This is a genomic window from Lysinibacillus mangiferihumi (assembly GCF_003049665.1).
GTDB lineage: Bacteria > Bacillota > Bacilli > Bacillales_A > Planococcaceae > Lysinibacillus > Lysinibacillus mangiferihumi.
In genome coordinates this window covers 1-57671 of the sequence record NZ_PYWM01000009.1, presented here as the reverse complement: position 1 = coordinate 57671, position 57671 = coordinate 1, and the positions used below count along the sequence as shown (strand labels likewise).

General features: G+C 35.4%; 55 protein-coding genes, 2 pseudogenes and 1 riboswitch (1 of these 58 running past the window's edge). Of the genes and pseudogenes, 17 read left to right on the top strand and 40 right to left on the bottom strand.

Annotation, left to right across the window (positions count from 1 at the left end):
* The 6 genes from C9J37_RS10585 to C9J37_RS10560 all read left to right on the top strand — a co-directional run.
* Positions 1–1118, top strand: partial view of an S-layer homology domain-containing protein gene (locus tag C9J37_RS10585; RefSeq protein ID WP_107895310.1) — the 3' portion only. The gene continues 2680 nt to the left of window position 1, outside the view; the window shows 1118 of its 3798 coding nt (coding positions 2681–3798); its start codon lies beyond the left edge, outside the window; it ends in the stop codon at positions 1116–1118.
* Between the two features lie 71 nt (positions 1119–1189).
* Positions 1190–2725, top strand: coding sequence for an S-layer homology domain-containing protein (locus C9J37_RS10580; RefSeq protein ID WP_167397296.1), 1536 nt, complete (start codon positions 1190–1192; stop codon positions 2723–2725).
* Position 2726: 1 nt separating this feature from the next.
* Positions 2727–3584, top strand: a complete 858-nt coding sequence (locus tag C9J37_RS10575; protein ID WP_107895308.1) for a DUF4430 domain-containing protein — start codon at positions 2727–2729, stop codon at positions 3582–3584.
* The gene (locus C9J37_RS10570) at positions 3584–4465 is read left to right on the top strand and encodes an energy-coupling factor transporter transmembrane component T (protein ID WP_107895307.1); all 882 of its coding nucleotides are present in this window, start codon (positions 3584–3586) and stop codon (positions 4463–4465) included. The genes C9J37_RS10575 and C9J37_RS10570 overlap by 1 nt, the downstream gene beginning before the upstream one ends.
* Complete coding sequence (locus tag C9J37_RS10565; RefSeq protein ID WP_107895306.1) at positions 4438–6090, top strand: ABC transporter ATP-binding protein; 1653 nt, start codon at positions 4438–4440, stop codon at positions 6088–6090. The genes C9J37_RS10570 and C9J37_RS10565 overlap by 28 nt, the downstream gene beginning before the upstream one ends.
* Positions 6069–6764 (top strand): ECF transporter S component, encoded by a 696-nt coding sequence (locus C9J37_RS10560; RefSeq protein ID WP_024361745.1) that lies wholly within the window; start codon positions 6069–6071, stop codon positions 6762–6764. Before C9J37_RS10565 ends, C9J37_RS10560 begins: the two co-directional genes overlap by 22 nt.
* 138 nt (positions 6765–6902) lie before the next feature.
* Here the strand turns inward: C9J37_RS10560 and C9J37_RS10555 are convergent, their stop codons facing one another.
* From C9J37_RS10555 to C9J37_RS10525, 8 genes are all read right to left on the bottom strand, one after another.
* Positions 6903–7703 carry an ABC transporter ATP-binding protein gene (locus tag C9J37_RS10555; protein WP_235617082.1) on the bottom strand — a complete coding sequence of 267 codons (801 nt, stop codon included), beginning with the start codon at positions 7701–7703 and terminating at the stop codon, positions 6903–6905.
* A gap of 11 nt (positions 7704–7714) precedes the next feature.
* Complete coding sequence (locus C9J37_RS10550) at positions 7715–8494, bottom strand: ABC transporter ATP-binding protein (RefSeq protein WP_107895304.1); 780 nt, start codon at positions 8492–8494, stop codon at positions 7715–7717.
* A gap of 10 nt (positions 8495–8504) precedes the next feature.
* Entirely contained in the window at positions 8505–9317 is an 813-nt protein-coding gene (locus C9J37_RS10545; RefSeq protein WP_235617081.1) for an ABC transporter permease subunit, read from the bottom strand.
* A gap of 1 nt (position 9318) precedes the next feature.
* Positions 9319–10272, bottom strand: coding sequence for a nickel ABC transporter permease (gene nikB, locus C9J37_RS10540; protein ID WP_235617080.1), 954 nt, complete (start codon positions 10270–10272; stop codon positions 9319–9321).
* Positions 10273–10342: 70 nt separating this feature from the next.
* Complete coding sequence (gene nikA, locus C9J37_RS10535; RefSeq protein ID WP_107895303.1) at positions 10343–11959, bottom strand: nickel ABC transporter substrate-binding protein; 1617 nt, start codon at positions 11957–11959, stop codon at positions 10343–10345.
* A 147-nt stretch (positions 11960–12106) separates the two neighbouring features.
* Positions 12107–12299, bottom strand: a riboswitch (cobalamin riboswitch).
* Between the two features lie 141 nt (positions 12300–12440).
* Positions 12441–12533 carry an IS3 family transposase gene (locus C9J37_RS29655; protein WP_407656241.1) on the bottom strand — a complete coding sequence of 31 codons (93 nt, stop codon included), beginning with the start codon at positions 12531–12533 and terminating at the stop codon, positions 12441–12443.
* 306 nt (positions 12534–12839) lie between these two features.
* Positions 12840–12986, bottom strand: a complete 147-nt coding sequence (locus C9J37_RS28250) for a hypothetical protein (RefSeq protein ID WP_167397295.1) — start codon at positions 12984–12986, stop codon at positions 12840–12842.
* A 155-nt stretch (positions 12987–13141) separates the two neighbouring features.
* Complete coding sequence (locus C9J37_RS10525) at positions 13142–14941, bottom strand: S9 family peptidase (protein ID WP_107895301.1); 1800 nt, start codon at positions 14939–14941, stop codon at positions 13142–13144.
* A gap of 308 nt (positions 14942–15249) precedes the next feature.
* Between C9J37_RS10525 and C9J37_RS10520 the strand changes: the two genes are divergently transcribed.
* Positions 15250–15525, top strand: a complete 276-nt coding sequence (locus C9J37_RS10520) for a YqhV family protein (RefSeq protein ID WP_024361739.1) — start codon at positions 15250–15252, stop codon at positions 15523–15525.
* Positions 15526–16105: 580 nt separating this feature from the next.
* On the opposite strand, the gene C9J37_RS10515 is transcribed toward C9J37_RS10520, so the two are convergent.
* From C9J37_RS10515 to C9J37_RS10500, 4 genes are all read right to left on the bottom strand, one after another.
* A complete protein-coding gene (locus tag C9J37_RS10515) occupies positions 16106–16924 on the bottom strand; it encodes an SPL family radical SAM protein (RefSeq protein WP_107895300.1) in 819 nt (272 codons plus the stop codon).
* Positions 16925–16946: 22 nt separating this feature from the next.
* Positions 16947–17480, bottom strand: a complete 534-nt coding sequence (locus C9J37_RS10510) for a methylated-DNA--[protein]-cysteine S-methyltransferase (RefSeq protein WP_107895299.1) — start codon at positions 17478–17480, stop codon at positions 16947–16949.
* Positions 17464–18090 (bottom strand): bifunctional transcriptional activator/DNA repair enzyme AdaA, encoded by a 627-nt coding sequence (locus tag C9J37_RS10505; RefSeq protein ID WP_107895298.1) that lies wholly within the window; start codon positions 18088–18090, stop codon positions 17464–17466. Before C9J37_RS10505 ends, C9J37_RS10510 begins: the two co-directional genes overlap by 17 nt.
* An 86-nt stretch (positions 18091–18176) precedes the next feature.
* A complete protein-coding gene (locus C9J37_RS10500) occupies positions 18177–18890 on the bottom strand; it encodes a 2OG-Fe(II) oxygenase (protein WP_069512614.1) in 714 nt (237 codons plus the stop codon).
* Between the two features lie 178 nt (positions 18891–19068).
* On the opposite strand from C9J37_RS10500, the gene C9J37_RS10495 reads away from it, so the two are divergent.
* Complete coding sequence (locus tag C9J37_RS10495; RefSeq protein ID WP_107895297.1) at positions 19069–19980, top strand: DNA-3-methyladenine glycosylase family protein; 912 nt, start codon at positions 19069–19071, stop codon at positions 19978–19980.
* A 323-nt stretch (positions 19981–20303) separates the two neighbouring features.
* Complete coding sequence (locus C9J37_RS10490; protein WP_107895296.1) at positions 20304–20924, top strand: class I SAM-dependent methyltransferase; 621 nt, start codon at positions 20304–20306, stop codon at positions 20922–20924.
* A gap of 190 nt (positions 20925–21114) precedes the next feature.
* Here C9J37_RS10490 and adhP read toward each other — a convergent pair whose 3' ends face one another.
* The 13 genes from adhP to C9J37_RS10425 form a co-directional block, all read right to left on the bottom strand.
* Entirely contained in the window at positions 21115–22134 is a 1020-nt protein-coding gene (gene adhP / locus C9J37_RS10485) for an alcohol dehydrogenase AdhP (RefSeq protein ID WP_107895295.1), read from the bottom strand.
* Positions 22135–22994: 860 nt separating this feature from the next.
* Positions 22995–24188: a DUF2812 domain-containing protein gene (locus C9J37_RS10480; RefSeq protein ID WP_107895294.1), complete on the bottom strand. Its 1194-nt coding sequence runs from the start codon at positions 24186–24188 to the stop codon at positions 22995–22997.
* Between the two features lie 451 nt (positions 24189–24639).
* The gene (locus C9J37_RS10475; RefSeq protein ID WP_107895293.1) at positions 24640–25590 is read right to left on the bottom strand and encodes an alpha/beta fold hydrolase; all 951 of its coding nucleotides are present in this window, start codon (positions 25588–25590) and stop codon (positions 24640–24642) included.
* A 167-nt stretch (positions 25591–25757) separates the two neighbouring features.
* A complete protein-coding gene (locus C9J37_RS10470) occupies positions 25758–26507 on the bottom strand; it encodes a glycosyltransferase (RefSeq protein ID WP_107895292.1) in 750 nt (249 codons plus the stop codon).
* Between the two features lie 229 nt (positions 26508–26736).
* Complete coding sequence (locus C9J37_RS10465) at positions 26737–27879, bottom strand: MFS transporter (protein WP_107895291.1); 1143 nt, start codon at positions 27877–27879, stop codon at positions 26737–26739.
* Positions 27880–28163: 284 nt separating this feature from the next.
* The gene (locus C9J37_RS10460) at positions 28164–28733 is read right to left on the bottom strand and encodes a type II toxin-antitoxin system RelB family anti-toxin (protein WP_327440776.1); all 570 of its coding nucleotides are present in this window, start codon (positions 28731–28733) and stop codon (positions 28164–28166) included.
* 242 nt (positions 28734–28975) lie between these two features.
* Positions 28976–30304: a purine-cytosine permease family protein gene (locus tag C9J37_RS10455; RefSeq protein ID WP_107895289.1), complete on the bottom strand. Its 1329-nt coding sequence runs from the start codon at positions 30302–30304 to the stop codon at positions 28976–28978.
* Between the two features lie 76 nt (positions 30305–30380).
* The gene (locus C9J37_RS10450; protein WP_107895288.1) at positions 30381–30695 is read right to left on the bottom strand and encodes a cupin domain-containing protein; all 315 of its coding nucleotides are present in this window, start codon (positions 30693–30695) and stop codon (positions 30381–30383) included.
* Between the two features lie 15 nt (positions 30696–30710).
* Positions 30711–32447: a hydantoinase B/oxoprolinase family protein gene (locus C9J37_RS10445; protein WP_107895287.1), complete on the bottom strand. Its 1737-nt coding sequence runs from the start codon at positions 32445–32447 to the stop codon at positions 30711–30713.
* A 1-nt stretch (position 32448) separates the two neighbouring features.
* A complete protein-coding gene (locus C9J37_RS10440) occupies positions 32449–34491 on the bottom strand; it encodes a hydantoinase/oxoprolinase family protein (protein ID WP_107895286.1) in 2043 nt (680 codons plus the stop codon).
* 524 nt (positions 34492–35015) lie between these two features.
* Positions 35016–36446 carry a MocR-like pyridoxine biosynthesis transcription factor PdxR gene (pdxR, locus tag C9J37_RS10435; RefSeq protein WP_107895285.1) on the bottom strand — a complete coding sequence of 477 codons (1431 nt, stop codon included), beginning with the start codon at positions 36444–36446 and terminating at the stop codon, positions 35016–35018.
* Positions 36447–36545: 99 nt separating this feature from the next.
* Complete coding sequence (gene hemL / locus C9J37_RS10430; protein ID WP_201262159.1) at positions 36546–37838, bottom strand: glutamate-1-semialdehyde 2,1-aminomutase; 1293 nt, start codon at positions 37836–37838, stop codon at positions 36546–36548.
* A 307-nt stretch (positions 37839–38145) separates the two neighbouring features.
* Positions 38146–38670 (bottom strand): pyridoxamine 5'-phosphate oxidase family protein, encoded by a 525-nt coding sequence (locus C9J37_RS10425; RefSeq protein WP_038509643.1) that lies wholly within the window; start codon positions 38668–38670, stop codon positions 38146–38148.
* A 326-nt stretch (positions 38671–38996) separates the two neighbouring features.
* On the opposite strand from C9J37_RS10425, the gene C9J37_RS10420 reads away from it, so the two are divergent.
* The gene (locus C9J37_RS10420) at positions 38997–39764 is read left to right on the top strand and encodes a class I SAM-dependent methyltransferase (RefSeq protein ID WP_107895283.1); all 768 of its coding nucleotides are present in this window, start codon (positions 38997–38999) and stop codon (positions 39762–39764) included.
* 57 nt (positions 39765–39821) lie between these two features.
* Positions 39822–40037: a gamma-type small acid-soluble spore protein gene (locus C9J37_RS10415; RefSeq protein ID WP_024361713.1), complete on the top strand. Its 216-nt coding sequence runs from the start codon at positions 39822–39824 to the stop codon at positions 40035–40037.
* 449 nt (positions 40038–40486) lie between these two features.
* On the opposite strand, the gene C9J37_RS10410 is transcribed toward C9J37_RS10415, so the two are convergent.
* The 9 genes from C9J37_RS10410 to C9J37_RS10375 all read right to left on the bottom strand — a co-directional run bounded on the left by C9J37_RS10410 (position 40487) and on the right by C9J37_RS10375 (position 46544).
* Positions 40487–40990, bottom strand: coding sequence for an MFS transporter (locus tag C9J37_RS10410; protein ID WP_107895282.1), 504 nt, complete (start codon positions 40988–40990; stop codon positions 40487–40489).
* Positions 40905–41228, bottom strand: a complete 324-nt coding sequence (locus C9J37_RS29650; protein ID WP_407656238.1) for a DUF6946 family protein — start codon at positions 41226–41228, stop codon at positions 40905–40907. Before C9J37_RS29650 ends, C9J37_RS10410 begins: the two co-directional genes overlap by 86 nt.
* A 96-nt stretch (positions 41229–41324) precedes the next feature.
* The gene (locus C9J37_RS10405) at positions 41325–41837 is read right to left on the bottom strand and encodes a GNAT family N-acetyltransferase (protein WP_235617079.1); all 513 of its coding nucleotides are present in this window, start codon (positions 41835–41837) and stop codon (positions 41325–41327) included.
* 307 nt (positions 41838–42144) lie between these two features.
* On the bottom strand, positions 42145–43866 hold the full coding sequence (locus tag C9J37_RS10400; protein ID WP_107895280.1) for a sensor domain-containing protein: 1722 nt from the start codon (positions 43864–43866) through the stop codon (positions 42145–42147).
* Between the two features lie 359 nt (positions 43867–44225).
* On the bottom strand, positions 44226–44396 hold the full coding sequence (locus C9J37_RS10395) for a hypothetical protein (protein WP_024361699.1): 171 nt from the start codon (positions 44394–44396) through the stop codon (positions 44226–44228).
* Positions 44393–44548 (bottom strand): transcriptional regulator, encoded by a 156-nt coding sequence (locus C9J37_RS10390; RefSeq protein ID WP_107895279.1) that lies wholly within the window; start codon positions 44546–44548, stop codon positions 44393–44395. Before C9J37_RS10390 ends, C9J37_RS10395 begins: the two co-directional genes overlap by 4 nt.
* Positions 44549–44748: 200 nt before the next feature.
* Positions 44749–44898 carry a hypothetical protein gene (locus tag C9J37_RS10385; protein WP_054767743.1) on the bottom strand — a complete coding sequence of 50 codons (150 nt, stop codon included), beginning with the start codon at positions 44896–44898 and terminating at the stop codon, positions 44749–44751.
* Between the two features lie 320 nt (positions 44899–45218).
* A complete protein-coding gene (locus tag C9J37_RS10380) occupies positions 45219–45722 on the bottom strand; it encodes a DinB family protein (RefSeq protein ID WP_201262157.1) in 504 nt (167 codons plus the stop codon).
* Positions 45723–45953: 231 nt separating this feature from the next.
* Positions 45954–46544 (bottom strand): hypothetical protein, encoded by a 591-nt coding sequence (locus C9J37_RS10375; RefSeq protein ID WP_107895278.1) that lies wholly within the window; start codon positions 46542–46544, stop codon positions 45954–45956.
* Positions 46545–46955: 411 nt separating this feature from the next.
* Between C9J37_RS10375 and C9J37_RS10370 the strand changes: the two genes are divergently transcribed.
* The gene (locus C9J37_RS10370; RefSeq protein ID WP_167397294.1) at positions 46956–48137 is read left to right on the top strand and encodes an MFS transporter; all 1182 of its coding nucleotides are present in this window, start codon (positions 46956–46958) and stop codon (positions 48135–48137) included.
* A 363-nt stretch (positions 48138–48500) separates the two neighbouring features.
* Here C9J37_RS10370 and C9J37_RS10365 read toward each other — a convergent pair whose 3' ends face one another.
* Together C9J37_RS10365 and C9J37_RS10360 are read right to left on the bottom strand one after the other, a co-directional pair.
* Positions 48501–49457: a tyrosine recombinase XerC gene (locus tag C9J37_RS10365; protein ID WP_107895276.1), complete on the bottom strand. Its 957-nt coding sequence runs from the start codon at positions 49455–49457 to the stop codon at positions 48501–48503.
* Positions 49458–49789: 332 nt separating this feature from the next.
* On the bottom strand, positions 49790–50203 hold the full coding sequence (locus C9J37_RS10360) for a hypothetical protein (RefSeq protein WP_107895275.1): 414 nt from the start codon (positions 50201–50203) through the stop codon (positions 49790–49792).
* Positions 50204–50282: 79 nt separating this feature from the next.
* Here C9J37_RS10360 and C9J37_RS10355 point away from each other — a divergent pair.
* Positions 50283–51702, top strand: a pseudogene (locus C9J37_RS10355) (circularly permuted type 2 ATP-grasp protein).
* A complete protein-coding gene (locus C9J37_RS10350) occupies positions 51656–52093 on the top strand; it encodes an alpha-E domain-containing protein (protein WP_107895274.1) in 438 nt (145 codons plus the stop codon). The pseudogene C9J37_RS10355 and the gene C9J37_RS10350 overlap by 47 nt, the downstream one beginning before the upstream one ends.
* A gap of 197 nt (positions 52094–52290) precedes the next feature.
* On the opposite strand, the gene C9J37_RS10345 is transcribed toward C9J37_RS10350, so the two are convergent.
* Together C9J37_RS10345 and C9J37_RS29645 are read right to left on the bottom strand one after the other, a co-directional pair.
* Entirely contained in the window at positions 52291–53193 is a 903-nt protein-coding gene (locus C9J37_RS10345) for a DUF2268 domain-containing putative Zn-dependent protease (RefSeq protein ID WP_137067793.1), read from the bottom strand.
* An 11-nt stretch (positions 53194–53204) separates the two neighbouring features.
* Positions 53205–53561, bottom strand: coding sequence for a MerR family transcriptional regulator (locus C9J37_RS29645; protein ID WP_407656240.1), 357 nt, complete (start codon positions 53559–53561; stop codon positions 53205–53207).
* A 443-nt stretch (positions 53562–54004) separates the two neighbouring features.
* Here C9J37_RS29645 and C9J37_RS28930 point away from each other — a divergent pair, with 443 nt between their 5' ends.
* Both C9J37_RS28930 and C9J37_RS28925 read left to right on the top strand, forming a co-directional pair.
* Positions 54005–54172 (top strand): transglutaminase N-terminal domain-containing protein, encoded by a 168-nt coding sequence (locus C9J37_RS28930; protein WP_235617078.1) that lies wholly within the window; start codon positions 54005–54007, stop codon positions 54170–54172.
* Positions 54173–54292: 120 nt separating this feature from the next.
* Positions 54293–54828: pseudogene (locus C9J37_RS28925) on the top strand (transglutaminase-like domain-containing protein).
* 44 nt (positions 54829–54872) lie between these two features.
* On the opposite strand, the gene C9J37_RS10325 reads toward C9J37_RS28925, so the two are convergent.
* Positions 54873–55748, bottom strand: coding sequence for a tyrosine-type recombinase/integrase (locus C9J37_RS10325; RefSeq protein WP_107895270.1), 876 nt, complete (start codon positions 55746–55748; stop codon positions 54873–54875).
* Between the two features lie 356 nt (positions 55749–56104).
* On the opposite strand from C9J37_RS10325, the gene C9J37_RS10320 reads away from it, so the two are divergent.
* Positions 56105–56899, top strand: a complete 795-nt coding sequence (locus tag C9J37_RS10320) for an enoyl-CoA hydratase/isomerase family protein (RefSeq protein WP_107895269.1) — start codon at positions 56105–56107, stop codon at positions 56897–56899.
* Positions 56900–56945: 46 nt separating this feature from the next.
* Here C9J37_RS10320 and C9J37_RS10315 read toward each other — a convergent pair.
* The coding region (locus C9J37_RS10315; protein WP_107895268.1) for a hypothetical protein at positions 56946–57671 on the bottom strand (726 nt) is incomplete at its 5' end.

Here is a 57671-nt window from a genome sequence, read left to right as displayed (position 1 = left end):
AAAAATGCAAGGATAAAAATACAGAAAATTGCAAAGAGACAGAAAAGAATTGTACAGGCGTAGAAGCGCAATGCACTGAAGAAATGAACAAAGAAAACAAAGGAAAGGAAGAAAACAAAGGAAATGTAGATAACCCAGTTGCTGAAATTACTATTGAAGATCGAAGTAACAAAGCAATTATTACATCCAAACATATTCAAGAATATCTTGAAAAGAATGTTCAAAAGTTTGTTATTCAAAGCAAAAATAATTTCAAAATAGAAATTCCAACTTCTATATTTACTAGAATTAAGCTTGCAGAAAGTGAGCAAATAATTGCCTCGGTAACGCAAGAAACTAAAAATAAACAATTCACTGTCAATTTCGGTATCGAGACTACTAATGGTAAAACAAAGTCAATTACTATAGATAAAGAATATTTAAAAGTTACGCTACTTGCCAACGATTTAAAACCGAATACGGTCGTTTTACAGCTTGATGGTAGTGAATACAAGCCAGTCCCACATAGAATTGTGAACGGTGAAATTGTTCTATTCACAAAAACTAGTGGTACATTCGTTGTAACAGAAAATACAGTAACATTTAACGATATTGCCCATTTAGCTAATAAAGAAGAAATTGAATTTTTAGCGAGCCGTCTTGTAATCAAAGGAACTACACCAGAGACGTTTGAGCCATATAAACCAATTACTCGTGCGCAATTTTCAGTATTAATCAGCCGTGCACTTGGTTTACAGGCAAAAGGTGAAAATCCATTTAACGATACAGAAGGCAAATGGTATGCAACAGATATTCAAGCTCTGTTCGAGGCAGGTATTACAAAAGGCACAACTTCTTCAACATTTAATCCTGAAGCACCTATTACACGTCAACAAGCAGCGGCATTTATGGCACGCATTTTAGAATATTTAAATGCTGATGTGAAAGCCACTGGACAGGTTAACTTCACCGACGCTAGCAATATTAGCGCTGAATACTTACCTTATATCGAGCTATTAAATAGCCTGGATATTATGACAGGTAAGCCGAATGGTTCATTTGATCCACGAGCTTCACTAACACGTGGACAAACAGCAAAAATTTTAAAACGTACGTTAAATATCGCAGGCATCATGTAATTTTCCTTACTAACCCAAGTGACCACAGCATTTGGGTTAGTATCTTTTATAGAATGGAGGTTGTTTTTCAAATGAAACAAAAATTATCGATGTTTATAATGGTACTTGCTTTGTTGTTAATTGTGGTTCCGGTCTCTGCACAGCAAGTATCAACAGTAGATGCTTATGATACAACAGGTCAGTTTTTAGTAAATAAAGCACCAAACCCTTCTTTTGGTGATGAGTGGATTATTCTGGCACTTACACGTGGCGAATATAATGTTCCGAAAGGCTATTATGATAAATATTATGAAAATGTCACGAAGCATGTACAATCAGTAAAGGGTAATTTACACAATCGTAAGTATACTGAATATTCTCGTTTAATTATTGCACTCACTGCTATCGGTAAAGACCCTACAAATGTAGGCGGCTTTAATTTAGTAGAAAAATTAAGTGACTTTGACAAAGTAGTATGGCAAGGCACAAATGGTGCTTTTTTTGCCTTAATCGCTTTAGATACATGGGGCTTCGAGCTTCCTAAAAAAGCAACAACTACACGCGAAAAACTTATTCAACACATACTATCAAAGCAATTGCCTGACGGAGGATGGAATTTATCAGGAGTAAAAGCTGATCCAGATATGACAGCAATGGCTATTCAAGCTCTTTCAACTTATAAAGATAGAGCGGATGTTAAGGCATCTATTAATAAAGCACTAGATACATTAAATAACTTACAAGGAGCTAATGGTAGTTACCAAAGCTGGGGAACAACAAACTTAGAAAGTGTAGCACAAGTTATTACGGCACTTTCTAGTTTAAATATTGATGCCAACAAAGATCAGCGCTTTCAGAAGTTATTTACGAGCTTTTTCACCTTCTATAATGTAAAAGATGGCGGCTTCAAGCATGTATTAACAGAATCCGTATCGAATGGTATGGCAACAGAGCAGGCGTCTTATACATTAGCAGCGTATAACCGACTTATTGAGAGCAAAACAAAGCTATATGATACGTCTGATAAAAAAACAAATAAACCATCAACACCAGCCCAGCCAAATCACCCTAAAGCTCCCCCTACTAAAGTGAGCTTTAAGGATATTGAATCTCATTGGGCAAAGTCTGATATCGAAGCTGCAGTAGCTAAAGGATTATTGAAAGGCTATGACGATAACACATTTAGGCCAAATAACAATTTATCTCGTATCCAGGCTGTATCAATTTTAGTTCGCGCTCTTAATTTAACAAGTTCCGAAAATGCACCTTTTACAGACATTAGCTCCTATAATGATGAAACAAAACAGGAGATTGCTGCTGCTTACGAGGCAAATTTATTAGTAAGGTCGGAGAAGTTTGCACCTTCCTCCCCTATTTTACGTAAGGAATTAGCGGTTATGCTAGCAAATGCCTATACATATAAAACAGGCAGACCTTATATACCAACAAATGTTGCCCCTTTAAATGATATTGCGGAGCTATCAAAGGAATCTCAGCAGGCAATTACTTTCTTGTATGATTTTGACATAGCACAGGGCGCAAATGGCTCGTTTCATCCTACTAATTTTATTACACGTGCACATGCAGCTAAAATGTATATTAATTTCTTAAAGGTTGTTGAGGAATAATATGAAAAAATTATCACACTTCTTACTAGTATCGTTGTTAGCTCTATTTTTAACAGCATGCAATATTCAAACAGTTGAGCAATTCGAGCAAATGGAAGATCAGGACCGAAGCGCTGACTCCCTCCCTACTTCTGAACAACCTGAAGCGGAAGAACAAACTCCCTCAGTAGAAAATGACACTGCTGAGGAAAAGCAGGAAGTGAAGGAGTCTGAGATAGATGACAAGGCCCCACTGGAGGCAATAGATACAGCACTTCAGCAAAAAGCACAGCAGGAAACGGAAGAAGTTAAGCAACAACCAAAATCTGAAGCGGACAAAAAGCAAGAATACACCAAATCACCAAGTACAAAAACTACTAAACAAGCTGATAATAAACAACAAACCAAAACAATTACTTCATCTACAGAAAAGCAAAAAAATGCAGAACCTAAAAAACGCACTGTAAAAATTTCAATCCGTGTTGATACATTACTAAAGCATTGGGAAAAGTTAGACCCTTCCCTACAAAGTGAGAAATATGTGCCCAAGAATGGCATCATTTTAAAGACAACAACATACGAGCTGCTATCAGAGAAGGATACTGTTTGGGATGTATTACAGCGTGCAACGAAGGAGCATAAAATTCAAATGGAATATCAAGGAGCAAACGAAAATATTTATAACAGTGTCTATGTAGAAGGTATTAATCATTTATATGAATTTAGTGCTGGTGAATTAAGTGGCTGGATGTACAGAGTAAATGGTGTTTATCCAAATTATGGTTGTAATCAATACGTATTAAAAGATGGCGATGTCATTGAATGGAACTACACGGTCGATTTAGGTCGCGACTTAGGACATCATTGGGATGGTAACTAATGAAGGCATTTGAAACATTTCACCCTATCGTACTTTTTTCTTTTTTTGTAGCTACTATCGGCTTATCCATGATTTTTATGCATCCAGTCTATTTAACTATTACAATTTTCTCAGCAATCAGCTTAAATATAGCTTTACGCAGACAACTTTTCTTTAAGGACTGGAAGTTATATGTACCTTTGTTTTTCTTAATGGCGATTATTAATCCAATGATTAGCCATAATGGTCAACTCGTATTGCTTTATGTAAATGGTAACGCCATTACTGTAGAGGCAATTTTGTATGGTATCGCAATCGCCACAATGATTGTAGCGATTATGCTATGGTTTAGCTGCTATAATGTCATGATGACATCAGATAAGTTTATTTATCTGTTTGGAAAAGTATCGCCAGCTTTATCATTAACATTGTCGATTTCATTGCGATTAGTTCCACGCTTTAAACATCAGTTAACGCAAATTGTACAAGCGCAAAAAGTAATTGGCATGGATTTTACAACTGGCTCACTATGGCATCGTATTAAATGTACAGTGCGAATTTTATCAATTTTGATTACATGGGCATTGGATAACGCCATTGATACGGCTGATTCTATGAAAGCTCGTGGTTACGGTGTCAAAAAGCGGACTGCCTTTTCTATTTTTATTTTCGAGCGTCGTGACGGCTTTGTTTTGGCAATGATTATATTGCTTTTTTTTAGCAATTTAGTTGCAAGCTTTATTGGCACAACAACATATTATTTTTATCCAACTTTCGGAGCAGTTAAATGGGATATGACAAGCATTCTGTTTTATATTAGCTATGTCATTCTACTCTCTATTCCATTAGTATTTGAAATCTGGGGGGCATTAAAATGGCGATCGTTAAAATCGACAATGTAAGCTTTACTTATCCTAATGAAGCAATTCCTATTTTAAAAAATATTAATCTAACTATTCAACAAGGCGAGTTTATCGTGTTAATAGGACAATCTGGTTGTGGGAAAAGTACATTGCTACGCCATTTCAAACGAGAATTGCGTCCACATGGCACGGTGACGGGTAATATTTTCTACAAAGATTATGACTTGGAGAAGCTAAATGCTGAAGTAGCTGCTACTGACATTGGCTATGTATTTCAAAATCCTGATAATCAAATTGTTACAGATAAAGTATGGCATGAGCTTGCTTTTGGACTAGAAAGCCTAGGTGTAGATTCACCAATAATTCGCCGCAAGGTAGCCGAAATGGCCAATTTCTTCGGTATTGAAAAATGGTTTCATCAAAAAACAACCGAGCTTTCGGGCGGACAAAAACAGTTATTAAATTTAGCCTCCATTATGGTGATGCAGCCCAAATTGCTACTGTTAGATGAGCCAACATCACAATTAGATCCAATAGCTGCATTGGAGTTTATACAGACATTGCATCGTTTAAATAAAGAATTAGGTATTACGATAATTTTAATTGAGCATCGTCTGGAAGAAGTGTTACCTCTTGCTGATCGCGTACTTATTATGGATGAAGGCAGTATTTTATTTGATGGCCCACCTAAGGAAATTTTAAACTCTTTACCAGCAGATCACGCTATGATTACAGCACTGCCGGCAGCCACAAAGATTTTCCACCTACTAAACGGTATAGGACCTATTCCCCTTACTATTCGTGAGGGACAGCGCTGGCTTAGTAACCAACCATATAACTGTTCTTCCTTACACACACCTCATACAACAACTCAAAATAAATCAGATGTTGTATTAGAGGCAAAAGATATTGCTTTTCGGTATGAAAAGAAAGGCAGGGATATTGTCCATCATTTTAATTTGCAAGTGAAGGGACAGGAATTTTTAACGATAATAGGTGGAAACGGCACTGGAAAATCAACAGTTCTTTCTATTTTATCTGGGCTGCAAAAGCCTTATCATGGAAAAATATTTTTGTTCAGTAAAGCCTTGAAAAGCTACAGTAGTAAACAATTGTACCAACAATATTTAACTATATTACCACAGAATCCGAAATCATTATTTGTACAAAAAACAGTACTTCTAGAGTTAAATGACATGGCTCAATTACATAAAGTAACAGAAGCAAAAATTCAAGAAACTGTTCAATTATTCAATTTAACTCATTTATTAAATCGACATCCTTATGATTTAAGTGGTGGTGAGCAGCAAAAATTAGCGCTTGCAAAACTTTTATTAATAGAACCTAAAATACTGCTACTAGATGAGCCGACAAAAGGTCTTGATGCACATTCAAAGGAAGGGCTCGCTGAAATATTAAAAGATTTACAAACTAAAGGGACAACAATCATTATGGTGACACACGATATAGAATTTTCTGCACAATACAGCGATAGATGCGCTCTGTTTTTCGATGGTAGTATCGTATCAGAGGACGAACCACGAGCATTTTATAGTGGAAATAATTTTTATACAACTGCTGCGCATCGAATATCAAGAGATATATTGAGCAATGCGATTACATGTGAGGATGTCGTTACTCTATGCAAAAAAACATTCGTTTAATTATTTCATTTATTGTCATTCTAGTTTTCATTCCACTTTCTTTATATGCTGGTATTACAATATTTGCTGATCGAAAATATTATTTTGTATCGATTGTCATTATGATTTTAGCGTGTGTGCCCTTTTTCCTTTCATTTGAGCGTAGAAAGCCACAGCCACGCGAAATTTTAGTCATAGCAGTGATGTCTGCTATTTCAGTGGCAGGTCGTGCTTTATTTGTTGTTACACCTGGCTTTAAACCTGTCGCAGCTATTACAGCGATTACTGGCTTTTCACTTGGGGCAGAAGCAGGCTTTTTAACAGGGGCAATTTCTGCATTAGTATCCAATATGTTTTTTGGACAAGGTCCTTGGACACCCTTCCAAATGTTTATGTGGGGAATGATTGGTTTTATTGCTGGCTTGTTAGGTAAAACTCGTTTAATGCATAAAAAAATACCACTTATATTATTTGGCATTTTTGCAGGCATATTTTTTTCGTTTGGTATGGATGTTTGGGGAACAATATCAATGTACGGTGTTTTTAGCTGGAAAGCTTACGCACTTGCATTGACTTCTGCTGTTCCTTTTATGATAATATACTGTATTTCTAATGTGATTTTTTTACTATTGCTAGCTAAACCGATTAGTGAAAAACTAGACCGAATAAAAAATAAATATGGGATTTTACAGTAATGCTTTGTAGAAAAAGTTGCTTATTTTTAATCAACTTAGTTTAAATCCTTAGTAAGACCTAAACGTTTTTATAATGACCTAATAACAAAAGAGCATGGGAACATGCTCTTTTGTTTCATACTTCTCTATATCATCTTGTTAATATCTAATTTTATTTCTTCCCCGAGGATGCGATGGCAAAATTGCATTGTATAGTTCTTGAGAAACGGGATGTTGACATGTTTGCCCTTTCTGTATTTCCTCCATAAGCTGACCGTGTTGCATAACTAGTATTCGATCAGACATAAAATGTGTCGCCTGTAAATCATGGGAAATGAAAATATATGCTAGCTTCCTTTCTTTTTGTAGTGTTTGAAGTAACTGTAATATATGTTTCTGAAGTATCATGTCTAGACTACTAATTGCCTCATCCAATACGATTAACTTAGGATTTAAGGCAAGCGCTCTAGCAATGTTGATACGCTGCTGTTGTCCTCCACTAAGCTGTGCAGGATATTTTTGGGCAATGGTGTTCGCTAATTCCACACAATCTAGTAATTCCATTACTTTATGTTGTCTTTCTATTTTGCTGTAATGTTCGAAATTAAGTAATGGTTCCTCTAATATTTCAAAAATCGTTTGCTTCGGATTAAATGAATCGTAGCTATTTTGAAAGACAGCCTGCAAATCTCTCCGTACCATTTTTTTATCCTTGCTTGTTGCTTCGTAAAGATTGACACCTTGAAATAAAACCTCACCATTTGTTGGTCGCTCAACTCCTAAAATAATACGACCTAATGTACTTTTTCCTGAACCACTTTGCCCGACTATTCCTAAACATTCGCCCTCTCGAAGTGAAAATGACACCTTTTGTATTATAGGTATTTCATGCTTTCGTCTAAATATAAACTGTCTTTGAGAATAGTACTTCTCAATATTTTTCACTTCTAGTAGTGTCATATTTTTCACCTCTAAAAAGTAATTCTTGATTGTAAAAGTTTTTTTGTATAAGGATGCTGAGGGGCATCAAAAAAATCAAAGACATTTGCCTGCTCAATAATTTCTCCCTTATACATTACGGCAACATCGTCAGCCAGTTCAGCAATCACACCTAAATCATGAGTCACAAGAATAATAGCAGCCCCCGTTTCCGAGCAAATACGATCAAATAATGTTAACACTTGTTTTTGATTAACTGTGTCTAGAGCTGTCGTTGGCTCATCTGCAATATATAGGGTGGATTGTATCGCCAATGACAAAGCAATCATCACTCGCTGTAGCATGCCACCACTTAATTGAAATGGATAATAGTGTAATAGCTGCTCTACGTTGGGTAAATTGACCTTATACATCGTATCAATTGCAATCTGTCTCATTTCTTTTTTAGTCATCACAAAGTGAGCTTTTAATGTTTCTAGGAAATGCTTTTCAATTGTTTGAATACTATCGAAAGCAGTGGCTGGATTTTGCATAATCATAGACAAATGCCTTCCGCGATAAGCTCTTAATTTAGAAGCTGACATAGCCATTAAATCTTCTTGTCTATATAGAACTTGACCTTGTGTGATCTGCGCCAAAGATGGGAGTGATTGCATAATGGCATGGCAAAGCATTGTTTTTCCACTACCACTTTCCCCGATAATTCCTAAGACACGCCCTTTATAGGCAGTCATATTAATTGAGGACAATACATTTTTTTCACCGATTTTCACCGTTAAATCTTTCACTTCTAAAACTTTTTCTTTCTCCATAACTTCCCCTTTACTCAAAATTCTTCAGACTACTTGCCAAACGATTAAATAATAGAACAACCAGAACAATGGCAAGTCCAGGATAAAGCATTAATTCAGGATGTTGGCGAATGTACTGCTTCCCTTCGTTCACCATCATTCCCCATTCAGGGATGGGGGCCTGCACGCCAAGTCCGATAAATGAAAAGCCCGCAATTTCCAAAATAACTTTCCCTACATCCAGTGCAACAATTGTTACGATTATAGGTAGCACATTTGGGAAATAATGACGTACAATTAAACCGACTCCTGTAGTTCCACTAATTCTGGCTGCTTGAATAAATTCTTTTTCATTCATCCCTATAAATAAGCTTCTTATCATTCTTGAATAATAAATAAGCTGCGTAAAAATAAGTGCAATTAACACATTTTTCAAACTTGGACCTAATAAACCTAAAAGCCCAAATGCTAGTACAAGTGTAGGAAAAGCTAATAAAATATCACATATCCGAATGAATAGGAAATCTATCATTCCTCTTTTCAGAGCAACAAATGCTCCTAGAAAGATAGCTAGTATAATAGCTATCATTTGAATTAAAAGAGCTGATCCTAAAGAATAGCGAATACCTAAAAGTATACGAGAGAAGACACATCTTCCTAAATGATCAGTCCCTAGTGGATACTCCCAAGAAGGAGCTAAAAATTTCCTTGTAATATCTACTGCAAAAGGGTCATGGGGCATTAATAATGGTGCAAAAATCCCCAACAAACCAATGATTCCAAGTATTGTTAAACTAAACGATTTTTTATAATTTACATGACTTAGTTTCTTTACTTGACTCACTTCAATCTCTCCTGCCCTTCGTCATCAGGTGAGGATCCAATACCCGATGTAATACATCGGCGCATAAATTAGAAAGTACATAGATAACGGCAATAATTAGAACATAGCATTGAACAACTGGGTAATCCCGATTAATAATTGATTCAATTAAATACCTACCGAGTCCTGGCCAACTAAAGACTTGCTCCACAATTACCGCACCACCGAGTAAATTACCAAGTGTCAAACCCAGCATCGTAGTCAACGTTATAGCAGCATTTCTCAAAACATGTCGCATGAGTATGACAGAATTTTTTAATCCTCTTAACTGGGCGTATTGAACATAATGCTTCTGCAATTCTTCAATAATCGTTGAACGAATAAACTGAACAAACAATCCAATTGTCGGTAAGGCTAGTGTTAGCGCAGGTAAAACAAGATGAGCAAGTGTTCCCTTCCCATTAGTCGGGAAAATACCAAATTTCAAGCTAAATAGATACAGTAATAAAAAACCTAACCAAAATGTTGGAATTGATACACTCAAGATAGAAAACAATCTAATTATTTTATCGATTATAGCATTCTTATACAGTGCGCTTAAAATACCTAATGGGATACTTAAAACAAGAATGAGTACAAATGCAGCAACAGCCAATTCGATAGTTGCGGGTAATTTAGCGAATAGTTCATGTGCCACTGGTAATTTACTAACAAAAGAAGTACCAAAATCGAACTGCAAAACTCCTATTAACCATAGCAGATATTGAATAAGTAAAGGCTTGTCTGTTCCAAGTTCCTCACGTAATGCCTGGATTGCCTCTTCCGTTGGGGCAACTTTAGCCAATCTTAAAATAACCTCCGCAGGCTCTACTGGAACGAAGCGAATAAATACAAACGTCAATATAGATACACCTAATAATACAAACGGTAACGTCAAAATTCTTTTTAAACAAAACATCCATGTCGATTCGTACATGCTGTCACTTCCTAGTCAATCCTATGATAAAAAGAGAGATGTCTTAGTAAAGACACACTCTCTTTTACAATTATTGTTCTTTATCCATTTGAGCATATGGAATATCATATTCAGATGCACGTGGAGTAAAATTTTTCATATATTGATGATAGATCATGTTATTTGTTTCATAAGATATCGGATAGAAAAGTGCTTGATCATGGAACATAGTTAAAATGTCCGTATAGAGTTGCACTCGTTCCTCTTCATCTGTTCCAACTAATAATTGGTGAATTTTAGTATCAATTTCTTTGGCGTTTGGTAAACCTAATTTTGCTTCATAAACACCACTAGCATTTGATGTAGCTGATTCATTAGCAAAGCCATGTGGATCTGTTGGTGGTCCGTTTGTACGCCAGAAATTAATATCCACCTGATCATCCATTAATTTTTGAAGACCAACCATTACATCTGCACCTTCTAGATTCAACTGTACCCCTATTTTTGCTAGTTCACCTTGCATCAACTCAGCCATAGGCTTTTGAATGGCATCAGTTGCGATATAGATTAAATCTAATGATAAAGGTTGTCCGTTTTTTGAACGAATTTTTTCGCCCTTCTCTAACGTCCAACCTGCTTCATCTAGTAGCTGCTGCGCTTTTTCTGAATCATATAAGATTGGCGCTAAATCAATATTGGCATAAGGAATTGCATCCCAGAATAGTGTGTTAGCCACTTTTTCTGTACCATGTGTAATACTATCAACCATTTGCTCCTTATTGATAGCATATTGAATGGCTTGACGTACCTTTAATTCTGCTAACGGTCCTGACTGCGTATTGAATAATAACGCTTTTGTAGACAATGGTTCAGAGGTAGCCGTTTTATATTTGTCACTATCTTTTAAATACGAATAGTTATCTAAACTAATGATGCCACGACCATAAATTAAATCTAACTCTTCGTTTTCAAATGCCAACGAAATCGATTCAGAATCAGGGATGATTTTCACTTTAATGTGTTCTATGAGAGGTTTTTCCCCCCAATAGTTTTCGTTGCGACTAAATAAAGCATATTCATCTTTTTTGTAATCTGTTAATACCCATGGACCTGTCCCAACAGGTGCTTTGATGGAATCTTGCGTCGCATCTCCTTCAGGGAATCCGTTATCCCCTAAAAAACGGAACGGACGTACAAAGGCCAGTTCGTTTAATACAGGATAATAAGGTTCATCCAATTGCAAACGAATTGTATAATCATCTTCTTTTACAACCTCAACAATATGGTTGACCATGCCCATCCAAAAATGTATTTCCCGATTTGCTAATATGGCATCGAAGTTACGAATGACATTATCCGCATTAAAAGCAGTTCCGTCTGAATACTTGACGTCTTTTCTTAAATGGAAAATGTAAGAAGTCTTATCCTTTGAAATATCCCAACTTTCTGCTAGCTTAGGCGTAATAGTCCCATCATCGTTATACTCAACCAAAGATTCGTAGACCATTGCTTGTGCAGTCATTTGATTAGGTAAATATGTATGAGGGTTTAATGGACCGACATCTAAAGGCCATCCAATCGTTATCATTTTTCCATCATTTGTTTGTGTTGCTGTTTTTCCCTTTTCTGTATCAGTGCTAGTACAACCTGCAAATATACTGAAAGACAAAAATAGCACAAAAGGAAGTAAATACTTTGTCAATTTCATTTTCTGTCTCCTATCTCCATTCTTGGTTTAAAAGAATCTACTATTAGATAAAAGAAGGCATAAAAAAACCTTATTCAAAAAAGAATAAGGATAGATAAGCTTACAATAAGTAAGTCTCCATCCATCTCCCTATCTTTCGTAGATCATCAATGAATCTTCTTACAAGCAGGCATTCTGGCTCATGAATCATTATTTTGTTTCACCTTCACGAGTAATAACTCCGTGTCAATTGAAACAAAACTCCTCATTTACAGTTGCGGGACAGCATGGGATTTACACCCATTTTCCTTTTAATTGAGTGAAAGATTTTTTCACTCAAACTTGTAATGATTGCTATGGAATTAATATTAAACATAACATGCTCAATTCTTCACGTCAATTCTATTTTCTGAATATAATAAAAATCACAAAAAATGAACTTTTAGGTTTAGGAGAGTAAAAGTAGTTGTTGTTTGGACTTACCCCTGTCAAGTAGACAGCTTTAAAAAGAATAAGCAGCCATCTGATGTCGGTATTCTATTGGTGTCAGAAGGTTGAGTCGTTTTTGAAAGCGTTTGTAGTTATAAAAGTAGATATACTAACAATAGCTCGGATAATTTCCTCTTCAGAACGATCCTGTAAAAGATACAAATATTCGCTTTTAAAGTGCGAGAAGAAGGATTCAATACAGGCGTTATCGTAGCAGTTACCTTTGCGGGAATGGCTGCCAATCATGCCAAGTTGTTCAGCTGTTTGATGATATTTAATGGATGTATATTGAAAGCCTTGATTCGAGTGGATGAGGTTTCAATACACATTTCTTTTTGCCGTTAACTCATCACTAGCTGTAAGTCATTCCGTTTGTCTACTTGCCAAGCCACAATTTCGTTGTTGTACTTCATTAAACTTTCTCACCCATACTTTCACTTGTGACATTACGAATCTTGTATTTTTCCGCAAACTTTTGCATACGTTCTCCTCCGGCTAGATAGGCCTGTACTACTTCTAATTTCAATCCATTTGAATACGTATTATTTTTTCTAGACATAGAAAAAACCCCTTAAGTAAAATAAAATGTTATCTACAGCGTACTGTAGTTTTTCATTGTCTACTTAAAGGGGATAATATCATTTTTCATTTAACCCATCAATCTCTTTGTTTTCTTCACAGTTGGGCTTCTTTTCTCTTCAATAATACGTATCATTATGGATTCACTTTAGATTCAGCGAACTGATTCAAAAATGACAGGACTTTTTGATAAACAGCAATTTCATTTTCTTTTTTAGAGAATCCATGTCCTTCGTCTTCAAGAAGCATGTACTCTACTTCACGACCTTTATCTTTTAAAGCCTGAACGATTTGATCAGATTCCTCTTTTACAACACGCGGGTCATTGGCTCCTTGGATAACTAGCATTGGTTTCACCATGTTTTCTAGATAAGTAATTGGTGAGTATTCAATAAGTTTTTGCTTGTCTCTTTCAGGGTTTCCTACCCACCTGTCCATAATTGGCTTCCAGTCTTCAGGAACCGAGTTGATAAATGAGAACAAATCCGATGGACCAAATATATCCACGACGGCTTTGAAATAATCAGCGTGTCTACCGTGGAGCAATAAGGCCATGTAACCTCCATAACTTCCACCCATCAATAAAATATTGCCTTTTTTCGCGTAATCATTTTCTATGAGCCAGTCGAGACCAGCTACATTATCAAGTCTTGGACCGTGTCCCCAATCTCCTTCTACCATTTTTGTGAAAGCCAATCCATAGCCTGTTGATCCACGGAAATTCGGAGCAAAGATGCTATACCCATTATTTAAAAAGAATTGGAAGGAAGCTCTAAAAAATTTCCGCTCTGCAGCTTGTGGACCACCATGCGGCCAAAAAATGATTTCACCATTATCATTTTCTTTGTTAGCTTTGAAAAATAAGGACTCTATTTCAAGTCCATCAAAGGAAGAATAAGTAATCACATCTGGCTCCACTAATTCGCTTTGATCTACACCTGGAACTGTGTATTCCGTTAAAGCTGTCCATCCATTTTCCTTAAAATAATAGATATTATGTGGCTTCGTCGCACTTCTTCCTAATAAATACAAATCACCAGATTTTGTGACGATCAGTTTTTCGATGATACTGCATGGTGAATCTAATTCTTCCCAATTATTCGTTCGTAAATCATGCACGTATAGATGGTCTTCTACACCTTTTTCACTGATGACATACAGACACTGCTCTTCTTTGCTATATTTCAACGAAGTAAAGCTTTCATTCTCTAAATCTTTCAATTTTACAAACTCATTTGTCTCTAAATTATAAGAAGCCAAATACGTAAAATCAGCATTGTAATTTGTTAATAAATAGATGAGTTTATCGGATACAAACACTGCGTCACTGACCGTATGTTGATGATCTGTTGGCGGTGTCAGGAGAATATGTTCCTCTCCTCGTTTAGCGTATAGTCGTGTATACGTATTAGAGAAATGTTTAAAATAGAGGGCAACCTCTTCATTTGGGCTAAAATCAAGTAAAAAAGTAGGTGCATCTTTTCCCACAAGAACTGTTTCTTCCTCACCTGTCACCAAGTCATAGACATATGCATTTAAATACGTTGGATTTTCTTTCGAAGATGTATAATAAAGCTTGTTGCCATCTTCAGATAAAATGGGCACAGAATTGCGAGTTCCTTCTTCATAAATAATTTTTTTCATTGTTCCACCTTGAAGTGGAATTCCATAAAATTGCGTATTTTCGTCCCCATTCCTGTCAAAACCGGCAATGATAAACCGTCCTTGTTTATCATAGATAAGCCCTTGGCAGCTTTGGTCAATGAAAGTAAGCTGTGTCGGGAACGTATTTGGTAAATTCATCGCCCATAAATTATACTTCCCACTTAAATTTGTACTGAAAACTAGCTGTTTTTCATCTGGACTCACCGCAAAATCACCAATCGAAAATGTTCGTAAAAACTGTTCTACATCTGGTTTAGAAAAAGATATCAAATTCAACACTCCTTACTTATTTTAAATTGAACGAATAATCTATCTATTTATAAAATATTATTATTACACTTTAATGTATAATATATGACAAGAAAACTGTACTATATGCATGCGTTCTTTAAAAGTACTATCTTTTCGAAAAATTCTATTATATGAACCTATATTTATTAACACTATAAAGCATACTATAACAAGAATATTTGATACAAATGATACATACATTGATGTTAATATTTCATTAAAACAGAATTCTATAATTAAATTAAGATGGATTTATAAGATATGCGAATATTATCTATAAAGATAGGATGATGACCATTATTGAAAAATCGGTTCTTGCTATGGTTATTTTACGTGTATTGTCTGGAAGTATTGAAGTAAGTGCTGGATTGTTGATGCTAAAGTTGAATAATTTAGAAAAAGCATTCTATATTAATACAATGCTTGCATTGGTTGGTCCAACAGTTTTAATCGTTACGACAGCAATTGCATTATTTGGACTAGCTGATAAAATTCCTGTGGCGAGAATCATTTGCTTATTTACTGGAATTACACTTATCATTGTTAGTTCGCATATTAAGTAATATGGACATTCCATTCTAAATCTTTGTTATTTATTAGCCATCCTGAACAATATCTTTTGATTATTCTTCCTAAGAAGAATGGTCAATAGTTTGCTGTAGCGTGTGACACGCTACTTTTTTTATGTAAAAGTCACCTCTACCTTGGCAAATTTAGATTGAGTGTATCGAACGCAATTATTCGGTTGTGACGTTGGTTGACCATCACCCCCTTATTCAGGGTAACCTTCACTCAGTGCTCCCTTTTATAACGGCTATTCTCCGATTGTTGAGTAACATTTTGAATGATAAATTAATGAGAACCATCCGATAAACAGAAAGTCGTACCAAGTTCTTTTATTATGTAAACTAAAATCTTTTAGTATAGAAGAGAGCTTGAATACGTTAACCCCCATTGCGTTTGCGAATTTTTACATAAAAATAACGCTGTAACGTATCGAGACTCAACAACATGTACAGTTGCCCATCTTGATAGCTCTCACAGCGCACAAGCATCCTTTCTGATTTTACAGAAAGGATGCTTGCAATGGTCGTTCCCTTATTTGTAAAGCATCCACTTGTGATAGCCAATGCGCTATTATTTTTACGGCTCAAATCCTGCTTGACTTAGATAAACATCACTTTCTGGAAAGATTTTAATCAATCGATTATAGACATTATTTATGACATGTGGTCCGTACCAATCTTCTAAACCAAGTTGGGCATATTTCTCCTCCATACCAAGTTTTCTTGTTCGTTTTCCACCACTGCCATCTCCCAAAAAGTAGTCATCCAAACATATTCTATTGACGAATGGTTTCAATTTCTCAGGAAAATATTCCCCACTTGGTAAAATGGGGGCTATAGCCACTTGAGTCGGGATTCCGTTGGCGGCTAATGTTTCTAATGTCTTAAAACGCGCCTGAATTGGTGGTGCATCTGGCGTAAAATGTTTGCGTATTGTTTCGGAATCTGTCTCAATCGTTATACTTACTCGAACTTTCTCTTTAAATTGCTGTAGCAAATCAATATCACGGCTTACAAGTGGGCTTCTAGTTTGCACTAAAAGGAAGTCTGGGGGATCTGCGACCATCACTTCTAGTAAGGACCTTGTCACTTTTTCTTTATGCTCGATTGGCTGATAAGGATCTGTACTTGATGACATAAAAATGGTCACATTTCCTTTAGCTTTGGCGCGCTGAAGCTCCTTTTTTAATAAATTTGCAGCACCGTTTTTTATATCAACCCAATTGCCCCATTCACCATCTCGAAAAAGTGCCACAGGCATTGCTCGTACATAACAATAGGAGCACCCAAATGAACAGCCTGTATAAGGATTTAGTGAATGCGTATATCCAGCAAGAAAGCCAGTTCCTTTATTCAGAATCGTTTTTGGATTTTTATAGAATAATTCACTTTTCATCACCGTCCCCCTCCATTCATAATTACTCGTAGCTAGTTGAAGTTCCCTTTTCTAACTCTAGGAGCTGTGTCTTCATTTCTAATCCTCCTCGATAGCCTGTTAATGAGCCATTCTTGCCAATTACCCGATGGCACGGTACAGTAATTAATACTGGATTGGCTCCAATCGCTGTGCCAACCGCGCGCACAGCTGCTGGTTTATTAATAGCATTGGCAATGTCTGAATAGGATTTCGTCTGTCCATAAGGAATGTCACAAAGTGCATTCCACACTGCTATCTGAAATGCTGTCCCTACATAATCAAATGGCATAGTAAATGTTTTTCGCTTTCCTTGAAGGTATTGAATCAATTCAACCATATAGGGTTCTAGCTTTTTATTATCTTCAATTAGTGGACTTTCTGGAAAGCGCTTCTTAGACCACTCGATTAACTCATCGAATGAGCTGTTCTGTGAACTTACATATACTAACCCTTTAGAAGTGGAAGCAATATAAAAATGCCAATCTTCAAACGTTAGTAAAGACCAATAAAGCGTTGTTTTATTGTTTGTTACCACTATCGTTTCCTCCAGTTATATGCATTTGTCGAAATTGTGCTGGTGTCAATCCTGTTTTCTTTTTAAATAACGTAATAAAATAAGGCGTATTCATCATTCCTACACAAATGGCAATATCTCCAATGGCTTTATTTGTCTGCATTAATAATTGTTTAGCCTCATGTACGCGAACTTGTTGTATATACTCAACAGGTGTTATACCCTTAATTTTTTTAAATGTGCGATGCATATGATAGGGACTCCCATGACAAATCGTGGCTAACGATTCTAGGGTTAATTTTTCTGTGTAATTTTTATCAATGTAGGCAGTAATTAATTCAACCCATTCGCTATCAGGCAATTTTTCATTCGTTGGCTTACAACGTTTACAAGGCCGAAAATTTGCGCGTAGAGCTTGTTCTGCGTTTTGAAAAATGCAGACATTTTCTTTTTTCGGGACGCGCGATTTACAAGATGGTTTACAGAATATCCCTGTTGATTTTACAGCATAGAAAAATTGATGATTATACGTTGGATCATTATTAATTATAGCTTGCCACTTTTCATCTGTTATCTGTTCCATATCATTTGAAGTTTTATCATGACACTCGTGATTGAACCTATCTAGCATTACGCTCACCTCTCTTTACACTATACTCCTTAGAAATTTCCAATGTACAATTCTTGAAATAGAATAGCAAGATATTGAAGTAGTTTTTATGTCGCATCATGAAAAATGATTCCAAGACCAAAACGTTCCCCGAAAGTAACCGTACTTACTCCGTGACGCACCTTATTTTTGTAATACCCTTTTTGACCAAGAACAACTCTATAGTTCGTAGGGAAAATAAGCGCACTGCCTTGATCTAAAGTAATAACATGTCCTCTACTTTGAGCACGAGGAATTTGTTCCACTAATAGCGATTCTCCACCGCAAAAATCTTTTTCACGTTGATTTAAGACAAAGACTACTTGAAATGGGAAAAATATATCGCCGTATAAATCTTGATGCAAACAATTAAAGCCCCCTGTTTCATACTTTAATAGTAAAGGTGTTGGTCTTGTTTGCTCATTTTCTTCACAGATGGTCAAAAAATCTTGAAGGTTGTTGGGAAACTGTGCTGTTTTTCGTAAATACCCCAACCAACGATTCGCTGTTTTAGACAATTCTACATAGAAGACCTCTCTTAAACTTTGGACAATAGCAGGTAGTGGATAGGAAAAGTATTTGTATTCCCCATTGCCAAAGCGATAGCGTTGCATATTGATTGTTGTTCTGTACGGCTCCTTCTCAAGATACAACGCTTTTAGAAATTCACATTCCGCCTTTGTTAAAATCACGGGAAGCTTTGCAAACCCTTGTGCATCTAATTCATTTTGAATGGTGTCCCAATCTAAGTTTTCTACTCGTGTTTTTATCTCTTGAACCATTGTTAAGCCCTCCTATTCGCATTCTTGATAACTAACACTATAACCGCATCAGTAGAAAAACATAAGGTGTTTAGAATGTAATAGCAAGATAACAAAATTCGTCTCGATTATGATATGGTAAAGTAAATTTTAATCGTGTATGTTCCCTAATAATCAGTTTATAGAGGAGAATGCAAAAGTGATATGGCATGAAAATAATAATGAGATAGTCATTCCATTACCTAACCATTTCGATATGAATGCAAACCTAAACTATCTATTACGAGAAAAAAATGAATGTATGTATGAGGTTGAGAATGATGTTATTACAAAGGTTATTGCGATAGGAGAAATGCGCTCCTTAGTACAGATTAGCGTAAGCCAACATAACCAAATGATTGTTCAATTCCTAAATGATTCTAGACCGAATGATAAGCGGATACGACAACAAATTGTAAAATATATTTATGAATGGTTTGACCTTGAGAACGATTTAACGCCTTTTTATGATATGGCAACTACAGACCCATTACTTGAAATGCCTGCCCGAAAATTTTATGGATTGCGTGTAGTGGGCATTCCTCATTTATTTGAAGCATTATGCTGGGGCGTTATAGGGCAACAAATTAATTTAGCGTTTGCCTATTCCTTAAAGAAGCAATTTGTAGAAAGCCTTGGCGATTATATCGAATGGAAAGGTAAAAAATATTGGGTGTTCCCAACGTACGAGCGCATTGCACAGTTAACACCTACCGACCTAGCAGATATTAAAATGACGGCAAAAAAAAGTGAATATATCATTGGTATTGCCAAATTGATGGAAAATGGTGCTTTATCGAAGGAAAAATTACTAGCAATGAACTTTAAAGATGCTGAAAAAAGCTTAATTCAAATACGAGGAATCGGACCATGGACAGCCAATTACGTGCTGATGCGCTGCCTGAGATTCCAAACAGCTTTTCCAATCGATGATGTCGGTCTGATTAATTCGATAAAAGTATTACGTAATATGACGCAAAAGCCTACAAAAGATGAAATATTAGAACTATCAGTCAACTGGAAAAATTGGGAATCATACGCTACCTTTTATTTATGGCGTGTTTTATACTGATAACGTTCTGATTATAGCTAAATGTCTTTGTCATATGTAAGTAGTAGGCATCGTTGTTATTACTGGTTTCAGACTGAAGTCAAGGTAGATTGTCTTCAATTTTTTTCCGTAATAAATCGCTGGAATCTGTGTGTTCATCCCACTTTATTAGACACCTATGTCGCTAGCTCTAGATGTCTAAGGAGGATATGTTCGAAGCTATAGTTTAGTATAATATTATAAAGAACATGTAGTGATAATGCTTGCGCTGTACTGAGTTGCCTTCCTTAAGCAATTTTAAATGACTTTCCTTTAATTTTACGGATGAAAGATGGGATGACCGATTGAACAATAAGTGGAATAAGATTGTCTACAAAGTGGGCTCTTCCTTCTATGATAGATTTTTTAATACTGGTGTTTTTTTGAAGACGAGAAAAAAGATTTTTCAAGAAGTCTCTTTTCAAAGCAAGCAGAAAATCTTATTTGTTGGGATCGGTACTGGAGCTGATTTAGCATACTTTGACCATATGAATTATGATATTACAGCAATTGATTATTCTCCTGATATGTTAGCTATCGCTAAAAGTAAATTCGAGCACTCTGCTATCCAATTTATAGAAATGGATGCGCAAACAATGACTTTTGAAGATGAATCATTTGACTATATTGTGGCGAGTTTAATTCTTTCTGTCGTGCCTGATGAACATAAATGCTTTGAAGAAATGATTCGCGTTTTAAAGCTGAATGGAAAAATACTAATTTTTGATAAATTTGCTGCTAAACATCAACGAATAACTGTAACCAAAAAGCTGTTAAGGCCCTTTATAAGCCTATTAGGTACTGATATTGGTCGAAGTTTTGAGGAAATGTTTAGCCAACAAAAACAAAGGCTTAAAATCATAAAGGATGACCCTGTTATGTTAAAAGGAATGTATAGATATATTGAAGTTATGAAAATTAAGTAACTATGACAGAAGCAATTCTCTAATTCAATTAACTTAGAAACGCCTTTGTGCATAAAAAATATGAATCTAGATGAAAGTCAGTTGCTTCCTTTCACTAAAAAACACAGGTATTTGTAAAGCTAAAAGAAAGGCACCTCCTTTGTAGCGGAAGTGCCTAGTTTAGTTATTTATAAAATTAATAGATAACAAGCTATTTATTCGTAAAGTCAATTACCATACGTCCTGTTATTTTACCTTGTTCCATCTCTTCCATAATCTCGTTAATTTCTTCGATTTTTCGCAAAGTTACTTTCGGCACTACCTTACCTTCTGCAGCAAATTGGAATGCTTCTTGTAAGTCTTGGCGTGTACCTACTAATGTACCAATCACTTGGATGCCATCCAGTACTAAACGAGGGATATCTAAATCCATTTTATCTACAGGTAAACCAACTGCTACTACTCGTGCGCCTGCTTTTACCACATCAATTGCTTGATTGAAAGGTGTTTTAGCTACAGCTGTAACCACAGTTGCATCTAAGCCTTTCCCATTTGTCAGTTCTTTCGCTTTAGCAATTGGGTCTTCATTTAATAAATTGACAATAGCATCTGCCCCTACTTCTTTAGCAAATGCTAGCTTTTCATCATTGATATCGAACGCCACTACGTTTGCACCATAAACATGTTTGGCGTATTGCACAGCTAAGTTGCCGAGACCACCAATACCAAATATCCCAATCCATTGTCCTGGACGGATATTTGACACTCTCACAGCCTTGTAAGTTGTCACACCTGCACAAGTGACAGAAGAAGCGGCGGCTGGATCTAAATTAGCTGGAACCTTAACTGCATAATCAGCTGATACAATCACTTGCTCGGCCATAGCACCATCTACTGTGTACCCTGCATTTTTAACATCGCGACAAAGTGTTTCACGCCCTGTCGTACAATATTCACAGTGTCCGCAACTCTCATACATCCAAGCAATAGATACTCGGTCACCAACTTTTAGTGACGTAACCCCTTCTGCAACTTCAATCACTTTACCAATACCTTCATGACCTAACACAATCCCTGTAACATCACCGAAATCTGCATTTTTGACATGTAGATCCGTATGACAAACACCACAAAATTCTGTTTGTACTAATGCTTCACCATGTTTTAATGGTCTTAGTTGCTTCTCCTCTACACTTACTTTTTTGTCTTTCGTTACGACTGCTGCTATCATAATTAATATGCCTCCTTAAATGTAAGAAATCATTTTAATTAACAAGCGTGCATGCACTAAAGTGTGAATTCGCTTTCATTTTATAAAGGATTTTAATTAAATTCAATTATTTTTAGTACGATTCATAAAAATTGAGTCTACCCTCATAGAAAAATACTATTATTTTAAATAATTAGAATATTTTAAAATTTAATAAATCTGTAGGATTATTTAAACAAAAATTTCGCTCAAAAGGCTTTTATAGTAATAAAACTCTAAAAAGTGAAAAAAGAAAGAGCTACAATATGCAACTCTTTCAACTTTACAACCCTACACCAAGTTACGTAATGAGGCTTCTTCATCGGCTGATGATTCGTGCTTTTTGGGTGTGTATCTAAACTTTCATTTGGATACGTATATTAGGTTTGTTTTGTATACTTATAAATCCCTGTTGCACTGAATCCTCCATTATTTGAAGAAGAACGTTAAGCTTATTCTGTCATAAGATACAAAGGATATTCCCATTGGTGTGTACATTCTTCCAACATATAAAAACCTTGTTCCTTATTCGGCATAATACGGGAGCATTGTTGTCGAGGGATTGCTCCTTTATCATTTTCATTGATTACTTCGATCCAATATTTTGATTAGCCACATGTCATAGCGTATTGTCAGTAGGTTTCCATTTACTTTAAGTGTTTGTCCATCTTTATAAACTCTTCAATAACTTCTTTGGTATTATCCTGATCAAATGAGGATTGTCCCTTGCCAAGTAAAAAAGAAAATAGCATTTTTTATCTATTTTGAAAATTTTATACTACTCAACTAGGTTATTTTGAAGTGTCTAGACTTTGTTAAAGGATAATAATAAACCATCAAATTTATTCAGATAGTAAATAAATCTTCTCTACAATATTATCAATTAATGAATCAATATCAGCATTGCCATTGTAACGAACAAACATCACGGCATTATTATGAGAAGCAAAGACTTCTTTTAAGGTTTCTTTCTCGTAAACAATCAAATTATCTAATTGGGGATGATTCATTTCAATAAAATCTTCAGAATTTTCTTCATAACCATATCTTTTGATTAAATCATCAATTAGATTTTTAGCTTTAGCTGGTACACTCAACTTATAAACCATAGTATGTATATCTGGCGAATATTCGCCTCCCCATTTGTCCCATCTTTCCCCTGGAACAATTCCATTTTCATTAGTCTCATATTGTATAGGAGCCAAAGGACTCCAATTAAATGTATAGCGATTTCCCCAATCAATATTATCGATTATATATGATTCACCTCTAGTAAAAGCGGGATTATTTTCAATATCTGCTAATCTAACAATTGGTAAATCAACATTTGACTCTGGCAATGTTTGTGTATCGTTTTTTCCAAGCTGAATAAACGGAATTGAAGCACATAATAAAAAGACTACTGTAAAACAAAAAGATATCGTTTTATTTAATGGAAAAGACTTTTTCCATTTGACTTGATGATTAATCGGTTTTCCCTCATTAAGACCTTTACGCAAAGCGCGAATGGCAAAAGCAGCTTGCAGTGAAGTAAAGTTCATATATCCGAAAAAAGTAGTTAAAGCAGTTTGGTAAATAGCCAACCCTTTAACTAAGGCTAGGGTTGGTGTTCCATCAAGAAACCAAACAGCAAACAGTGTACAAATCATAATGAGCATAGTCGCACTAGATATAATAGCATTCGTCGTTAGTTTCTTATCTAGTTCATCTAATGTTTGAGATTGCACAGTAAGATTACTGTAAAGCTCTGGTGCATTGAATTCAACAGGTGATGAAAATACATGGAACAGATAATAGCTTGTGACATAATTCCACCCCTTTTCTTCATATAGCTCAATTTGGTCTTGTGGAATTTTTTTACTTGTGGATACATCTATTCTGTACTTTATTTTTTTCGGTTCCCCTTTGATAAAATGGGCAAAGGCTCCCATCTTGGATAAATGAAGACCCTTCGCTGCCATATCTGCAAACCAAGCTTCATGTTCACCGATTCGCCAATATTGTCTGGGTCGAAGTTTTAGAACTTTTTTAGGCATGTTAACACCTTTCTCTTTATATGTAGTAAGTTTTAAATCGATTATCAACTTTTTTAAAAGATTAAAATCCCTTCAACTCATCTTTCCCCTTTTCCAAAAACGCTACCACATATTATTCGTTTTATCAAAAGATCCCTTTTTAATTAGGGGTATTTAGTAAATGACTGTCCACTGCTCTATTCATGCCATCATACTTCACGTTCAAAGCATCTATCTGTAGTGGCAATGACAAATCTTACTTACCCGTGCATATCCAACTACCACAAAACCCTTATACTTCATATATTTACTATACCCCTTATAGAAATCTTAATTCTTCTGCTTATCGTGAAAAATCCAGTCGTTAGTATTCCTTAATGAAGTAAAGAAAGCCAAACTTCTCACTTATAACACTGGGAATTTTGACTTTTGATTTCTACAATGGCGTCAGATTGTATAATAATAGTTTTTCTTAAAAGTTAATTGAATATTTCAAACTAGCTATAAACTTTTTTGATTCCTCAGCTATTTGCTCATAGTCTATACTATGGACATAATGAGATGAATCTAAATTAACTAATTGACCATTACAAGCCTTACTAATAAAGTCATTTTGAATTCCATTCCACGTTTTATTATCAAAACCTGTTCCCACACCATTGGATGAAAACAAAAGTATAGGAATGTTCGGCATTCCACCTTGTTTGACCTTCTGTGCATTTGCTTTTATATTATTTATTTCATTAATCATATCATTGGTCAATGTTCTTCGATAAAAAATTGCTTTATACAACTTTTTCTCTTTATCAGTTAAATTCCCATATTTTATCGCGTCATTCTCTGATAGATTAGGGACCCATCTGGTTAAACCAGTATTTGCAGCTAAAGCACCTAATCGAACAAGGAACATATTGATATCTAATTCTTCATATGCAGCTGGAACAGCCATATCTAAACCAATAATAGCTTTTATTTCATCAGGGTAGTCTTGCGCCCATTTCAAGGCTTCAATGCCAGACATAGAATGAGGAAATAAAATAAATGGTCCTTTAACTCCTGATTTAAAAAGAGCTTCTTTTGTTTCAGTTAGAATTGTATCAATGTCTCGATTAGTATCTGTTACTTCGCTAAATCCATAACCTGCCTTTTCAACAACTACAATTTTATATTTATCACTTAACAAGGAATAAAGCGATTTAAAGTCCAATACAGGAGAGCTAGTGCCACCACCTGACATAAAAACAAGTGTTTCTTCTCCTTTACCTTCTGTATAGACATGTATTTGATGACCATTAATTTCTAAAAGTTGCCCAGTTGGAACAAATAGTTCTTTTTCTTTTGACAATTGTAATTGATGATTTATAAAACTCACTGAAAGAATTAATACAAATAATGAAATAATAATTGAAAATAATATCAACATAATATACTTAAAACCTCTTTTAGTATTTTTTCACCTAGAATATTCTTCGGATACATAGCTTTTATAAATCATCCTCAACAGAGTTTATAACTAATCGATTTACTTTAACTTTGGATCTCTCAACACGATAAACTCTTATATAATCAATTATGCCTAATGTTAAATATTTATCGATCATGATTTTCATAATAGGCTTCATCTGCATATTGTTTATCTGTTCCTTTAAGATAAGCTAAAATTAATTTCGGCCGTTTAAGTAAAACCCAGTCTCCGTGTTTATCAAACTTTCTGCTGGAAGTAATCATACCATTTTGAATTGTTCCGTATTTTTTTCCTTTCTTTTTTCCCCACACTTTTAAGCGTTTGGCAAAATCAGCATCTTCCGCCATAAGCATTGCTTCATTAAATCCATTAATGGACTTAAAATCCTCTTTGTAGCACCAAAAAATGCCCACGGAAATGGCGCCATATTTAAAAAGTAGGGGCCCTATTAATAACATAGTTGAAACAAATATCCCTATAGACATTCTTTCGAATTTCCCTGTAACTCCTCCGCCAATATACTTTCCCGAGCTCAAGTTTTGCACTACCTTTGCAAGCATATGCTCATTCATCTGTGTATCTGCATCTATCGTTACGATGATTTCGCCCCTAGCTATTTCAACGCCTGTGTTTCTAATCTTAGAAAGGTTTTTATCATCATTGTTTATTGTGATACAATTATACGATTTCGCAATTTCTTCCGTTCTGTCTGTACAGCGATTTAGCACAACAATGATTTCAACTTGATTTTGAAGTAATTTTGACGCTCTTGCAATGGATTCTAAGCATTTTCCAATGTACTTTTCTTCATTATGAGCAGGTATGATAATAGAAATGCTTGCGTCCACTTGATTCGTATTTGTTGAAGTGTCCATCCAATCTCCCTCACCATTATATTTAATATTAGTAATCTAATTAAAAATGTATTCAAATGAAAATGTAAAAATGCCTGCTTGAACTAAAGTGCTACAATCAAAATAAAACTAGCCTGCAATCGTACGAGGCTAGTTTTATTTTAATCTATTTTACAAATATATGATATATTTTCTATTTATTGTATTCGTTTTTTAGGCTTGATTGGACAAAAATTGACCATATTTCTACTTAGTTTTTTTGCCAATTAAAGGTTAGTAGGGCTACTATCAATGCGATGCAGGCAATTGTGCCACCGATTATGGCATTTAATTCAGGAGTATATGCGTCAATGGTTATGCCCCCTATCGTGGAGCCTAATGCCATGCCTATATGGGCACCAGAATTATTTAAACTTTGATGGATATCTGATGTAGTCGATGCAGAAGAAACTATATAGCTTTGAATCGCAGGTTGTAGTGACCAACTTAGTAAACTCCATAATAATATTGCCCCAACGAACAGAACGACGGAAAATTTTAAGAACGGTATTGCAACAATCGTTAATGTAAATAAGGACAATACGGAAATAATAGTTCGTTTTGCACTAATACGATCAGTAAAATATCCACCTAGTAAACTCCCGCATATGGAGGATATACCAATGATTAAATACATTAGGCTAAGAGACTTCTCTGACAAATGTAGCGTGGACTGAAGAAATGGTGTTAAATATGCATATAAAGTCATATGTCCTGTAAAAAACACGATAGAGATTGAGTGAATAAGTAAAATCTTTCGCTCCTTTATCGCCTTTACTTGGGCTTTAAAAGGCAATTTCTTCTTGGGCTCAATTGTTCCTAATACAAATAATACTATTAACATCAGCAATAATGTCAAAATAGCAATAAAGAGAAATGGTGCCCGCCACCCTAATTCGCTGCCTAACCATAAACTAAATGGAACACCAAACACGAGGGAAGCACTAACCCCCATTAATACAAGGCCGATTGCTCTTGCTGTATAAGCCTCATCAGTTATTTGAGAAGCGATGGTGATACATAACGAAACAAGTAGCGACGCACACATGGCTGATAAAATTCTAGCGCTCATAAGAATAACATACATATCACTCAACACAATAATCATATTAGATACAAAGAAAATAAACAAAACAATGAGAAATAATCTTTTGCGCTCCATCATTGAAGTTAAAGATAATAAAATGGGGCCTGATATGGCAAAACTTAACGAAAACATGGAGATTAACATTCCTACTTTGCCATACGAAATATTTAAATCTTCCGCAATCAGTGGAAGCAACCCTCCAATCACTAATTCAACTAGACCTACTATAAAAGCAATCGTTGATAATAGGTAAATTCTTTTATCCATCATTTCACTCCTAGAAAAAAATAAAAAACAGCGCCCCCTAGTTAGGAGGCGCTGCATTAAAACATTTCTTTGTCAATTCGCTAACATGACGTCCAAAGTCATGTCGCCTTATTCGATTTTGCAATTTCAATCATAACTTTAAAAACAGAAAAATTTCAAGTTTAATCGTAAACACAGGCATAGTTTAATTTTAAGCACGAAAATAGGTAAATTTGCAATTGTCATTTCGTTACTAATTAATAGCAATTATATCAAAACATAATTTCCTAATTCTGGAGTTGTACCTAAAAAATAACCGGCGTTAACACACTAAGTACTACGGTTTCTCGATCTAATGGATTTTCCCATTGGTGAGGCTTTTCGGAAGGAAAATGAATTGACTCCCCTTCATGAAGAAGGTATTCTTCCTCATTTACTTTAAATATTAGAGTCCCTTCAATTACATAATGAAATTCTTCCCCACTATGATTAAACATTTCAGTATTATCTTTATAATGAGGAGAAAGAATAACCTTAATTGCCTCTTGTTGCCTTCCAGCAAATTCACCACTTAGTCTTACATACTGTATTGGCGAACTCTCCATCTTGAGAACTTTTTGTTCCTCCGTTTTGACAGCATAGTTGTGCGGGTGCTGATTTTCAAAAAAGAAAGTCATGTTTACTCCAAAGGCATCTGCAATTTTCTTTAATGATGTAATGGCTAAAGAGGAAGCTCCTCTTTCAATTTGTGAAAGAAAACTTACTGACAGCCCTGTCTTCTCACTTAAATCTTTTAATGTTAATCCATGCTTTACACGTAAATCTTTGATTTTTGTACAGACCTCATCCATATAAATATTCCTTTCAAAATGCATTCCACATGTCCTTAAAATTTATTTAATAATATCATAATTGTTTGTAATAGATAAATAACTTTGGAAAATTTATAAAATTTCACTTTACTTGATTAAGCAATAAATGGAGAATAAACATACCACAAATGATAGCTAACTCCAAGGAGTTCTCTTAAATTCACTCCAGTATATTGAACAAAAATAGGTTACTGAGCTCCAAATAAAACTAAGCCCAGTAACCTTTCTGGATTGCAATGGAGAAATCAAACTGTAAACTGATCAGGTGCCAGGTTCTTTTTTATCTTCATGGCGATAACATATATGATAATTGATGCTACAAGCGATTGAACTGCGGGAAGACCCCATGGAGCAACATATTGTGTTAGATAACCAACAATAATTCCAGCCACCATAGCGATAGTCGCTATCCAATTCCAACCTCCGTGATCCACCCATCCCTGCTTACGAATAAAGAAGAAATCTGCCATCATAACGCCAGCGATTGCAGGATACAGTAAAGCAGTCAAGTAAAGAAAATCCATAAAATAATCGAGGATGCCCATTAGTGCAACAATAATAGCCAAAATCGTACCGAGTAATGTTAGGAGAGCCCGACCTTTCCCAGAGTTCACATTAAAAATATTCGCTAATGCCAAGCCCATACTATAGTTGTTGACAAGTTGAGATGTCCATGTTGCAAACCACAGTATGAGGAACCCCCATACTGGGAAACCCATTCCCATCATAACATTTACAATATCTGCATCTCCAACACCTACAGCCATTATTGCACCGACAATGAAAAGTGGTAAACCAACGAGTATAATACCACTTGGAATAATAAGGTTATCTTTCCAAGATGATTTTGCATAGCGTGTATAGTCCGAAGCAATGACCCATTGGGAAACATTCGCTCCAATTACTAAACTTATTGCGGCCCATATCGTCATCGTTGGTTCGGGCTGCCAGGAAGTGATCGTTTCCCAACCAGTATTTCTTAACGCATAGTAAATTCCTCCAGCAATTAAAATAAGACCGGCTGGAACTGCAATGTAATCTGTCCATTTCATCGAGCTGTATCCGATAATGGATGGCAGTGCAAAGAGTAACCCGCAGACGACCGTTACGATTGCCCACCCCATCCAATTATTTTTATAATCAATACCGAACATGGCTGAAATCGCGTTTCCTGCAACGGCTGTCTGTAATGCCCACCATCCGAGTGAAACAATGAAAATGGTGAACCCAACTATCACTTTCGCTTGAACAGCACCAAAACTCGAACGGGCGATGACTGAGGAAGAGCGCCCAGTTTTAGCGCCGATATATCCTTGCAAAGTATTGCCAATCCACTGAAAACCAAATAAAGCAATGATTAGGATGATAAGTATTTTGGATAATCCGAAACTTCCAGTCAATGCCGCCCCAATCATTAGAACAGGAATTGTGAATTCAAGTCCTCCAAAAATCATTGTAGGGGTAATCCAATGTTGGCGTGAGGATTCTGGAATGGAATCTAAAGCTTGATCTTGATTCATGAAACCATTTGAACTAATGTTCTTTTTAATTCCTACAGTATCTGTTTGTACCATTCTTTTCACATCCTTTTTTTATTAAAAAGAGAATAGAATTATAGACAACATACTATACTACGGCTTTTATACTTATTTAGCTTTTCACCAATGCGAATACTAATTCACATGTGCTATCGCCTTTATTCACACACCAATGTTGCTCGCCTGCTGGGATATATGATGCTTCTCCCGCATTAACTTTGAATAACTTGCCACCACTTTCGCCAGTTAAAGCCCCTTTAATGATAAAAGAATATTCATGCTCCTCATGAGAAGTAGTTCCTTCTAGTGGAAGACGTTCCCCTACAGGAACTGAGACAAAGCCGAACCTTACTTCGGCACCTTGAAACTTATCATGAAAAATCGTTTGTACAATTTCTTCAGTGATAATTGATTCTTTGATTTTCATCTATTTACCTCCAAATTAAGATAATCTACCGGGTAATTCCATAAATTCAAATGTTACTGGATTCACTTCAACTAAAAAATGTTCTCTTGCTTCTTCTCCAGTGAAATAGCCGTTCTTTACATCTTTTGCAACTTGAGCTGCTGGCCGTTTTAATGGGTTTCCGTAGCCTCCACCTGTTCCTGTCATTAGGCGTACAACATCATTCTTTTGAAGTTTGTAACGCGCATAAACACCGAATGGTCCATCAACTTCACCGTTTGCTTTATGAACAAAGAACTCATTTGGAGAACCTTCTTTACCATCATTCATGCCCCATGGATAAAATTTATTTCGACCATAGGTAACGGTAACAGCTTGGCCATCTGATAAAGCACGATAAGCCCGGATAACCCCTTTACCTCCTATAAATTCACCAGCACCTGCACCATTGCCATCTTCACGTAGACTATATTCGTCAATTAGAACACCATAGCGAGTTTCGGCTACTTCAACAGGGACGTTATACGTTTCACCATCAGCCATACAGAACTGACCTGAAGCACCGTCTTGTCCGATAGCACCACCCCAGCCTCCAACAGAAGGTTCAACAATTAGAAATGGTTCTTCAGTGTCTTGATGATTACCCGACAATGTCACGGCGCATACTGATAAATGGTGTCCTGCAGTTAATCGATTTGGTAAATGAGATGCTAACGCTTTCCAAACTAAATCTAAGCTGCCTAAAAGTGTTTCAAAATAATTAGAAACAGGAACCGGACGCTCAGCTGACATAATGGATTTTGGATCAACAATTACCTTAAGTGGTCTAAATACCCCATCATTAACGTCTTGTTCAGGGTTTGTAATCGCTAGGAAAATCACTCGTACGGCTGACATGAGTCCTGTATAGGAACAATTCATCGGACCTGGAACTTGCGGATGACTTCCACGAAAATCACAAATAAATTCATCATCCGTAATGGTCACTTTTACTTTAATTTTGAAAGGTCCATTGCCTATTCCGTCTGTATCAATGTAATCTTCTGCTTCAAAAATCCCCTTTGGCAATTTTTTGATTTCTTGACGGGAAATCGTTTCACCATGACCTAATAAGTAATCGATAGCTGCTAAAATCGTTTCTTTACTGTGTTTTGCACAAAGTTCTTTTAACCTACGTTCACCTGTACGCAATGCTGCAACTTGTGCCCACATATCTCCTAATGAAAGATCAGGAAAACGAACATTAGCACGAATAATTTCAACAATACCTTCGTTTAGACGATCTTCTTCAAATAATTTAATACAATTAAATTGAAGACCTTCTTGAAAAATATCAACAGCATCGTTTGTAAATGAACCAGGATCCTTCCCGCCAACTTCTGTCCAGTGTGCTTTGTTAGCAGAAAAAGCAATTAGCTCACCTGCATAGAAAATCGGCATAACAAGCCCTACATCAGAAAGATGAGAACCCCCTCCGTTATAAGGATCATTGATGATAATTACATCCCCAGGTTTTAGCTTATTTCCAGGATATTTTTTAAGCGTTTCTTTTACCATAAAAGTCAGCATCCCAATAAATCCTGTTACACCGTTTCCTTGAGTAAGAAGGTTTCCTTCAGCGTCAGTTAAACCACTTGCATAATCGAGTACTTCATAAATAATAGGACTCATTGATGTGCGAGCTAGTGCGACGAACATTTCGTCCCCTGCTGCTAAAAGAGAATCTTTAACAATTTCTAATGTAAACGGATCTATTTTTAGAGAAGTTGTCATATTACTTTTCCTCCATTTCGATAATAATGTTTCCGAACTCATCCAAATATAATTGTTGCCCTTCATAAATAACCGTCACTGCAGCTTTTTCTTCAATTACTGCGGGTCCGAAAATTACTTCATTTGGCGGAAGCTTGTTACGATCGTAGACCGGGGTATTAATCCATCCTTTGTGCTCGTAGTATATATTTCGGTTTGCTTTTTTCGCTTCTTCTAATGAACTTGAGCGGGGAATTTTCCCAATTATAGGCTTAGGTACTTTGCCAAAAGCTGTTACATGGATATTGACAATTTCAGTAGGTGAATCTTCTAGTTTAAATGTATAGTTTTTTTCGTGTAAATAATGGAATTTATTGATAATAGCTTGTTTATCTTCCTCAGTCCATTTACCGTTTGGAACCGGTACTTTCACTGTATGCTCTTGCCCTAAATAACGCATATCTGCAAAGCGATGGAACTCGACTTTATCAGTCGTCATTCCTTCATCCTTGAAATGAGCAAGTGCATATTTCTCGATTTCTTCCCACTGTGCAGACATTTCATCGAGAGAAAGTTCATTCATCCGTTGAATATATGTTTGAATGTAATCATGACGTAAGTCTGTCATAAGCATTCCCCAAGCTGAAAATACAGGTGATGCAATCGGTACAACCACTTTTTTAACCCCGAGTTCAAGTGCAAGTGCTGGAGCGTGCATCGAGCCTCCTCCACCGAATGCTAATAAAGTAAAGTCTTGCGGATTGTGTCCTTTACGAATTGAGATCAGCTTTAATGCATTTAACATATTGGAGTTTGCGATTCTGATGATACCAAGTGCTGCTTCTTCGGCAGTAATTCCAAAATGGTCACCAACTTTTTTCTGAATTATTTTTTTAACATTATTCATGTCTACATCGTAATCGAAATTTTCAGGAGACAACCGACCTGTCAGTAGATTTGCGTCTGTTGTTGTAGGCTCAATACCACCTAAACCGTAAGCTACTGGCCCAGGCATAGCTCCTGCAGATTTCGGTCCCACCTTCAATGAACCTGCGTTGTCAATCCAAGCGATGGAACCGCCCCCGTTCCCTATTTCAACAATATCGACAACAGGCGCTTTAATTGGATATCCTGCATTGCGGCTATCTCTCTCAATATAGTAATCTGTGGATACTTTCACTTCGCCATTTTCAATAAGTGAACATTTAGCTGTTGTTCCTCCAATATCAAATGCAATAATGTTTTTTTCACCAATTAACTCACCTAAAACAGCTGCACCAAAAATACCAGCAACCGGTCCTGATTCAACCATGTGAATAGGTGCTTCTTTGGCATTTTTAAACCGTGTCGTTCCTCCATTTGATTGCATAATGAAACGATGGTCGGTATTTAATTGCTCACGTAATTCCTTATCTAATTTATCAATGTATGTTGTAGCAATAGGTTGGACATATGCGTTTAGAACAGCTGTATTAGTTCTCTCGTACTCTCGCCATTCTTTTGTAATGTCACTTGATGCCGTTACAAATACTTCTGGCCAAAGTTCTTTAATAATTTTCACTGTTTCTCTTTCATGAGATGAATTGACATATGAGTGCATATAGGACACTGCTATTGCCTCCACGCCCTCTTTTTTAAAATACCTCACACATTCTTCGATATCTTCACGACATAAAGGTGAAAGTACTTCACCTTTATAGTTAAGACGTTCATTTACTTCGAGCCTTAAATGGCGTTCAACAAATGGCTCAGGCTTTTTATACCGCACGTTGAACAGATCTGGTCTGTTTCCCCTTGCAATTTCTAAAACATCTCGGAACCCCTTCGTTGTAATCAGCCCCATTTTGGCTCCTTTTCGTTCAGTCAATGCATTAATAATAACTGTCGTTCCGTGAATAAATATAGATAGCTGTTCATGTTTTAGACCAGCCTTCTCAATAACGTCCATGACTCCCTTTTCAAAAAATGGTGGCGTTGTATTACTCTTAGAAATCCCAACATAACCCTTATCATCAACGTATACAAGATCTGTAAAAGTACCTCCGATATCTGTCGCTACTCTCATTTGACTACACTCCTCTTTTGGATTTTCAAATTGCTAAAGTTGTAACACGAATGTAACTGTTTCTTAAGAAATAGAATTACTCCATTTAAACTATATCAATAGGTAAAGTTAAGTAATGGAGTTATGTCTACTATGAATTATGCAAAGACTTCAATAATTACAGTAACACTGTAATTATTATGAATATAACATAAATTTTTTTTGAATGGAATGAAAATTTAAAATTATTAATTAATTTAGGGGATTTTTTAGTTGATAGTTATAATCAACTGAAAATAAAAAACCTAGCAAATTATGCTAGGTTAGAGTGTTAACAAAGACATCAAACGTCTACTCTTAATGTCATATCTGGTTATAAAAATAAAAAGGACTTTAGATTAACAGGAAATTTCTCCAAGTATGTTTGTAGTATGTGCCAAGCAAATTATGCTAGGCATTTGCCCAATTACTTATCTTCTTCAAGTAATATTACATTTGCCGAATTATTGAAGTACATTCTAATTCTTTTGCTGTAATTTTTTCGATTATAAAAGTATCTTGGCAAGGCGGTTAATGCCTTCTTCAATTGCGCCCTCATCCATTTTAGCAAATCCCAGTACCCATCCTTTTCGATTCGTTTCTAAACAATACTTACTAAGTGGATAAACGCGAATTCCTTGTTCGAGCGCTAGGTTTGTCATGGCTTCTTCATCAAACGATTCTTCAGCTTCAAGAAGCATATGCAAGCCTGTTTCAATGCCACTTAGTTTAAAACGTTCAGCTAGTCCAGTTGCCATGATGGCCTTGGTCATCGCTTCATGTCTGCGTCGATAAACATTTCTTGCTCTCCTCATATGACGCATAAAATGACCGTGCTCAATAAAATGGGTAAGCGTTAGTTGTTCCATTATCGGCAGATGTCGATAGGTTAGGGCTTGTACTTGAGCAAGCTGACGAATGGCATCCTTTGGCCCAATAACTGCCGAAATGCGTATGCCAGGCGCCACCATTTTGGAAAAACTCATCATATACAATGTGTTCTGTGGTTGTTGGCTGAACAAAGTAGGAAGTGGGCCACCACGGTACCTAAATTCGCCATCATAATCATCTTCTACTATCCAAAATTGATCTTGCGCTGACTTTTGGAGCAATTGTTGTCTACGTGGTTCAGACATAATAACACCAACTGCACATTGGTGAGAAGGCGTAACAAAAATAAGCTTGCTTTGTGGATGAATACGATTTACTTGTATTCCATACTCATCAACCGGTACGGAAACGACATTCATTCGCCGATATTGCATGGTCGTCCAGGCAGCGGGGAATCCAGGATCTTCAACAGAAACCGTTTCTCCTTCAGTTAACAGGGCTTGCGCAATAAGATCAATGCTATGTTGTGCACCAGAAGTTAAAATGATTTGGTCAATATCTACATGAACACCTCTTTCAAATGTTAGATAACGTTGAATCTGTTCACGGAGCGGAGTAAAACCATAGGGGTTGCCATAACCCCAAGTGGTCAATTCTGCTTCGGATGAAGCTTGTAAAAAAGATTGTCTCCAATTTTTTTTGAAATGTTCGTCCAAATAAGGCTCATGAGGACAAAAATCGATTTCTACGTTTCGATTTTCTGCGTCTCCAAACCAACTGTTTAATTCATCAACTGCCGCGTTTAATAAAGGTAATGCTGGCGTAGATGGTCCATGAGGAGTAGTTTCTTCTGCCGAGTTGGCTTTCAATCCCCATTCACTTACCCTTGTTCCACCACGCCAATTAGTAACGGTATATCCTCGACTAAATAATTCCTCATAAACAATTTGTATTGTTGAGCGTGAAACGCCGACTAATAAGGCAAGCTCTCGAGATGGAGGAAGTAATTCACCTGGTGGCCATTTTCCTGTTGTTATATGGTGGATAGCCTGATCAAGCAACTGCTGCCAAATAGGAATTTTATCTTCTCGGTTTATTTTTAACATTTTCATTCACTTCCAGTTAAATGATGCGAAAATTAATACAGTTCATCATCATTATAGTTGTTATGACGCACCCATTATTTAAGATGGTTAAAATATTTTCTAAAGAAACGATGACATTCGTTGAAAAGCTACATCTGCAGCATTAATTGTTTCATCAATATCATGTATTGAATGAGCAGTCGATAAAAAGATGCTTTCATATTGCGATGGGGGTAAAAGTATCCCTTGTTTCAGCATTTCGACATAGAAACGTCGAAACATCTCTGAGTCTATTTTGCGTGCATCATCAAAATTTTGTAAAGGATTATCAGTAAAGGACAACCCAATCATTGTCCCAGCTTTAGACGTCATCAGCGTTATATTAGATTTACGGGCTACTGTTGTTAATCCTTGAATTAGTCTGTCTGATAGCTCTTCAATATAGTTGTAACTATCAGAGGTTAATTTATTTATTGTAGTATATCCGGCTACCATCGCGATTGGATTACCCGATAAAGTACCAGCTTGATAAATATTTCCTTCCGGTGCAATTAGATTCATAATCTCTTTTTTGCCACCATATGCGCCAACAGGCATTCCTCCACCGATTATCTTCCCTAAGCATGTTAAGTCAGGTTGAATGTTATAAAGCCCTTGAGCAGAGTGATAATCGATACGAAAACCAGTCATTACCTCATCAAGAATAAATAGCGCCCCATATTTTGTAGTGAACAAACGTATTGTCTGTAGAAATTCGGGGGTAGCAGGTATGCCAGCCATATTACCAGCAAATGGTTCTACAATCACTGCTGCGATTTCTGAACCAAATGTATGAAATACACTATAAAGTGCTTCAATATCGTTATACGGAATGGATAAAGTGTTTTTTGTGATTTCTAACGGTACACCTGGACAATCTGGAAGGCCTAATGTTGCTATGCCTGAACCAGCTTTTACTAATAGATGGTCACTGTGTCCGTGATAGTTTCCTTCAAATTTAACAATTATGTTTTTGCCTGTAAAACCTCTAGCTAGCCGAATGGCACTCATTGTTGCCTCTGTACCAGAGTTAACCATTCTAATCTTCTCTATTGAGGGAATCCGAGTAGTGATTAATTGTGCTAGTTTATTTTCTTGCAAAGTGGGCAATCCAAAACTTGTCCCCTTTTTTATTGCTTCGAGTAATGCACTCGCAACATCTTTATCTGCATGTCCATGAATTAATGGTCCCCAAGAAAGGATATAATCTATAAACCTATTCCCATCAATATCATATATTTCCGATCCGATTCCATGACTAATAAAAATCGGATCGATTCCAACTGATTTAAATGCTCTTACTGGACTGTTTACACCACCAGGCATTAGTTGTTTTGCTATTTCGAATGCTTCTGTCGATTGCTGTGTATTGATTTTAAAAACCACCTTTCTTTTCGATAAAAAATATCAGCTATATTTACATATAAAGGAAAAATAGTGTCTTTTTCAATTTGTCTCTTCCCTTTTTGAACGCTCTTAGCATAACGAATAACGGACTGTAATAAAACATCCAAAAACACAATTTTCACCAGTCCATAAATGTTGATCATTCACTACTTCGTATGATTGTATTTCATGAATAGCACTGCTCGTTTTCGTTAAATCAAAAAGACCACTTACCTATGGGATATAGGAAGTGGCGTTTAAATGGATTATTTAATATAGTGTATGAAACATGTTTTTAACTTTTAAACATTTTCCCTACTTCAATTGGATTTTCTTTCGCGGTCATTTGTTGTGGATCAATCCGATAAACTTGAACTGGACCACCGAAAACGGCTGATCGATATTTGTCTACATGTTGCTCAGATAAAGGACGATTATAATAACCAGGTACATATTTATTTAGCATCTCTTGCAACATATGTGTAGCTTCATCCAAATCTGTGATGGGTTGAGCCTTCCCAAAAACGATAACACTCATATACGCAGTGTCCGTCTTTGCGGGCACTGGATCAGTAATCGTTCCATATTCTTCACATACTGTAAAGCAGACTTCCTGATTTTCATCCATAACTTGATTGCGTCTTCCGCCAGTAGCTCCGTGGAAATACAGCAGCCCATTTGTCCAAACAAAATTAAGTGGAACAACATAAGGCAAATGACCGTCAGCCATTCCCAGATACCCAATTCGAGCTTGCTTCAAAAATATATCAATTTTGTTTTGATCTAATACTTCTCTTACTTTGTAACGTACCTCAACCATTGATATCCCTCCTACTTGTAGTATTATGTAATCTTATCAACGTTTGGATGGAATAAAAACGTCCAAAATTATAGTGATTAAACAATCCAATTTGACGAATGTAGAAGGTCATTGCAACAACTATCCATTGGATAAGGGAATAATAAAAGGCAGAAATCAAAGTGGATTTCTGCCTTTCCATATGTTTTTATAGATTTAGTAAAGAAGACATGCCTCTATCTACATCCTAACAAAAAATGAAATATAAGTCTATTTATTTTAGATAGTGCGTGTGATAATGAGGTTGCGCAAATACTTCATAACGTTGTGATGAATAGAAGGGTAAAATGAACCAGAATATATATGATAACAATACGTTCTTTAGAAAATATCAAGAAATACGAGCACGAGAACATAACTATAATATTTTATTGGAACAACCCAATTTTTTGGCATTACTACCGACACTTAAAAATAAAATCGTATTAGATATCGGATGTGGTGTAGGAGATTTTGCAGCTTATTGTCTTGAGCTCGGTGCAAAATACGTTACAGGTATTGATATTTCTTCCAACATGATTGCACATGCAAAAAAGCATCATGTTCATGACAATCTATTGTTTGAACAGGTTGCATTTGAAGAAATGACAGTGCCTGCAGAAACCATTGATTTTATAGGAAGTTCTTTAGCTTTTCACTATATTGCAGACTTTCAGTTACTTATAAAAAAGATTAGTACCGCATTATGTGAAGGTGGAGTTTTGTTATTTTCAATAGAGCATCCAATTGTAAGTGCTAATATGGGAAAAGACAATTGGATAACAGATGCTGAAGGGAACCTACTCTATTTTGCATTAGATAATTATCAGAATGAAGGCTTACGTACACAACATTGGTTAGTTGACAATGTTGTGAAGTATCACCGTACACTATCAACTATTGTAAATACTCTTATTGAACATGGCTTACAAATCGAAAAAATGGTGGAGCCAATACCAACTAAAGATGCAGTATGTAATTTACCAAATTTAAACAAAGAATTTCGGCGACCTTCGTTTTTAATTATAAGAGCCAAAAAAACATTGAAGAATAATCACCAAAATGTAAGTAACTAAAAAATAAAGGATAGATTATCACCTTCTGTACAAACTAATGTCAGGAGGTGATTTTTAATGAACAATCAAAATAAAACTGATGTTAATCAAGTAAAGCAGCAAATTCAACAAGCAGAAGCGAACAAATTACAAGCATCTGGTTCAGCGAATGCAATGGATGTAGAATTTGGAAATGAAATGGACATAAATCAAATTAAACAACAAATCCAACAAGCAGAAGCAAATAAAAAATTTGCTTCTGGTCGTTTTGCAAACGAAAACAATTCAAAATAATCATCATCTCTTGCCGGCAATCTTTTTTTGCCGGTTTTTCTATTTCCGAACTCTTTTTTGAACGAATAAACGAATTGTTATTACTCGGCTAACACCGCTTCTTGCATTAATTCCAGCCATTTTTACTAACGAAGTCTATAACGAGAAGGTTACAATTTTCTGTCTTTCCTACATACCTAAATGAGTCAATTCTTTTTAATGTTCGTGTTTTAGAGAATCACCCAACTGTCCAGCCGCTGAACAAAGCGCATTTCTCTTTTAAAAAGACGAACATTAATTGATATTTATATAAATATAGTTCGATATTTATTTTTTTTGGAAAGCTCAAAGTTGCTCCTCTGTAAGAAATACATGCACAATAAAAAGAGAGTTCTCCCCATGGAACAAAATAAGTACAATGACTACTTATTTTAAATGGAGGAATCTCTCTTCATTAAAGTTAACCGTAATCAAACACCTTCCATACTTTCTTCTATAGCCATTTCTTCAACAGTTGAGTGCTTTTTCTTTTTCATACTATTTGCTATTAAGATACAAAACATACTTAGTATAAATAAGCCTAAAAATATGAACCATGCCACTTTGTAACTTTGTGTAAGATCATAGATAAGACCGGAAACGATAACACCAAGTGAACTCGTTGCTACGAAGAATATTTGGACAACACCGAAAATGGCTCCAAAATCTTTCTTGCCGAATAAATCATCTGTCATAAATGGAGGGCCAATTGTCGCAATAACAATACTGAAGCCGTAAGCGATAGCAAATACGAACGCAAAACTCTTAGCGTTTGCCAGCAGCAGTGACACCATCGCAATCGTCATACAACTGCCTACAAAAAGAATGCCTCCGGTTGTTCTAAACTTATCAAAAATAGCACCAAGAATAAGCTTGCCAACGGTATTGGATAAAGATAAAAGCCCGAAAATTGTTCCTGCAAATAGCGTTTGCATTTCCTCCAGGTAAAGCTACCTTGTATTCAGGAAACCCATATAATACTTCAATATTGTGAAATAAAGTAATGTTACTATTTTTAAATACATTGTTCACGGTGTATGGCAAATTATTCGCATTCTCCCAACTAACAGCTAACTCAAAAGCAGAGCATCCTTTTTTCCATTGCTTTAGAGGATCTGCAAGGTATTCTTTCCACGACAGTATGCCTTTTGACGGTACAAAAAAATTGCCCATTATCTCACCTCATTATTATTTTTGTAATTCATTTCATATTTCGCAATAGCAAAAAGAGTCTTCATTTTTTGATATGAAGGCTCTTTTTTTAAGTCATTAATTTTGGATAAATCTCCAATAATATAATGTAGCTGTTTCTTTATACAGCTTCGCACCGGACTTTTCTAATACTCTATGGGATGCGATATTGTCTTTTTCCGTATCAGCAATAACGCACTTCACACTGGGCTGATTTAACAACCAATTTTTCATTGTTTCAAGTGCTTCCGTCATATAGCCGTTTCCTTGATATTCAGGTAAAGTGTAATACCCAATTATGACTTCACCATTGTTGTTTGGAAGTCCTTTTAACATAATTCCTCCAACACTACAATTTTGACTATGGGAGACGATGAACCAATTGGTATACCAAATATAATTTTCCCTATCACGTAGTAACTTAGAAAGTCGAATTTCCATAGCTTGTTGAAGTTCCATACTTAGAAAACTACCTGATTCTATTAGAGATAATTGTAGCTCTAACTTCTTTGGATTCTCAATGAGTAATCTTAGATTATTTGCACTTAGTGGTAGTATTCTTAATCTTGCTGTTTTCAATTCAATCATCATGATTCTCCTATTATCATTTTTGACATCTTTATTAGACAAAAATTTAAAAATAGGTATATATTATTGGCAGCTACTCCCATTTCATTATTGTTTAGATTTAATGCAAGCAATCTTAGCTGATAACAGCTTGCTGTTTGCACGCCTATCGTTCTTTTAGCAAGAGCAAAGGCGAATTGATTAAGTGTTTAAGCAATTTCCCTGAATGCAACTTGTTAAAACCAAATTATACCATGAATTTCTTACAGCAACAATTCATACAATAATATTATTATGTAAACTATATTTAAGAAAATAAATCTAGCCCCATTTAGGAGTTAGATTTACTTGTTGGCGATTGATTTAAGATGGTTGTGGTAAAATCTTGCACCGATAGTGGTTTGCTAAAGTAATAGCCTTGTACGAAATCACAGCCATGCTCTCGCAGTACATTTAATTCAGCCTCTTCTTCGACACCTTCTGCTACTACTTGGAGATTTAAAGCATGAGCCAAGGAAATCATTGCGGAAATCATTGCAATCCCTGTTTTCTCTGGTAAAATATCACGAACAAACGCGCGATCGATTTTTAACACATCTACTGGGAATTTTTTTAAATAATTTAAGGATGAATAGCCTGTTCCGAAATCGTCTAACGCAATAGTAATCCCTAATGCTCTTAACTGTTCAATAGTATTAATTAAATCTTCCGTATAGTCTAGCATACTCATCTCTGTAATTTCGATTTCTAATAAATGCGGATCGATTTTTGTAGCTGCAATGGCATCACGTACCATTTCAACAAAACCAGGTGTGCTAATATGAATGGGTGATATATTGACAGCAACGCTTAAATTTGAATGAAATGTTTTGTTCCATGCACATACTTGTGCACAAGCTTTATGTAATACCCAAACACCAATATCATTGATAAGTCCACATTCTTCAGCAAACGGAATAAAACGATCTGGTGGCATTTGTCCTAATTCAGGATCGTACCAACGCAGTAAAGCTTCCATCCCAACAACTCGATCCGTTTTTAAATCGATTTTTGGCTGGTAATGTAGTTCTAGTATATCTTTTTTTAATGCTTGGTGTAGTTTGGTTTCAAGTAGTAACCACTTATCATTTGCCTCATCCATATTATGTCTATAAAGTCGATATTGATTGCCTCGAGTTGATTTTGCCGCATACATCGCTATATCAGCATTTTTTAATAAATCTTCTATTGTATTGGCATGATCCGGAAAAACACTAATACCAATGCTTATACTTGCATAAAATTCGTATGCGTCTACGATGAAGCTATCATCGAAAACCCCAATTATTTCTTTTGCCATTTCTTCAATTCGTGAAACATCATTTAATATCATAACGAATTCATCACTATTGTGGCGATAGAAAGAGTTGGATGTGTAGTCTACATTACGAATACGATTTGCCATTTCCACAAGGAACATATCACCGATGATGTGGCCAAGTCCATCATTTATGTTTTTAAAACGATTCACATCAATGAAAAATAACGCAAACTTCTCACCTGTACGTCGAGATTGATGGAATTCATTTTCTAAACGTTGTTCTAACTTACGACGGTTTGGTAACCCTGTTAATTCATCATGATAAGCAATATGGGTAATTTTCTTAATATCCTTTTGTGCAGTAATATCTACTCGAATGGCAATATATTGATAAGGTTTGTTATTATCATCGAGGAAAGGAATGATTGTTGTTTTCACCCAGTATAAGCTACCATCTTTAGCGCGATTGCACACCTCACCATTCCACATATCTCCTTTACCAATTGTTTTCCACATTTCTCTGAAAAAAGATTTAGGATGGAAACCTGAGTTTAGTAAACGGTGATCTTGTCCAATTAATTCTTCACGCTTATATTTCGAGATTTTACAAAAATGATCATTAACAAATGTTATATTTCCGGTCCGATCTGTAATGGCAACAATGATCGAACTATTCATTGCTGAAAAAATATCTTGTAATTCTTTCAGGCTGTAGTTAACTTGATTAATACTACCAGGCGTGATATTCATCATTTTTCATTCTCCGTTCATTAAAATAAGAGGGTTTAGTACTTTTTCTTTACATAATAGTGAGGTATAAAGTTGTGGTAGCTGGCCCTTTTTTATGTAATTATATTATAGTCTTAGAAAAGCAGTTAATTCAACCCAAATATAAAATCTACAATTATCTAATTTTATAGATTTCAATAAATTAGACAAAAAAGAATGACTTTAAACGCACTTCATTCGACAATTTACCAATCTCAATAATTACATTTGTCCTACTATTAAAACTATCGTTATACTATTTACCTTTAAAACAATAAAATCGATACTTTTAAAAAATTAAAAATGCCTTACTGTCGCAGCTGGCAGCAAGGCATTTTTACATGTTAAGAGACTTCATATTCAATTTGACCTCCCACGATTTTTGCTTGTTCATTGTAAGCATCCAGTTGTTCTTGTGATAAGTTTAATATATAGTAGTGAAAGTTTATTGGCTCTAATCCATGTTGATCACATATTTGTCTGTAAAATTCATATCCTTGTCGATAGTCCGTCATGCCAATAACTTCCTTTCGTGTGCTGCTTCATTGTAGAACTCTAATTGCTCCTGAGATAACTTATTCATAAAATAATAAAAATTAATAGGCTCTAAATTAAACTGCTCGCATTTTTTACAATATAACTCATAACCTTCTCTATAATGTGCCATCCATTTTCCTCTTCTCTTTGTACTATAACAGTTGTTTATTTGTATAAATAATATATAACAGTTATCGACTCAAGTCAATAATATTTCTGAAATTTCTTTCATATTAATCAAAGCCCAGTCCATGTATTTAGTATGGCTGGGCTTTTCATAAACTATTCAATTTGGCGTCCGTTATAACCACATCCTTTGTAGCGATTATTTTAAATTCCAAGTTGTTTCGCTTGCATATTATAAGCTGAAAGTTGTTCCTGTGATAATTGAATAATATAATAACGGAATGAAATTGGCTCTAGCCCATAACGTTCACACATTTCACAATAAAACTCATAACCATCTCGATACTTTGACATATCCGATTCCTCCTGACACAAACTGTTTTATAACAGTTGTTTTTATTTTTATTTAATATATAACAGATTATGTTGTTCGTCAAGTAAATATTCATAACGAATTGTAAATTAAAAAAGCCCGACTTCTGCGTAATCAACGTCAGAACTCGGGTTTCGATACAATTTTATAGTATATTTTTTAGTAAACGAAAAATTTGTCTCGGAATCCATAGAATGATATTCCAAATTATTTCTGTTAACACACAATTTCTTAGTTCTTTCAAATTGTTTTTCATAATCTGCTTTAGTTTTCTTTTCTTCATCGTAACTCCTAGTCCAAGTTAAATGACAATACCTTTCATTTCATGTATTTGTTCAATGTGTCGTTGTTCATGCAAATACACTTGCTCAATCCATTGATTGAGTGGCAATGGTCCGAAGGCTGGGTGATTCACAGCTTTTTTAGCAAGTAAGGATGGCTCTTCTAGTTGAAGCAAAAATGTCTTTAGTTTCGCTCTTGTTTCATATAATAATGTCACCATTTGCTGGACAGCAAATGCTTCCTCTGTCGGTTCCACAATTTTGGGTGCTGCGAGCTTCTTTGTTCTATCTCTCATTAGCTCGACATTGATCCGTTCAGGATTGGTATTTTCTTGAGAGGCTACCCCCCATGAAATGGCCTTCATTGTTGAAGTTTCTACTAGCACTAAATGATGACATATTTGAGCAATGCTCCATCTGTTTGCATCAGGTTTTTGATTAAATTGTGCATCGTTCAATACTTCTATTGACTTTAATAGTTGTTCTCTCGTAGTACTTAATTGTTCAAGATATGTTGAAATCATATATTTTCCCCTTTTTATGTTCAGAATTATTTAGCTCTTGGATAGAACTATTATTCAAATAATCTGTGTGCTCTTTTTCTCTTTCCTTAAATAGTCAAATATCGTCCTTGTATGGATGATTTATTGAGTTGATACAGTTCGGATACTCGAATATCTAGATTTTAAAATATCATCATAACATTCTATTCTCTTTAATCGAGTCTTTACTTCTAAATTCTTCTTTTTTATTTATTAAGTATAATAATCCTTCTGAGTTTTTTTTATATATTGAGGAATAGTTTTTATTATTTCTTTTAACTCATGATAGGTATTATAACTAACTATACTTGCTTTAGCATATTCTGAAATCCGATATAATGTTAATAAACTTTCTTTAAATTCTGTCCCCGCATACTGATAATGTTCAACTAAATATCTGTAAGACTCCTCATTTGAAATCTCATTTATTAATGGTTTTTGTGAATTTTCTTCTGGTTTTAAATAAAAAATATGGCTGACTATTGCTCCTGAGTTTGCAATTTTACAAAATGCTTCAGTTGCCGGTAACTCTCTTTTTACAATATTACCATTATTATCATATCGAGGTAGTACTAATCTAGGAAATGGCTCTACATATATACTTCTTTTTCTGCAAAACATGGTCTCATCAGTCAATAATTCAAAATCATGATTAGAGTTAACTAATTCTAATGTACTGGTTGTTTTTCCACTTGCTCTACTACCAACGAATAATAAGGCTTGATTATTATAATGTTTAACGGCTCCTGCATGTAAAGCGACAAATGAATTTAAAAATGGTTTTTTAACAAATGGTGGTAACACGGGTTGATACGAATCCCATGGAATTACTTCTTTACTCCCAAATTCTTGATAATATACCCCATTAAGAATTGAATTTTGATTTATAGGTCTTGTTCTAAATAAATATCTATCGACTTTTTCCCAATCGAAGTTAAATTTCCCATATGCAAAATAACTCTTTTTATATTATCAATATTTCATTTGTCAAAATTATGGTTTTTTAGGAAAGCAAGAAAATTAATGTAAATTTGCTATTATACTGTTACAATATAGGTGAAAAATATCGAATGAAAGAAGAAAATCAATTCTTAATATTGGACTAAGTAATCAGATGAAAATCAGTTAATTGTTCTCGGTAAATTTTAGCATAGGCGGTTAAGTCAAATTAATTTCCCTACTTACACAAATATTGCTAAAAGGAGGATGACTGAAATGAAAAATATACCACCTATAATATACCTATGGCTAGGACAAGGGATTTCTAGTATTGGTGGAACAGTTTATCATATTGCATTAGTATGGTATGTTATTGAGCAGACTAAATCTCCATTTATATTAGGAACTATACTTTTTGTAGGAATGCTTCCTAAGATTATATTTTCTATAGCTGCTGGGGTAATTGGTGATCGGGTATCGAAAAAAAAATTATTGATATGGCTGGACTTTATTCGCTTTTTCATTACATTTGTTTGGGGGCTTTCGCTAGCAAATCGTCCGTTCAATTTAACTGAAATATATATACTAACGCTTTTAATCTCTATATTGGATGCGGTATTTAGACCAATATATGGAGGAATGATTCCCGCTTTAATGCAAGGAAAAGATTTGACGAAAGCTGCATCTATGAATGAAACGATATTTAGAATTGTTTCTATCATGGCTCCTTCATTGGCTGGCTATTGTATTATCTATTTTAATTTTAGTGAATTTATTATATTTAACAGTATTACATTTTTACTTGCTACAATTTTAACCATTTTTATTCCAGAAACCAAAAAAACTGATTCGATAGTACAACATGAACCATTTATTAGCCAAGTTAAAAATGGAATAATTTATTTTTATACCAATAAAATTATTTTTTGGTCCACTTCTTTAATTACTTTAGCAAATCTAGCAGTAGTAAGTTATAATGTTAACCTTGCTAATTTAATTCAGAATGAGTTAAATCTTTCATCAAGTATATATGGAACAGTTCTAACTGTATTTTCTATCGGCTCCCTTACAGCTACTTTTCTACTTAGCCTGTTCAAAATTACCAAAAGTCGTGGGATTTTATATATAAACAGCTTACTTTTTGGAGGAATTCTTTTTACATTGCTTTACCTTGATCAAAATCAATGGACCCTTTATACTATTTTCTATTTTATTGGTTTTTTCTTTGCTATAACTAGTACTATTTCAACTACTGTGTTATTTGAAGTACCTGAAGATTACCGTAGTCGTATACTAGGAATTGCTAGCATTTCATCACTATTATCACCTGTAGGAGTACTTTTTTGGGGAATGTTAGGTAGCTATGTAAATTCAACTACAGCACTTACGCTAGCAGGTTTTGTTATTATACTTGTGGCTCTAATTGGTTACCGTACGTCAATAATTAAATATAAATAGGGGAGATATACTTTCCATTGCGTTCCGGTAGTTTAAAATCTTATTTGCAATATCACCTCACCTCTTAATTACATAGATACATTCCACAATAAAAACTCATATCCAAAATGATATTTTTTGCCTTAAACATTTCTCCATTGCAGTCTGTTTATAAAATGCGTTTTTATTTAATATACTAAGATATTTACTTCATTAAGAGTTATTTATACTGGATGAACATAATAAAGCCCGATTACTCTTTGTATTCAAGCAGGAGAAATCGGGCTCCTCGTTGTGGACTTTAGTAAAATGTAATCCCTTTCTAATTTAGACCCTACTCTGTATATATGCATCTTACTTGTTCGTATGCTTTTACGCTAGTTATTAATCAACAATATTAAAAGGATTATTCTCCAAAACATGTTGCAATTGCTCATCTTCAATATGGGTATAGATTTGGGTTGTAGCGACACTGGAGTGTCCTAGTATATGCTGTAAGCTACGAATGTCTGCCCCAGCTTTATACATCATTGTCGCCGATGTATGACGCAATTTATGTGGTGTAAGTCTGTCCTTTTGTAGACCCGATTGTTTATTGATTTGCTTAACAATTTTAGCGACGGTTTGTCGTGTAAAACGTGTTCCTTTTTGCGAAACAAAAAGAGGCTCTTCACCTTCCCCTTTGTATGGTGTTTTCCCACTCTGTTCATAATTATTTAGCGCTTGCATGCAACTATCATTTAAGTAAACCGTACGCTCTTTATTTCCTTTTCCGATTACGGTCAAATAACGACCTTGTAAGGATGAAGTATTCAGTTGGCACAGTTCAGATACGCGAATACCAAGATTTAAGAAAAACATCATCATGCAATAATTCCGTGGTGATGCGCGATGCAGTTGAATACCCTCAATAAACTGGGTCGCCTCATCCATATTCATGTATATCGGTTTTCTGCGTCCAATCTTTGGTGTTTCCAACTCCTCCGCTGGATTTTCTTCTATAAGGCGTCGTTTTCCTTTAATGTATTTGAAAAATGATTTTAAGGTAGCGACTTTACGGGCTCTTGCGGAAGCAGAATTTTTACGTTGTACTTCACAATACTCCATAAATAAATAGAGATCTTCCAAAGTGATGTCACGGATTTCTTCTATTGTAATAGTAGCAATATCGACTTCGTTTAATTGCGCGATATCTATATCATTTTGCATAGCTAAATGAAAACGAAAGAATAAAGTGAGATCGTATTCATATTCTTTTCGAGTGCGTTGGGACTTTCCTTTGATTGTTGTTAAGTACACTAAGAAGTCTTTCAATATTTTAGGTTGTGGATTCTTTTGCATAAAATCACCTCTATTTTCTCTATTTTACCATAAAAAACGTTCCCAAATATAAATTTGGGAACATTATTGATAAAAAAATGCCCTTTTCCCCTTTATTGAACATATGTTCTTATTTTGGTAATTAAAAAAGATGATTTTCTACGTATTAAAAAATCATCTTTTTTTGAAATTTTTTTGCAAGGTCTATTTATTTATGCATAAACGCCTCGCAAAATGAATATTAAACTCTAGTATACTACTATGCGCTGAGACGAATCGAAAAATGATTCAATGGGTAATGGTACAAGTCAATTCGCCTCACAACGCATGTGGAATTATTTGGTTATTTGTAGTTAAATAGCGAAAATTCTATATGTGCCATCCATTTGTTGTGTAATTTTCCAGTTCGTCGATAACATGGTAAGAAGCTTCGAGATTATGGCTTTGTCGCACACCAAATCCTGAATACCTGCTTCTGCCAATCGAAAGTCCTTCGTTTCTTCTAATTGAAAGCGAAGATGTAGTAAACGTTGAATGCCAGGTAATGTTACATATTTTATTCGATAATTACCATGCAGCGCGTCTAAAAATTGTTGCTCCCCTTCTTGATAAAGAGCCAGCGTTTCTTTAAATTCATAGTTCGGTTCCTTTGTACACCATGACGATACTTCCCCAGTTCTCAATGTCTGTAAGATTTCCTTGTCAGATATACCAAGTTTCGATAGCTTGTCTAACTCATAAGCTTGCATTAAGTTAATGTTTATCATTTTTTACTAGCTCCTTTTATGTATTCTTTATAGTGTAACATGTTTTGACTATTCCTTAAATTTGGAGGCGGTTCACAGGATGAAATTATATGATTCGGGTTCTTTTTTTGATGAAATGTTAGATGGTGACCAGCCGAAACCGCATTATCGCTCCTTCCATCGTAAGCTAAGTGCTTTTTCACAAGAACAGCTAGAAGAAAAATACCAGCAAGCCCAATCGAGCTTCCTTAGTACCGATTATTATCCCGCATGCACAATGGAAGATGATTGAGACAGGTATGAAACGACGTATTAAAGCGTTGAATTGTTTTTTACATGATATTTATAATGAACAGTTAATTGTAACAGCCGGAATTATTCCCAAAAATCTTATCGAACAAAATCCATATTATTGTCGAGAAATGTTGGGTGTTCAAGTACCAATAAATAATCATATTTTTTTAGCTGGCATTGATGTAATTCGTGATAATAATGGTGTTTATCGCGTATTGGAAGATAATTTACGTAATCCTTCCCGCATTTCATACGTATTCCAAAATCGTTATGTTATGAAGGAAGTGTATCCTGAATTTTTTTCCAAACATACGATTCAATCCCTTGAAAAACAAATGGCCCATATGAAAAAAGCGCTACTTTCACATCGACCACGAAATTTAAGGGCTCATGTTGAACCGAAAGCCGTCCTTTTAACTGCCGGTATGTATAATTCAGCCTATTACGACCATGTCTTTTTAGCGCAACAACTAAATATTCAGCTAGTAGAAGGACGCGATTTAATTGTGCAAAATTTAAAAGTCTATAAAAAAACAATTTACGGATTAGAGCAAATCGATATTATCTATCGCCGCATTGATGATGACTTTTTAGATCCTACTGCCTTTCGAGAAGATTCTTTACTTGGCGTGCCCTATTTAATAGAGGCTTATAAGGCAGGAAATATTGCAATACTAAATGCAGTGGGCAACGGTGTCGCAGATGATAAAGCGATGTATGCCTATGTCCCAGATATGATTCGTTTTTATTTAAATGAAGATCCTATATTAGAAAATGTCACAACCTACCATCTTGATGATGAAAATCAGCGGGCATGGGTACTAAAACATTTACACGAGCTTGTTATAAAAAATGTAAGTGCCTCAGGTGGCTACGATATGCTGATTGGTCCACATGCCAGTGCTGAAGAAATCGCTAGCTTCCGACAAAAAATAGTAAACCAACCAAATCAATATATAGCACAACCGACCATTCAGTTATCACGTGCACCTGCCTATCAGAATGGTAAATTCTATCCTTGTCATGTCGATTTGCGTGTATATGTCATTACAGGTGATGAGGTATTTGTCCTTCCAGGTGGGTTATCTCGTGTTGCGCTAAAAGAAGGATCGTTAGTCGTAAATTCCTCACAAGGAGGCGGAGCAAAAGATACGTGGATATTAAAGGAGGAATTGCCGCATGCTAAGTCGAGTAGCAGACGCACTATATTGGATGGCAAGATATAGTGAACGCACAGAAACAAATGCACATATATTACAAGTACAGCTGTTGAATATGCTGGAGCAATCTGGTAAAGAACATGATTATCTCGACCATTGGGAAGCTATTTTAGATATTTGTGCTTCCAAAGAAGAATTTTTACCATGTTATGAAGTCATTCGAGTGAATCCTCTTATTGAGTACTTATTGTTCTCTGAGAATAATAGCAACGCTTTGCATGCAACTTTGCGCGCCATTCGAGAAAATGCACGAATAACACGGGATAGTATCCCTATTGAGCTTTGGGAATTACACAATGCCTTTTATTTATATATGCAGCAAGAAGTAACGGTGCAGAAGCGGCCATTTCCGTTAATATCCCTAAATTATTTTTTACACAGTGTACGTAAGACATGACTTTCTGCACATCTACAATTATCGAATTTTTCAAAATCCAAACATCCTTCTTAATCTAATATCATCAGCTGCTTTAGAAGATCAAAAAAAGATAAAAGCAAACAAATGAGGAGCATGTGTTAAAAAAAGATTTAAAAACATGCCCTTATTGATTGGAAATTTATTTTCCACTTATTTCAACTAAAGCATTTACTCTATCAAGAAGAAAATAAGCCAGATCCATTAATGATCTCCTCACTAGAAATTAACGTTGTTTCATATATCGTTTTATTATTCTTTTTCATGAAAGATTGAACAACCTCATATCCTACTGCATAACCAGCACAAAAAGAAAGACCTACAGGTTGATATCCTTCTTGTTTGGCAATCTCATCACCAAACATATAGCTACTTACCTCAGCAAACCCTTTTATATCTAAAGCTTCTCCGATAACATAGATCGAATACTCTAAATCGTCTTTGTCCATACTAGTCACCCAAGGTCCCAGATGTTCTGTTCCGTAAAGTTCTTTTGCAAATGAATCTGCTAAGCCTTCTATGACAAGATAATCTCCCACTGTTACATTTCCATGATCCCAATCAAAATAAGAAAAACGAATATTATGATGGAACTCATGAGCAATAACAGCAGGAATTTTAGGCAAATTATAATCATTTGGATAAATATTCACAGTAATAAACCCAGGAATACCACCAAATCCTGTATATCCCTTTTGAAGTTTTAATTTATCTGGATCTGCGACATACAATCCAAATTTTATTTCTTCGGCGTTCACTTTCAAACCTGTCTTATTAGCGTTTTCTATACAGGTTTTGATAGTATTCTCTGCTACTACAAACGCGTTATTATCTTTTAAGATGGATAGACCCTGTTGAATTTGTTTATCGTTAGAAATATCTGCATAACCTAACATTTTGGTAGCCATTAATACGTCATAGCCATTTTCTTGTTTTGCTTTAATAGGAACATTTATTAAATTCCACATGTCCATAAATGGCGCCATCATCGTATAACGAAAATAGTCTTTTCTCTCTTCTAAATCCGTAATTGCAAGTAATTTCTCGTATTGTTCGTATGTGTTAATTAATTTATAGGTCATGCTCATTTCAATCATCTCTTTCGCAAATATTTAGTATTGTAGTTTTGAAGTAACTTTATATTTTTCATAAGATTTTCTTCGGAATCAGCTAAGTCCAAATGAAATAATATATTTTCTAGGTCTGCAATCAATTGAGTCATGTCTTTTTTAATAAAGGTTAATGAAGGTTGTCGGTCTGTTAAATCTTTAAGTTTATAACCTATTATTTTTGCAGCGAGGATTTGCACAATTTTTTCTAAGTCTGACTTGCATAAAACCAACTGACCATTGTCATTCTTCTTTGCGTTCAATAAATCTAAATTAGAATAGTATCGTATAGAACGTTCAGTAAGTCCCGTCCTTTTATAAACTTCCCCCGTTTTAAACAGCGTAATTCACCTCCATATTCCAAGGTTAAAGTATTACGCAACGTTAATGTCAAATTAAAAAAGCTTAGCTTGTACAAAAAGAAAACCGAATTTCCTTAGCGTAGGAAAACTCGGCTTTTTTAATGTCGGAATTTGCTTAGCGTATGTTTTGCGCTTTTTGTTGGTAGGACCCCATATTGAAAAAGACCATCTAACAGCTCGATTTGTAGCACTTAATACACCGTTAAAAGCTTTGTTAAGTGCCATTAGTGAGCTTGATTTATCAACATCTTCCTTAGAGGAAGCTATATTTTCAATGGAGGAAAGATTGTGTCAATGTATTGATTTTGGTCATACATTTTCAGCAATTTATCATTTATATGAACCCAGCCTACAAGTTTGAAAGGAACCACTTACAGCTCCCTTTCAACACGCAAGTCAGTAATCAAAAGGAAGCGGACACGATGAAATTTGAAATTCAACATACAAATATTTTTCAATATGAATCTGAAGTCGATCAAAGCTTGAATACTATCCGCTTGAAGCCTCGGGGTGATGAGCGTCAATGCTTGCTGTCTTACCGTATCGCGATTTCACCATCTTCACTAACGCGTGAGCATGCAGATATTTGAGGGAATACAGTCGGTACATTTTATATCCCTGAGCAACATCAAGTACTAGAAATAGAAAAAACATCCATCGTTAGTATACACCGTGCACCATTTATTCATCGCATTCAATATTCACCCGAAATGCAGACGATTTTTCATTCACAGCTCTTTTATGAACATTATTTGCCCTATTTAAAATCAACTAGCTTTACGTATATGACAGATGCTCAGATAGAAGAAGTGTTTCATGCGATTGGTCACGCAGAAAATCCAGTGCTATTTTCGCTTAATTTAATGCAATATTTATACTCAACATTTGAGTATGATCCAACAGCAACGAATGTCACGACAACTGCAAGCCAAGCCTTTGACTTAAAACGAGGAGTTTGTCAAGATTTCACCCAAGTTATGCTCGCTATGTAAGCGGTTATTTATATGTCGATGAAAATTCAGGTTTAATCGGAGATATAGCAACACATGCCTGGGTTGAAGTGATGATTCCTGGTATTGGTTGGATTGGGTTAGATCCAACCAATAATGTGGAAGTACTAGAAAATCACATTATTTTATGTATCGGACGTGACTATACCGATATTAGCCCTGTCCAAGGCGTCTATACAGGTGGTAAACATGATTTAACGGTAAAAGTTCAAGTAAAAGCGTTAACGCATTTTTAATAAGAAGTGCAGCAATTTGTGCTTGAGGGACAATTGCTGCACACTTACTTAAAACGTTGTCCTCGTTCTGTTAATACCCATTTTCGAACATAACCCATTTTTTGTTGTATGTTTTCAACCGTTTCCTCACTTTGTAACGCCCTCTGTAGCACCGTGTAACGAACATCTGTCGCTCGTACAATTGTGCCAATATCTTTTGATAGTGTTTGAAAAATCCGTTCAATTGTTTTTGTCGTGATCGATTTAGTAAGACTTGTTTCACTGACCCAAAGCCATTCCCCTACATTCCCTTGATGTATATCCTCCGTCGCATTTTTATAATGCTGTAACATTTCCATCAAAATAGGTGAAAGTCTCATCTCTCTTCTGCCATTCTGATTTGAAATCGAAATATGTGATGATGGAATCTCAAGATGTCCCCATTTCATACGGACAAGTTCAGCAGGCTTGCAACCAGTTTCGATAAACATTTGTACAATACAACCATTCCGTCTTGCAAGCCACGCATGCTCAGGTGTTTTTGCATATTGAAAATAGGTCGGCCATACTTCTAAAATGTTTAACAATTGCTCTTTTGTCAGCACTTTTAAGGAATCCTTGCCCCTCTTTTTTGGCTGTAAAATGCTTTCATAATCAAACGGTTCAACCCATTCTCGCAAAAATACAAAGTCTACAAAACTACGGAGTGACGCTATTTTCCGATTAAAAGTATTAACATTTTCATAGTTTTCTTTTAGATAATTACTATATTTAAATAATAATTCTTTAAATTGTTTATCCACCATTTGTACATTTTGTTCACTTGCAAAAGCTAAAAATTGCTGTCCATCAAGGTTGTATTGTTTCTTTGTAGCAGTACTTTTCTTTAAAGAATTTAATAGTAATAAATAACTTTGCCATGCTTCCTTTAATGGTACCATCATGCGCCCTCCTTGTTTACTGTGCGTGTGATAGTTTTATTTTATAATATTTATGGTGCGTAAAGCATAATTTATATTAATTAAAGTAGTGTCGGATAATCTGTAATTGTCAATTAGACTTATCTTTAGGAACAAAACGCTCCTTACTAAATAAAGAAACGAATGTTCCTATAGTAGTTTCTCATATCTTTTGCTTTATTACAATAGCAATCATCTGTTGTAGTACAATCTCTATAAAATGCCATTAATCTTGTGTAACAGGTTGAAAAAACATGAAAATTCGTATTATTTAGTGTTTATTGCTCTTTGTGTTATATAATATAAGTATCAACTTAAATGTAGGGGGCTTTTCAATTATGCAAGTAAGAACAACTCGTCTTGAGGCTGAGGATGCGAAAATTATTTATCAAGAAACGGCTGGACTCGCAATTATTACGATCCATCGACCACAGGCGAAAAATGCGCTTACCGCAAATATGTGGGATGAATTAGCTAAAATTGCACTAAAAGTGTTAGATAATGCTAAAAATAAAGTGCTCATTTTACGAGGATCTGGTGAGAATTTTACAGCAGGCTCTGATATTAAGGAATTCAACGCTATTTCTTTGGAAAAGGCAGAAGAAGCTTTTCTACATATGGAAAAAACAATATCAACGATTGAACGTTTGCCGATTCCAACAATTGGGGTTATTAACGGTCCTGCAATGGGAGCAGGGTTAGAACTTGCTTTAGCATGTGATATTCGCATCGGCTCTGAAAAAGCAAAACTAGGCATTCCTGTAGGCAAATTGGGCATCACATTAAACAATAAATTTGCCCAGCGTCTTGTCCAACTTGTTGGCCCTTCTACAACGAAGGATTTGGTATTTACAGGTCGTATGTTTAAAGCCGATGAAGCCTTTAAACTGGGTATGCTGAACTATTTAGTCGCTGAGAAAGATTTAAATAAATTTATGATTCGAATGGGCAAGCTGGTAGCTGGTATGTCACCAGAATCTTTACTCGCTGTAAAACAATCAGTACAAGAATGTGTCGATAGTGTGCCAACATTATGGCAAGGTTCTACCCCATTTGTAGGTAGTGATTTTACAGAAGGCTGCCGCGCCTTTGTTGAAAAGCGTCAACCTCAATTTACACGCGCATCAAAATAGAAAAACAGGTACTCACTCGCCCTACTGCGACTGGAGTACCTGTTTTTTATTTTCGTTTTTGTACAACAGAGTGCACTTGAACATTGATAACATCTAGTTCGTAGCCAAAATGCTGGTAAAAAGAATGTTGTACGTCTTCTTGTAACTGATATAAGCGATGAGGCAATGAATAATCGATCGGCATCTTTAATTGCAAAGAAATGATGACCTTTGCCCGCTCTCCAAGGCTAAACTGTATTTGTTCTACTTTTTGCACAATATCTTGCTGTTTACAAGTATAGGTTAGTAATTGCACATAGACTTGCTTCTCTATTTCAATATATTCTTGTTGGAAGTCAGGACGCACAATGGTTGTTTCACCGATTTTTTCGCGTTTAGGTGTGAAAATTTCCTTCCCTTTTTGCACCAGTCGTTTAAAGAAATTTTGCTCGACTTGACGGTACGGTATTGGCATGACATGCTTTCCTTGCGTTTGGCGAATAAATCGCGCCTTTTGGATTTCCTTTTGGGAGCGAATGTCCTCAACATAATAATACGTTTCAATCGGCCCCAGTCCCAAACGCTTGGCAATATTGTTCGTCATTTTATCCGACGTACCAATCAGTAATATAGATTGAACATGATATGTATCAAGAGCTTTGACGACTTCTTCACGATGCGCTTCTTCTGAAAAAATCGCACGTCGAACAGCAGTTATCGTATTTTTTTCAAACTTCGCAGAAATCCCTGCTACTTTCACGCCATTGACAATGAGTAAACCGTCATCGATAAT

Bases quoted from the DNA above. Each gene is read 5' to 3' on its own strand.
- C9J37_RS10370 (WP_167397294.1), top strand. From the start codon at position 46,956: ATGAAAAATATACCACCTATAATATACCTATGGCTAGGACAAGGGATT.
- C9J37_RS10365 (WP_107895276.1), bottom strand. From the start codon at position 49,457: ATGCAAAAGAATCCACAACCTAAAATATTGAAAGACTTCTTAGTGTAC.
- C9J37_RS10320 (WP_107895269.1), top strand. From the start codon at position 56,105: ATGCAAGTAAGAACAACTCGTCTTGAGGCTGAGGATGCGAAAATTATT.
- C9J37_RS10440 (WP_107895286.1), bottom strand. From the start codon at position 34,491: ATGAGAGTAGCGACAGATATCGGAGGTACTTTTACAGATCTTGTATAC.
- C9J37_RS10550 (WP_107895304.1), bottom strand. From the start codon at position 8,494: ATGGAGAAAGAAAAAGTTTTAGAAGTGAAAGATTTAACGGTGAAAATC.
- C9J37_RS10460 (WP_327440776.1), bottom strand. From the start codon at position 28,733: ATGCATTTTGAAAGGAATATTTATATGGATGAGGTCTGTACAAAAATC.
- C9J37_RS10565 (WP_107895306.1), top strand. From the start codon at position 4,438: ATGGCGATCGTTAAAATCGACAATGTAAGCTTTACTTATCCTAATGAA.
- C9J37_RS10580 (WP_167397296.1), top strand. From the start codon at position 1,190: ATGAAACAAAAATTATCGATGTTTATAATGGTACTTGCTTTGTTGTTA.
- C9J37_RS10425 (WP_038509643.1), bottom strand. From the start codon at position 38,670: ATGGTTGAGGTACGTTACAAAGTAAGAGAAGTATTAGATCAAAACAAA.
- nikA (WP_107895303.1), bottom strand. From the start codon at position 11,959: ATGAAATTGACAAAGTATTTACTTCCTTTTGTGCTATTTTTGTCTTTC.
- C9J37_RS10575 (WP_107895308.1), top strand. From the start codon at position 2,727: ATGAAAAAATTATCACACTTCTTACTAGTATCGTTGTTAGCTCTATTT.
- C9J37_RS10465 (WP_107895291.1), bottom strand. From the start codon at position 27,879: ATGGATAAAAGAATTTACCTATTATCAACGATTGCTTTTATAGTAGGT.
- C9J37_RS10555 (WP_235617082.1), bottom strand. From the start codon at position 7,703: ATGACACTACTAGAAGTGAAAAATATTGAGAAGTACTATTCTCAAAGA.
- C9J37_RS29650 (WP_407656238.1), bottom strand. From the start codon at position 41,228: ATGGGCAATTTTTTTGTACCGTCAAAAGGCATACTGTCGTGGAAAGAA.
- C9J37_RS10420 (WP_107895283.1), top strand. From the start codon at position 38,997: ATGAACCAGAATATATATGATAACAATACGTTCTTTAGAAAATATCAA.
- C9J37_RS10400 (WP_107895280.1), bottom strand. From the start codon at position 43,866: ATGATGAATATCACGCCTGGTAGTATTAATCAAGTTAACTACAGCCTG.
- C9J37_RS10520 (WP_024361739.1), top strand. From the start codon at position 15,250: ATGATGACCATTATTGAAAAATCGGTTCTTGCTATGGTTATTTTACGT.
- C9J37_RS10415 (WP_024361713.1), top strand. From the start codon at position 39,822: ATGAACAATCAAAATAAAACTGATGTTAATCAAGTAAAGCAGCAAATT.
- C9J37_RS10390 (WP_107895279.1), bottom strand. From the start codon at position 44,548: ATGGCACATTATAGAGAAGGTTATGAGTTATATTGTAAAAAATGCGAG.
- C9J37_RS10405 (WP_235617079.1), bottom strand. From the start codon at position 41,837: ATGATGATTGAATTGAAAACAGCAAGATTAAGAATACTACCACTAAGT.
- C9J37_RS10505 (WP_107895298.1), bottom strand. From the start codon at position 18,090: ATGCTAGATAGGTTCAATCACGAGTGTCATGATAAAACTTCAAATGAT.
- C9J37_RS10380 (WP_201262157.1), bottom strand. From the start codon at position 45,722: ATGATTTCAACATATCTTGAACAATTAAGTACTACGAGAGAACAACTA.
- pdxR (WP_107895285.1), bottom strand. From the start codon at position 36,446: ATGTTAAAAATAAACCGAGAAGATAAAATTCCTATTTGGCAGCAGTTG.
- C9J37_RS10570 (WP_107895307.1), top strand. From the start codon at position 3,584: ATGAAGGCATTTGAAACATTTCACCCTATCGTACTTTTTTCTTTTTTT.
- C9J37_RS10455 (WP_107895289.1), bottom strand. From the start codon at position 30,304: ATGGTACAAACAGATACTGTAGGAATTAAAAAGAACATTAGTTCAAAT.
- C9J37_RS10345 (WP_137067793.1), bottom strand. From the start codon at position 53,193: ATGACCTATAAATTAATTAACACATACGAACAATACGAGAAATTACTT.
- C9J37_RS10500 (WP_069512614.1), bottom strand. From the start codon at position 18,890: ATGGTTCAAGAGATAAAAACACGAGTAGAAAACTTAGATTGGGACACC.
- C9J37_RS10480 (WP_107895294.1), bottom strand. From the start codon at position 24,188: ATGCCTAAAAAAGTTCTAAAACTTCGACCCAGACAATATTGGCGAATC.
- C9J37_RS10445 (WP_107895287.1), bottom strand. From the start codon at position 32,447: ATGACAACTTCTCTAAAAATAGATCCGTTTACATTAGAAATTGTTAAA.
- C9J37_RS28930 (WP_235617078.1), top strand. From the start codon at position 54,005: ATGAAATTTGAAATTCAACATACAAATATTTTTCAATATGAATCTGAA.
- C9J37_RS10360 (WP_107895275.1), bottom strand. From the start codon at position 50,203: ATGATAAACATTAACTTAATGCAAGCTTATGAGTTAGACAAGCTATCG.
- C9J37_RS10385 (WP_054767743.1), bottom strand. From the start codon at position 44,898: ATGTCAAAGTATCGAGATGGTTATGAGTTTTATTGTGAAATGTGTGAA.
- C9J37_RS10475 (WP_107895293.1), bottom strand. From the start codon at position 25,590: ATGTTGATATTATTTTCAATTATTATTTCATTATTTGTATTAATTCTT.
- C9J37_RS10395 (WP_024361699.1), bottom strand. From the start codon at position 44,396: ATGACGGACTATCGACAAGGATATGAATTTTACAGACAAATATGTGAT.
- C9J37_RS10350 (WP_107895274.1), top strand. From the start codon at position 51,656: ATGCTAAGTCGAGTAGCAGACGCACTATATTGGATGGCAAGATATAGT.
- C9J37_RS10410 (WP_107895282.1), bottom strand. From the start codon at position 40,990: ATGCAAACGCTATTTGCAGGAACAATTTTCGGGCTTTTATCTTTATCC.
- adhP (WP_107895295.1), bottom strand. From the start codon at position 22,134: ATGATAGCAGCAGTCGTAACGAAAGACAAAAAAGTAAGTGTAGAGGAG.
- C9J37_RS10470 (WP_107895292.1), bottom strand. From the start codon at position 26,507: ATGGACACTTCAACAAATACGAATCAAGTGGACGCAAGCATTTCTATT.
- C9J37_RS10450 (WP_107895288.1), bottom strand. From the start codon at position 30,695: ATGAAAATCAAAGAATCAATTATCACTGAAGAAATTGTACAAACGATT.
- C9J37_RS10515 (WP_107895300.1), bottom strand. From the start codon at position 16,924: ATGAAAAGTGAATTATTCTATAAAAATCCAAAAACGATTCTGAATAAA.
- C9J37_RS10560 (WP_024361745.1), top strand. From the start codon at position 6,069: ATGCAAAAAAACATTCGTTTAATTATTTCATTTATTGTCATTCTAGTT.
- C9J37_RS28250 (WP_167397295.1), bottom strand. From the start codon at position 12,986: ATGTCTAGAAAAAATAATACGTATTCAAATGGATTGAAATTAGAAGTA.
- nikB (WP_235617080.1), bottom strand. From the start codon at position 10,272: ATGTACGAATCGACATGGATGTTTTGTTTAAAAAGAATTTTGACGTTA.
- C9J37_RS10325 (WP_107895270.1), bottom strand. From the start codon at position 55,748: ATGGTACCATTAAAGGAAGCATGGCAAAGTTATTTATTACTATTAAAT.